The following is a 57,671-nucleotide window of genomic DNA, read 5'->3' on the forward strand; positions in this document are numbered from 1 at the left end:
GGCCAGCGGCGGCACGGTATCCGCTCCAAGCACAAACTGGTCTACGTCAAAGATGCCATATAGGGGTGGCTTGGGCCGGAGGTCGCCATATTGACGTACGGACTGCCAGGAGCTGTACGCTTGGGCCGCAAATATGCCGCCCACGAAGATGATTTTAACAACCAACGCGGTAACCCGCCAACGGCCGGATAGTTTGAAGGCGTAGGCCGGGCGGGGTTGGGTGGCCTCGTTCCACAATACCACCTGCAGCAGCCGCTTGGCATCCGGAGCGATCAGAAAAACGGCCATCAGCACCAATAAGGTGGAATAGAGCTTTACCGGGATGTCGAAGGTAAAGTTCATCACCATTACGTTTACCATCACCACGGCTACAAGCAAGGCGCCTAGCAGGGTGGTGCGCCTAAAAAACAACAGCATCCCACCCACCACCTCGGCCAGGCCCGCAAACATACTGAATGCCGGGGAATACCCTACGTACGTCCAAGCCAGGCCCATGGGCGATTTATCGCCCAACGGCTGCAGGAGCTGCATGAGCGAAGGCGAGGACATCTGCAAATGGAATACTTTGGATAGGCCGTAGATAAGCATCATCACCCCTAGGTAATAACGGACGTAAATACGCAATGCTTCCAGCAACCGGCCATGCGACCGGCGTTGTGGGGCCAGCAATGTCCACGACACGGCGGCCACGACGGAACAGGTAAACGCTATGAATAAGAAGACATAGTCTGATGTCTTGTCGCCACTACCACTAAAGAATACGGTGATAGGCTCATCGAGCTTCAGTACATGCGCGCCTACCCACGAAATTACCGAATGCTGAAACTGGGTATACCACTGCATAACCACGTGCAAACCGGGTACATGGTTTAATGGGAACGGAAAGATGTATAAACTAAAAAACACCAACGAAAAGCGGAACCAAATCAATTGCCACGTGGTCCACGATGCTTGGTAAGGGGATTCAATTTGCATAGCTAAACGAACGATACTTCTGATTTCTTCAATAACCTCAGGCCAATAAACTGCTCCAAATTAAGGAAAAAATTCGGTAAGCGTATAAACTATGGACAGGGGTATATCCACTACCGCAAGGCGTCGCTCTCTTATTTCGCCCTGCAGGATTATATTGGCGAGGATCGGGTGAATGCGGCCCTGCGCAAACTCATTGCCAACTACGGAGACGCCGACCGGTATCCGGTCAGTGACACCTTGGTGGCTTACCTGCGTGAACAAACGCCCGATAGCCTGCTCCACGTGGTCGACGACCTGTTTACCCGCATCACCTTGAACATAAGTGTTATTTTTAATCATTTGATTAAAATATTTGGTTAAACCAAAATACCCTGTTATATTTGCCCTGTAGCAAAAGCAAACATGGCAAAAACGAAGCAGAAAGCGGACCTCAGCACCGAGGAGAAAATCAAGGAAGCCGCCCGGAAGGTCTTCACCCAAAAAGGGTATGCCGCTACACGTACGCGCGATATCGCCGAGGAAGCTGGCATCAACCTGGCCCTGCTCAACTACTATTTCCGCAGTAAGGAAAAGTTGTTTGAGATGGTCATCATGGAAAAAATGCAGCTCTTACTAGGTAAAGTAGGCCCCATCATCATGGAGGAAAGCACCTCTATCGAGGAAAAGGTAGAACGGGTCGCAGCACACTACATCGATACCCTGGTGGCCAATCCAGACATCCCCCTATTTGTATTGGGCGAGATTAAAAACAATCCGGGTAAGTTTGCCAACCTGGTGAAGACCAAAACGAATATCACTAACTCGGCATTGTTCAGGCAGCTTGCCGAAAGACGGCCGGATGTAGACCCGCTCCATTTCATTTTCAACATGCTGGGCTTGGTTATTTTCCCGTTTATCGGCAAGCCACTTATCCAGTTAATCACCGGTCTGGAACCGGCTAAGGCCATCGTGCTGATGAATGAGCGCAAAAAGCTGATCAAAACCTGGTTTATTGCCCTGTTGGACGCCCCGTGATTTTTTTTGGACACACATTAATCAAATGATTAATTCAAAACAATAAACAAGATGATTAACCCCTATGCAATACCACTGCTCATCTGCTCCCTGGGTGTCTCCATAGGAAAAACCCAAATGCAAGCCCCGCTGCTCACGCTCCACGAAAGCCAGGTCTTGGCCACGCAAAACTACCCCATGGTAAAACAGCATGACCTCATTGCCAGCAGTGCTTCGTATGCCGTGGAGCAGATCGATAAGCGCTTCTTGCCCCAGATCAACATCTACGGGCAGGCCACCTACCAATCGGCGGTAACGGAAATACCCGTCCATGTTCCGGGGATGGATATCCCCGCGATGAGCAAAGACCAATACAAATTGTATGGCGAAGTAAACCAACACCTATACGATGGCGGCCGAACCCGATTAAACAAGCAAGCTGCCAAAGCCAATGCCGACATCGAGCAACAGGCATTGGAAGTGGAACTGTACAAAATCAGGGAGCGTGTAAACCAGCTGTACTTCGGCATCCTATTGCTGGATGCACAGTTGGCCCAGAACGATCTGCTACAGAAAGACATCCAGGCGGCGCTGGAAAAAACAGATGCGGCCATTGCAAACGGCGCAGCGTTAAAGAGCGAGGGGAGTCTCCTGGAGGCCGAGCGGCTCAACGCCCGGCAGCAGGCCACGGAACTACAGGCCACCCGCCGAGCCTACCTGCACATGCTCGGCTTATTCATTGGCCGCCCGCTGGACGCGCATACCTCGCTCGAGAAACCTGCCAGCCCCGGTGCGCCGCCAACTGCCGGTAGACCGGAATTGGTGGGATATGCACGGCAGAAACAGGGCATCGAGGTGGAACGCAGGCTCCTCAGCGCAAAAAACCGCCCCCAACTGGGGTTGTTCCTACAAGCCGGCTTGGGAAGGCCCGCACTGAACATGCTGAGCAATGGTTTTGACGCCTACTACGTTGGCGGCGTGCGCCTATCCATCCCGATAAGCGGCTTCTATACATTAAAAAAAGAAAGAGCGCAACTAGACATCAAGGAAGCTGCCATCGATGTGCAGCGGGAAACTTTTTTATTCAATACCAACCTTACCCGCCACCAACAACAGACGGAAGCCACCAAATACGAAGAACTCCTTCACACCGACGATGACATCATCGCCCTGCGCACATCGGTGCGGGATGCCGCTCTCGCCCAACTTGAAAACGGCGTAATTAACACCGCCGACTACATGCGGGAAGCCCATGCCGTGGGCAGTGCCCGGTTATCAAAAGTACGCCACGAGCTCCAGCTACTGAAAGCACAACACGACATCCGGCATACCATCGGCAACTAACGTCAAGAAAAAATAGCATAACCCTCAAAATCAACGATATGGACAACGCAAAGATTCTCATAGTGGCCGCCGTGCTGTCGGCATCATGTACCGGCAACCAACAGGCGTACGATGCTTCGGGGACGTTCGAAGCGGTGGAAACCATCATATCTGCCGAGGCAACTGGCACAATCCGCGCGTTGGACGTGGAAGAAGGCCAATTGCTCACAGCCGGACAAGCCGTGGGCTACATAGATAGCATGCAGCTGTACCTGAAGAAACGCCAACTGGAGGCGCAGATCAATGCGGTGCTGAGCAAAAAGCCCAATATCGCGGTACAACTGGCAGCCTTGCAGGAGCAACTGGACCAAGCGATACGCGAGCAACAGCGGATTGCCAATATGGTGAAGGCGGATGCTGCAACCCCCAAACAACAGGACGACGCCAACGCACAGGTGGCCGTGATAAAAAAACAAATCGCTGCCCAGCAGTCCAACTTGGGTATCAGCTCATCGAGCATCACGCAGGAAACATCGCCCTTGGCGGTACAGATTGCGCAGGTGGAAGACCAACTCGCCAAAAGCCGGATCGTTAACCCCATAGCGGGCACCGTACTCGTGAAATATGCCGAAGCCAATGAAAGCACCGCCACGGGAAAACCGCTGTACAAAATAGCGGACCTGTCAACCGTCACCCTCAGGGCCTACGTTACCGGTCCGCAATTCAGTCAACTCCAACTCAACCAACAGGTAACGGTACTAGTGGACGATGCAGACGGAAATTACCGTGAATACCCGGGCACGGTGGCATGGATAAGCGACAAAGCTGAGTTTACACCCAAGACCATCCAGACCAAAGACGAGCGGGAGAACCTTGTTTATGCCGTCAAGATCAACGTAAAGAATGATGGATTATTGAAAATCGGGATGTATGGGGAAGTGAGGTTTTAAAAATGGTTAGCGTAGACAACATCACGAAGACTTACCAAAAGGGTACCGTAAAGGCGGTAACGGGCGTTTCTTTTTCGGTAGCGGAGGGAGAGTTATTCGGGCTGATCGGGCCGGATGGGGCGGGCAAGAGCACCCTCTTCCGCATACTGACCACCCTCCTACTGCCCGATAGCGGCAGGGCGACCGTGAACGGCCACGACGTGGTGGCGGACTACCGCCAAATCCGTAACCAGGTGGGCTACATGCCTGGGCGGTTTTCCTTGTACCAGGACCTCACCGTGGAGGAGAACATCCAGTTTTTCGCAACAGTATTCAACACCTCGATATTGGAAAATCACCACCTTATCGAAGACATCTACGTACAGCTGGAGCCTTTCAAAAAGCGCCGGGCTGGCAAACTGTCGGGAGGGATGAAGCAAAAACTCGCCCTGTGCTGCGCGCTCATCCACAGACCCACCGTGCTTTTCCTCGACGAGCCTACCACGGGCGTGGACCCGGTGTCGCGCAAGGAATTTTGGGAGATGCTGGGGCGACTGAAAAAGCAGGGGATCACCGTCGTGGTTTCTACTCCGTATATGGACGAAGCGGCCCTGTGCGATCGCATCGCACTCATCCAGCATGGCAACATACTGGCCATCGATTCGCCACAAGGAATCATAGATGCCTATCCTACTTCCCTGTTCGCCATAAAAGCCACGGATATGCCACGTGTTAGCCACGTATTGGCCACCCAAGAGCCCCCTTTCATAGGGTATATATTCGGTGAGTATATACACGTTGATGCACCTGGTAAGGGGAACCGAGACCTGACGGACGAATTGACCGAGCTGCTGACCAACGCGGGCCTGAACGGTGTTGAAGTGAAGCCGATTGCACCCACCATCGAAGATTGTTTCATTAAAATGCTGACCTCATGACCACGACAGGGCCCATCATCAAAACCGATAAGCTAACCAAAAGGTTCGGCGATTTCATCGCGACCAACGAAATCAGTTTCGAGGTTTACAAAGGGGAGATATTCGGCTTCTTGGGTGCCAACGGCGCCGGCAAAACCACGGCCATGCGGATGTTGTGTGGCCTATCCAAACCTTCGTCGGGAAAAGCCACGGTTGCCGGATTCGATGTATACCGCCAAACCGAGCAGATCAAGCAGCACATCGGCTACATGAGCCAGAAATTTTCGTTGTATGAAGACCTGACCGTACTGGAGAACATCCGTTTCTTCGGCGGGATATACGGGCTGGACAGCCGACAGCTGCGACAAAAAAGCGATGCACTCGTTGAACGGCTGGGGCTGCAATCGGAAGCCAAAAAGCTGGTGGGCGACCTGCCCCTAGGCTGGAAGCAGAAACTCGCGTTCTCGGTCGCGGTACTGCATGAGCCGGATATCGTGTTCCTCGACGAGCCTACCGGCGGTGTGGACCCGGTGACGCGCAGGCAATTCTGGGCCATGATCTACGAGGCGGCAAGCCGCGGCATTACCCTATTCGTTACCACCCACTACATGGACGAGGCTGAATATTGCAACCGGATCTCCATTATGGTGGATGGCCGCATCGAAGCACTCGGCACACCGGCGGACTTGAAAATGCAATTAAACGAACCGTCTATGGATGGAGTGTTTTACCAACTGGCACGGGGAGCAAAAAGAGGGGATTAAAATGAAACAATTTGCGACATTCGTAAAAAAGGAGTTTTTCCACGTATTGCGTGATCGGCGCACCTTGCTGATTTTGATTGGTATGCCGATTGCGCAAATCCTCATTTTCGGGTTCGCATTGACGAACGAAGTGAAAAATGCGCGGATCGCGGTGATAGACCAAGCGAAAGACCGGGATTCCCAACACCTCATCAACCGGATAGCGGCCAGCAGCTACTTCGAAATTCAGGAAGATGTGCTCGATAGGGACCGTATGGAAACGGCCTTCCGGGCAGGCGGCATCAAGCTGGCCTTGATCTTTCCGGCCAACTTCGGAAACGACCTCGCCCACCAAAACCATGCGCAGGTACAAGTGATAGCAGATGCCTCCGACCCGAACAGCGCGACCACCTTGACCAACTACGTATCTTCCATCATCCGCGATTACCAAATGGAGCTTAACGAACAGGTGGCCCTACCCCACCAGATTACCCCGCAAATCCGGATGCTGTACAACCCGCAGCTCAAAGGTGCACCCAACTTCGTACCGGGAGTCATTGCCTTGGTATTGATGCTGGTCTCCGTGATGATGACGGCCATATCCATCGTCCGTGAAAAAGAAACGGGTACCATGGAGGTGCTATTGGTTTCGCCGTTCAAACCCGTATGGGTCATCCTGTCGAAAGCGGTCCCTTACTTGCTTCTCTCCCTCGTCAATGTGTTATCGATCGTACTGATGAGCGTATTCGTGTTGCAGATACCGGTAGAAGGCAGCTGGCTGCTGCTATTCGCCGAAAGCGCCCTATTCATCGTTACCTGCCTCACGCTCGGCATCTTCATTTCCATCAAAACGAAGACACAGCAGGTGGCCATGCTGGTTTCCTTGATGGGGATGTTGCTACCCACGGTGATGTTCAGTGGATTTATGTTCCCCATCGAGAACATGCCCGTATTCCTGCAGTGGATATCCAACATCGTCCCGGCAAAATGGTTTTATAGCATCGTCAAATCCATCATGATCAAAGGTGTGGGCATGGAAGGGGTTTGGAAGGAAACACTCATCCTCTGCGGGATCACCGTGTTTCTTTTCGTGGTGAGTTTAAAGAGTTTTAAAATACGGTTGGAATGAGAACCATCAAATTCCTCTTGCAAAAAGAATTTAGGCAGATTTTCCGGAATCGCGCCATCCTGATGCTTATCCTGGTGATGCCGGTCATGCAGCTGATTATCCTGCCGTTGGCAGCAGACTATGAAATCAAAAACATCAACCTTTCCGTGGTAGACCACGACCATTCGCCCTATTCAAGGCAGCTGATTTCGAAAGTGACGGCCTCCGGCTATTTCCGGTTGGAGGGATACCATGCATCGCTTAAAGCGGCCTATGGCTTTATTGAGCAGGACCAGGCCGACCTCGTATTGGAAATACCGCAGGGGTTTGAACGCAACCTCATACGCGAAGGGGAGCAACCACTGTTTATTGCCATCAATGCCATCAACGGCGCCAAGGCTGGCTTGGGCGGGGCGTACCTTGCCGACATCATCCGCGACTATAACCAGGATATCCGGGTAGCACAGGTCGAACCCACGCGCTTCGGCACCTCTCCCTCCATAGAAGTGGTAACCAGCAACCGTTTCAACCCCCTGCTCAACTACCAGTTCTTCATGGTGCCGGGTATCCTCGCAATCCTATTGACCATGGTGGGCGGCTTCCTATCGGCACTGAACATCGTCAAGGAAAAAGAAGTGGGTACCATTGAGCAGATCAATGTAACGCCCATCAAAAAGCACCATTTCATCCTGGGTAAGCTCATCCCCTTCTGGATACTGGGCAACGTTGTCTTTACCCTCGGTTTGCTTGTTTCATGGATTATCTATGGCATATTCCCCCAAGGTAATATATTAGCCATGTACGGATTTGTTTGGGTGTACCTGCTGGCTGTGCTCGGCTTCGGGTTGTTGATTTCCACCTACACCGATACCCAACAGCAAGCCATGTTTATCATGTTTTTCTTCATGATGGTGTTCATCCTCATGGGTGGGCTGTTCACGTCGATAGACAGCATGCCGGGGTGGGCACAAGTACTATCGGCGTTGAACCCGGTGAGTTACCTCGTGGAGGTGATGCGGATGATTATCCTCAAAGGGAGTGGCTGGGCGGCCATCCTTCCCCACCTGGGTGCCATACTGGGCTTTGCCGTGGTGCTGAATGGCTGGGCCATCTGGAATTACCGCAAAATCCGTTGATCGGCAGGAACGTAGTAAATTATTTATTTGCCAATTGTAATTTATCGGTCATTATTCTCGTCTATATAAAACGGTGCTGAAATCATCGGAATAAAAATTATACATTTGACCAATTTAATATAATAGTCAAACAGTCCGTCAGGAGGTTTTAGGTTGAAAGCTATGCAAGCACGAGGCATTTTACTAAACTACGAAGGAACCATCGATACCAATGGGCAACATTGGGGAGCTATCTTATGGCATAAATTCCGGAAGCACCACATCACCCTGGATAAGTCGGCATTCAACAAGGCATATGCCTATTCGGAAGCAGCGCTGGCCTCGGGTCATATCATCCAGCCCGACGATACGTTTATGGACGTGCTGGTGCACAAGATTACCCAACAATTTGATTTTCTCGCGGATGCCGGCCACCAATTGGACTATTCGCTCATCACTGCCATCGCCGAAGAGTGCGACCAATTGGCCCAGCGCACACTACGTAAGGCCAAAACCATTCTGGAAAGCCTCTCCAGTGCTTTCCCGATTGTGCTGGTATCAAACTTCTACGGCAACCTCAATGCGGTGCTCGCCGATTTCGATATCCGTAAGTATTTTGCCGACGTGGTGGAGACCACCGACCCGAAGTCGCACGCTGACACGGCCATCTACGAACAAGGTGTACAGCGACTGGGCTATGCCGCCGAGGAGTGCGTAGCGGTGGGCGATTCCTACAACCGCGATATCCTGCCATCCAAAGAAATCGGTTGCCAGACCGTATGGCTCAACGTGGAAAGCTGGGAAGAATGGGGAATCGACGAATTGGGGATTTCCGATGCGGAGATCGGTGATTTCAACCAGCTGCCGCGATTGCTCGAACAATGGGACCCACCCTTTTTAGCACCCACCCGGTAGCGTTTTCCTGAAAAATTCGCATATTAGTTGCCCAAAGGTCAATTAAATGCAAGTAAAGAAATATTCTGGCGAACTGGTTGAGTTTGATCTGCGCCGTCTGAAAGGGTCCCTCTCCAAATCGGGTGCTACGCCCGATGTGGTTGACGAAGTGTGGGAGCGGATGAAGCCAATGGTCTATGACGGGATCAGCACCCGCGACGTATACAAACTGGCGTTCCGCTTACTGAAAAGGGAAGCCGACTCCTTTGCAGCCCGCTATAGCCTCAAACGTGCGCTGAAGGATCTGGGGCCGGCAGGTTATTATTTCGAACAATGGGTGGCCAAGCTTTTCAACCATGCCAATTACCGAACGCTTACCGGCCAGCTCCTTACCGGCAACTCGGTAACCCATGAGGTAGATGTGGTGGCGCAAAAAGACGACGAACTGCTATTGGTGGAATGCAAGTTCCGCAATACGGAAGATGCCAAGATTACCGTGACCACACCGATGTACTTCCTATCGCGGGTAAACGACTTCGATGGCCGTACATTTTCGTTCTTTGGCAAAGAGATGCGGTTTACCGCGGGCTGGCTGGTTACCAATGCATATATGACCACAGACTCCATTGACTTCTCGGCCTATTACAATCTCAACCTTCTGGCATGGAACTATCCCAAAGAAAGCAACATCAAGCGGCGCGTAGACAACGCCGGCCTGTACCCGATTACCTGCCTCACCACCATCAGCAAAGCTGAAAAGGACATCCTCTTGAAGCAGGGATGCATATTGGTGAAAGACATCGTAGACGACCCCTCCCCATTAGATCGGTTGGATTGCGCGCCCCGCAAGAAAAGACGGATTACACAGGAAGCGATTGAATTGGTTAACCATCAAAACGACTGAGACAATGAGGAATGCCTTTATAAAAGAAGAACACAAATTTATGGAGGGCGCGCGTGCGCGCTGGAAAGAACTCAAATACGTAGGTGGCGTAGTGATGCAATTCCTCAAAGGGTTCCGGGGTTTGCACTTCATCGGTCCGTGCGTCACCGTATTCGGCTCGGCACGCTTCAAGGAGGACCACCCTTACTACGAACTGGCCCGCCACGTCTCTGCCGAAATCGGTAAGCTCGGCTTTGCCATCATGACCGGCGGCGGCCCGGGCATTATGGAGGCGGCAAACCGGGGCGCGAAAGAAAGCGGCGCCCTCTCCGTAGGCTGCAATATCGTATTGCCCCACGAACAGGCACACAACCCCTACCTCGACCGGTTCGTGACGATGGAATATTTCTTCGTACGCAAGGAGCTGTTGCGCAAGTACTCGTTCGCCTTCATTGTGCTGCCGGGTGGGTTCGGCACGCTGGATGAATTTTTCGAAACGCTCACCCTTATCCAAACCGGCAAAATCACACGGTTTCCCATTGTTGTGATGGGGGTGGGTTTCCATAAGGAAATCATTGCTCACGTACAGCGCATGATGGATGAAAAAACGATCAGCCCCGAAGACATGGACCTCCTGCTCTTTACCGACTCGGTAGACGAGGTGGTTGCCCACATCCGCAAACACGCGGAAGGATCGCCAAGCATCAAATTGAATCCGCCCCGCAAGGCTGCCTGGGCATTGGGTGAGCGGAAGCTGAAACGCGCATGAAAATCCTTTGGAAATACCTCAAACCGCAACGTAGGTATATCTATTTTGCCCTGTTGTTGGCAGCAGCCGCGCAGTTGCTATCGATGATAGACCCCATCATCTTCGGGAAGATCATTGACGACTATGCAAACAACATCCAAGGGCGCAGCCAAGACGAATTGGTCGAAGGGGTTCTTTTCTGGTTATTCATCGCCATCGGCATCGCCCTATTGGCACGGTTGGCACGCTCCTTTCAGGACTATGTGATGCGGCTCGCCGTGCAGCGGTTCGGCATGCAGATATTCAATGATGGCCTCCGGCAGACGTTGCGCCTGTCATTCCAGGAGTTTGAGGAGCAACGCAGCGGTGAAACATTGGCGGTGTTGCAAAAGGTGCGCACCGATACTGAACGCTTCATCAACTCGGCTATCAACATCCTGTTTTCTTCATTGGTGGGATTCGGATTTCTGATTTGGTACGCCATTACCAAACATTGGGCGCTGATTCCCATTTTTCTGATCGGCTTTGTGGTTATCGGTTCCATTACGAGTATGCTGAGCCGTAAGATAAAGACCACGCAGCGTAGCATCAACCGGGAGACCACCCGCATGTCGGGCATCATCACCGAGTCACTACGCAATATCGAACTCGTTAAGAGCTTAGGACTCACCTTCCCCGAGATACGGCGTATGCGCGGCCATACGCAAACCATCTTCGATTTGGAAATGGCCAAAACACGGCGGGTGCGCTTCCTCTCCTTCCTACAGGGAACTACGCTCAACCTGCTTCGCCAATCCATCCTGTTCACGCTGCTCTGGCTCATATTCCGCGAGGTACTGACCCCTGGCGAGCTCATCACGATGCAGTTCATCTCCACCTCCATCTTTATGCCGCTGCAGGATATCGGCAACATCATTGTGCAATACCGGGAGGCCGAGGCATCCATCCATTTGTTCGACGGGCTGATGCAGAAACCCATCGAGCAACGGCCCGAAGACCCGGTCCCCATCGGCGATTTGGAATCGGTGGTATTCGACCGCGTTGTGTTTAAGCACAAAACGGCATCACAGAATGCCATCGACGATATTTCATTTACCGTGAGCAAGGGCGAAACCATTGCCTTCGTGGGGCCATCCGGCTCGGGCAAATCGACCTTGGTGAAGTTGCTCGTGGGGTTATACCGTCCCGTATCGGGCCACATCCTCTTTAACGACATCCCGGCAGAAGAGGTACGATTTAACGAAATGCGGCGGCAGATCGGCTTCGTAACGCAAGACACCCAGCTTTTTGCCGGCACGATCAAAGACAACCTACTGTTCGTAAAACCCGACGCGACCGAAGAAGAAGTGCTGTCTGCCCTGCATAAAGCCAGCTGCACACAGTTGCTGGCACGCAGCGAAAAGGGAATACACACCGTATTGGGTGAAGGGGGGCTTAAATTATCGGGCGGTGAAAAACAACGGATTTCCATCGCCCGGGCACTGATACGGAACCCCCGGTTACTCATTTTCGACGAGGCCACCAGCGCGCTCGATTCGCTGACCGAGGAAGCCATCACCGAAACGGTAAGGGCACTATCGGGCGAGCGGGAGCAGATCACCGTGCTGATTGCACACCGCCTGTCGACCATCATGCATGCCGACCGGATTATCGTATTGGAAAAAGGGAAGATTGCCGAAACCGGCACCCACGATGAATTGGTGGATGCCCGCGGACTGTACTATGCCATGTGGCGGCAGCAGATCGGCGAACGGCGGTAATCTTATGGTCGCTCCGTTACTCCAGCCCCAAGTTGAACGTTTTCCTAAGCACATCGAGTGTAGGGTTCTTGGCAACCATGGCCTGGTATTTCTCTTGTGAAGTATAGGGCTTGCGTGCCGTTTCGTTCTTCACCGCGATGGGGATCAGGTCGATGGCGAAGTTCCGCAGATTGGTCCGCAGATCATTCAGGATATCTATTTTCGATGCGCTTAACAGATCCTGCTGAATGGGATTTTCTATCACTACCCCGATGTTGAAGTCGGGCTGCAACTCGGGTGCGTTGGCGGTCATCAACGTAAATAGGTTGATCTTATTTTCGGCTTTCAGTTTATCTGCCAACGCATGCCAATGTTGGAGCAACGTTTCGTGGCTGAATGCCTGCCGTTCCGTTCCACTAAGCAACTCCGGTTCGTCTGTAGGCCGTGCCTCTTCCTTTTTATCGGCCAAAATCGTATTCAGGTCGGGGATGGCATTGCTGAGCTTCACATCGCCCCATGAACGGGCCTTCGGAGTTGGCGGCCGTGGGTCGGCACTCGGTTGCCGGTGGTCGATGGTTTCCTGTCTCACCTGACGACTATCGACTGACGACTGACGACTATCGGCTGACGATTGCGTTAACGCTGGCTTTTTTTTTTCAGCCACCTCCGTGGGTAGCGAAGCACCGCTTTTGGCCAACTGGATGGCCGATGCCACGTGGCACATCTTCAACAGTGCCAACTCCACCTGTAGCCGCTGGTTTTTGCTGGTACGGTAGTTGACTTCACAGTGGTTGGCGATATTCAGCGCCGACAACAGCAAACCCGGCGACACCTGCTGCGACTGCTTCAGGTAACGCTGGCGGATGGTGTCGCTCGTATCCAACAGCTTCAGCGTAGCGGGTTCTTTGGCTACCAGCAAATCGCGGAAATGCGAACCCAGCCCACCGATAAAATGGCTGCCATCGAACCCGTGGGCCAGTATCTCGTCTAAAATGAGCAATGCCGACGCTGAATCTTCCTCGATAATCGCATCGGTGAGCCGGAAGTAATATTCGTAATCAAGGATATTGAGGTTGTCTATAACCGCTTGGTAGGTCACTTCCTTGTTGGAGAAGCTTACGATCTGGTCAAACATCGACAGCGCATCGCGCAATCCGCCATCCGCCTTCTGCGCAATGATGTGCAATCCGTCCGGATCAAAAGACACCCCTTCCTTGCCCGCTATGGATGCCAGGTGGTCGGCCATATCGACCACCTTGATGCGGTTGAAATCAAAAATCTGGCACCGCGAAAGGATCGTAGGCAGAATCTTGTGCTTCTCGGTGGTGGCGAGGATAAAAATCGCGTAGCTGGGGGGTTCTTCGAGCGTTTTCAGGAACGCATTGAAGGCCTGCTGCGACAGCATATGCACTTCATCGATGATGTATATCTTATACCTACCCGTTTGCGGCGGAATGCGAACCTGGTCGATGAGGCTGCGGATATCATCGACGGAATTGTTCGATGCCGCATCCAGCTCATGGATGCTGAAGGAATTGCCGTTCTGGAACGATTTGCAGCTATCGCACTGCCCACAGGCTTCCACCTCTTCGCTTAAGTGCTCACAGTTGATAGTCTTCGCCAAAATACGGGCGCAGGTCGTCTTACCCACCCCACGCGGCCCGCAGAACAAAAATGCCTGTGCCAACTGCTTGTTTTTAATGGCATTCTTGAGGGTAACGGTAATATGCTGCTGCCCAACCACCGTATCAAACGTGGCGGGACGGTATTTCCGGGCCGAAACGATAAAATTATCCATCGCTACGAAGATAAAAATTTTTGGTCAACGGAGAAGCCGCCCAACCCCAACTTCCATCCTGGGCGGTCCCAACCGACAAGAAAAAATAATCCGCCGAAGAAATCTGTAACAAAACCAACGGGAATATGGAATCCACGTAACATTATCATCAACACAATATCCTACTATGCGGTAATTTCCGGCATATTCGCAGCAATTAGCATATTTTAACAACGTTGAGATTGTCTTTTAACATTAATTAACTAACTATACATCACTAAAACCTATTTCTTTGCCATAACTAAAACAATAGTACATGTTTATAAACAAACACATGACCCGTAAACTCCTGCCTCTCTTCACGATGCTTTTTGCCGCGACCGTTTTCACTTCATTTGCACAAGACACCGCACCTATCGTGAAAGGCAAAGTGGTAGATTCTACCGACAACCGTGCGATAGCCTATGTAACCATCAATATCCGTACAGACAGTGCGGCGGTCAAATCCCTCGTTACCGACGCTAAGGGCGAATTTGAACTGGCAGGATTGGTAGCTGGAAATTACACGGCAGCCTTCGTTGCGGTAGGTTACCAAACCAAGGAACTGCCAATCGCGTTGCTCGATAACACCGTCGAGCTTAACTTGGGCAACATTCCGTTGGCCGCCGATGCCCAAGCGCTGGATGAGGTGGTTGTGACCGCCAACCGACCCATCGTAAAACAGGATATCGACCGACTGACCTACGACGTGCAGGCCGACCCCGAAAGCAAAATATTAACGGCGTTGGACATGATGCGAAAGATTCCATTACTTTCTGTAGACGGGGATGAAAACGTCTTACTACAAGGTAATTCCAATTATCGGATTTTCATCAACAACAAGCCTTCCACCATGATTGCGCGTAACCCGAAAGATGTATTGAAGGCCATGCCTGCTGAGTCCATTGAAAAAATAGAGGTAATCACCACGCCGCCAGCACGGTACGAAAGCGAGGGCCTGGCAGGTATCATCAATATCATTACCAACAAAAATGTCGACAATGGCTACCGCGGATCGGCCAACCTCCGTTACCGTAGTCCTGCGGGCGGACCGGGGATAGGTGGCTCCCTAACACTCAAACAAGGGAAATTCGGCGCATCGGGTTACTTTGGGGGAAGCCTTTCACAGCGCCCGGAAACGCAGAGCAATTTCGAACGCGCCACCATGGGCAGCCAACCGAACATCCTGCTTCAAAACGGCCTCAGTGATGGCTCAAGCAACTTCACCTATTTGGGTACGGAGCTCAGTTATGATATTGACAGCCTAAACCTCATCACGGGCGAGATCGGGTTCAACTTGGGACGGTTTGACAATAATGGCAGTCAGTTTTCCAATACAAGCACATTGGATGGCCTGCCGTTGCAGGGGTTCAGCATGCATAACATGGGGAAAAGCCATTGGGATGGTTACAACCTGGGACTCAATTACCAAAAGGGGTTCAAGCGCAATAAGGAGCAAATGCTCACGTTCTCATACCGCTTTGGGCATGATACGGACGGCCAGGATAACCATATGCGCATTGCCGACCGTATTAACTACGAAGTACCCGATTACAACCAAACAAACAATGGCAACCAAGACGAACATACGGTTCAACTTGACTACGTGCACCCACTCAAGAAGTTGAATATAGAGGGCGGGGTAAAGGGAATTTTCCGGCTGAACAGCAGCGATTTCCGTTCGGCCAATTTCGATGAGGCCAGCAATGGATTCATCGAAGACCCAGACCAGACGAACACATACGAAAACAACCAATACATCCTCAGCGTTTATAACTCCTATCAGTACAAACTTGAGAAATGGGGTTTCAGTGCCGGATTGCGCGCCGAACAGACGGTGGTTAAGGCCGATTTTATTTCAAGCAATTCCAACGTGGATCAGAATTACTTCAATTTCATCCCTTCGGTGGCCATCAACCATATCCTCAAGCAGGGCAAAACATTGAATTTGGGTTATACCCAACGGATACAGCGTCCGGGCATATGGAACCTAAACCCATTCGTAAACCGGTCCAACCCCAACTTCGAATATGCCGGGAATCCGGACCTCCGGCCCGTGCTGAACAACACCTTCAACCTCCGCTATAGCAGCTTTGGCAAAGCCAATATCAATGTGGGGATGAGCTACTCCTTCGCGAACAATACCATCCAACGGCTGATCAACTACGATGAAGAGACGGGCATTTCCCGCTTTACTTACGAAAACATCGGCAAAGACAAATCATTAGGCACAAATATCAGCATCAACTATCCCATCACGAAAAAACTGAACCTCAACCTAAGCGGTGATATGACCTACATCTGGCTCGAAGGCGTGGTGGATGGCAAAGCAACCAGCAATTCGGGGCTGCGGGGCTACATGTATGGCGGAATGAGTTACCTGTTTGAAGATGGATGACGGGTGAACGGGAACTTCAGCTACAGCACGGCGTACATCATGCTGCAGGGGCAAAGTAACTCTTTCCCCTACTACGGCATCAGCGCTTCAAAAGATCTGATCAAGGAGAAATTGAGCATTTCGGGATCGGTTTCAAACCCTTTTAACAAATACCGCAATTATGTCAACGACATGGCGGGTCCCAATTTCACCCAATCCTCGTTTTTCCAGAATTACTACCGCTCTTTCAGCGTGAGCCTGTCTTATCGTTTTGGGCGATTGAAAGACGAAATACGCAAGAATCGCCGAGGCATCAAAAATGACGATGTTTCCGGGGGAGGTGGACAACAGGGCGGAAATTAACCCGGCGATTCTTTCGGCAAATGGATATTTAATTTTAAGTTTGTTCGCAAAAAGGTTCCACTTATGCACGTGTACGGAATAAAAAACTGCAATACGGTAAAAAAAGCCCTAACCTGGCTGGATGAAAACAACTTCTCCTATACGTTCCATGATTTCAAAAAAGAAGGCGTTGCCTTAAGCAAGCTGGAAGCATGGGAACAACAAACCGGGTGGGAACCGTTGGTCAACAAACGGGGCACCACGTGGCGGCAACTCTCGCCCGAGGCACAGCGCGCCGTGGTGGATGCCGCATCGGCCAATGCCTTGATGCAGGAGAAAACCAGCGTCATCAAGCGGCCTGTCATCGAAAGCCCGGCTGGGGTTATTTTAGGATTCGATGCCACCGAATACAGTGCCAAATTAAAGTAACGAACAGACCAAAACAGCACGATATGAATAAAACACGAATGGCTTGCATTGCCTGCGTAGCGATGCTAGCTGGATTTTCGCCCTCGGCGGGATGGGCACAAACCACTGGCAGTAATTACGATTACACCGAAGCATTTAATCCGTTTTTCTATACAAACAATGGTACGGAATACCGCTCTGCAAGTGGAATGCCAGGACCAAAATACTGGCAGAATGCCGTCGATTACAAAATCAGCGCCCGATTGAATGACCAAACCAATGAGATCACCGCTAGCGTAACCCTCGAATACACCAATAACAGCCCGGATGAATTGGATTTCATTTGGCTGCAACTGGACCAGAACATGTTTTCGCAAGAAGGGCGCGGCCACCTCATCGTTCCATTGACCAAGAGCCGCTACGGTGATGCACGTTCGGATTTCGACGGGGGGTACGACATCCAAGCTGTGAAATTCGGAAACGGTGCGGCTGCCGAGCACCTGATTACCGACACCCGCATGCAGGTTTTTTTGCCCGAACCGCTGCAAGCCAACGGGGGCAAAACGACGATAACGGTTGACTATTCTTATATCGTACCCACCCATGGTGCTGACCGAACCAGTGTGTTGGAGACCCAGAACGGCAAGATTTTCGCCGTTGCGCAGTGGTTTCCCCGTGTAGCTGTTTATGATGATATTCTGGGCTGGAACGTACAGCCTTATACCGGACCGGGCGAGTTTTACCTGGAGTTTGGCAACTACGAGGTGGAGATCACCGCGCCGGCCAACCACATCGTGGTGATGGGCGGTGAACTGCTGAACCCCAAGGACGTGTATACGGCGGCACAGGCACAACGGTTGGAGCAAGCCAAAAAAAGCGACGAAACGGTTGTTATCCGCTCGGCCGAAGAAGTGACCCAAGCCAGCTCGCGGCCACAGGGCCAAAAAGAGCTGACATGGAAATTCAAACTCCAAAACGCCCATGACGTGGCCTGGGCCTCGTCGCCCGCCTTTATCGTGGATGGTGCCAAAATAAACCTCCCCAATGGCCATACGTCGTTTGCCTTATCGGCTTATCCGATAGAAAGCAACGGTGGCAACGGATGGGAGCGCTCTACCGAATATACCAAAGCATCCATCGAGTTCTATTCAAACCTCTTGATGGAATACCCCTACCCCGTCGCGGTCAATGTAGCGGCCGAAATCGGTGGGATGGAATACCCGGCCATCGTTTTCTGCAGCTATAAAGCAAAAGGCCGTGGCCTGTGGGGTGTTACCGATCATGAGTTTGGGCACATCTGGTTCCCGATGATTGTGGGCAGTAACGAGCGGCTCCATGCGTGGATGGATGAAGGTTTCAACACCTTCATCAATGACCTATCTACGGAAGCCTTCAACAACGGGGAATATTATCGGGCAGCGGGCGATGCGAACCGACTGGCCCAGGTGCTGACGCGGCCCGACCTGGAACCCGTGATGAGTACGCCACAGAACATGCAAGAACGCAACATCGGTGTCTTGGCTTACTTCAAGCCCGGTTTCGGTCTTACCTTGCTCCGCAACGAGATACTCGGCCCCGAACGCTTCGACCGCGCTTTTAAAACCTACCTGCATCGCTGGGCATACAAGCATCCCACGCCCGACGATTTCTTCCGTACGATGGAAAACGTGGCCGGCGAGAACCTCAATTGGTTTTGGCGGGGTTGGTTTAAATACAATTGGCGGTTCGACCAGGGCATTGTGATGGTCACTACCGACGCTAGCGACCCGAATGACAAAGGGATGATTACCATCGAAAATTTCGAAAAGATGCCCATGCCCGTGGTCGTGGATATCACCACGGAAAGCGGCAAGGTCCATCGCGTAAGGCTACCGGTGGAAATATGGGAACGCAACCATACATGGACGTTCAAAGCACCTACAGACGAAAAGATCGTGACGATACAACTGGACCCCGATAAAGTCTATCCAGACCACAATCCGGATAATAACCGTTGGGACATTACCGAACAATAGTACAGTATATCCGTTGATTAGTATATGCAGTGTGTAAGATTGACATCGGCCGTAGAAGTAAAGCTGGCTATCCGGGCACTGCATATCCTATTTTTTCTTTGGGCATTTTCCACACCCGCCGCGGCACAGGAAACCACCCTTAACGGATACGTGCTTGAGCTGGGCAGCGGTGAGCCGCTACGCTTTGTGGAAATCAAGAACCTAAATACGGGCGCATCGGCTGAAAGCCTTGAAGATGGCTCCTTCCGTATTGCTGCCGATAAAAACGAGCGCCTCCAATTTGAATATCCCGGTTACCGTACCGACACCTTGGTAGTTATAGAGTTTGGCGTAAAACGGGTTTACCTCACGCCCGATGGAAGCACCATCCAGTTGGACGAGGTGCAGATACAAGCCATGACCGATAGCCGCTTGGAAGCCGAAATAAAACGGGCGAAAGCGGAGGGGGCATTTACCGAAGTGTCGCAGCAGCGTGGTGGCATTCGCATATCGCCCTCGCGGTGGTTTGCCAAAGACGGGCGGCAAGCGCGGCAACGCTACCAGTTACTGCTCGCCGAACGGGAGCGCCGGCAAATCGATGCCCGCTTTACTCCCAGTGCCATCACTGCCATTACCCCGCTTAAAGGCGCGGATCTGGAGCTGTACATGACCAAGTACAGGCCTTCCGTGGAGTTTCTTTCCACTGCCGACGAATCCGATCTTCAGCTCTACATCATGGATACCTATGCTGCGTTCAAGGCGTTGACGCCTGAGGAACGGGCTGCAATCAAGGCCCCCACACAGCAGGAGAAAAACGATTGACAAAGCGGGTCCGTATGCGTATTATTCGGCGGGAAGCTTAACCTTGAACGCCCGATATGGATATTCGGTTTTATCGATTCCGTTGTTCCATTGCGGCAAGCGCTGCAATTGAGCACAGGTCACATACAGGTATCCATCCGACCCGATCCCAAAAGAATCGGGCCAAAGCAAACGGGGGTCCTGCACCAGCTGGTGCAACTCCCCATCCGGGGCCAGGTACGATATGGAATAATTTTCGGAAGTGGTAAGGTAAACATTCCCCTGTTTGTCGGCTATCAGACCATGTGTAACCCCAACCAAACCCATGTCTTCCACCGTGGCAGACAGCTCAGCCGCGGAAAGCGTTGTATCGGCGAGGTATCGGGTTTGTATCCTGAACAGGTTATCATGGTTGATAGGCTTGAAATAGAAATATTGGAAGTCATGCGTCAACGCAATGCCGTTGACGTGGGAGGAAAACGGCTTTCCGTCCTTACTGCGCATTTCAATATCGTCGTAGCAGAGTGCGCGGTCGGCTGCCGTGGTATACGGACTGTGTTGCAGCACCGTCCGCGTACTGCCCGTCACCAGATCCAGCACAACGATGGCCGCCCGCCCGGGATCGGACAAGTACGCCAGTTTTTTTTCCACATCTACCCGCACGTCATTCAGCGCCGACTTGGATTTATCCAAATCGTCAAACAGATACACGTTTTCTACCTTATCGGAGCGCGTATCGATTTTTACCAGTTTGAATTGACCGGAAGCAGCTTCGCCATCACTGAATATATTGCCCCCAGGCCCGGGTTTAGAATCGAGCACCCAAAGCTTGTCCTCCGCGTCGACGAATAGATCCTGAACCCGCAGAAAATGTGCTCCATATGGACCATCGGTATTCCATACGCTATCGGGATAGGCAGATAACTCACCGCCTTCCAATACGGCGAGGGAGAGGTGACCTTCGCCATTCGCATTGGGAAATGAGACGAAAACGCGGTTTTCAGTATTCACACTCAGCCCGATAGCCATACGATTGCCAAACTCGGCAACGGGAACCAATTCGGCCGCGCCGGTTGTGGCGGACCGCTCCGAACAAGCCGTCGCCAATACCAATAAAAGTATCGATTGTTTTGCTTTGGATGTTGTGATCATCTTATATATTACCGCCCCGTTCTACCCGGAACGATACTTTGCAAATTGCGCCATAGGAGGTGACTTCTCCGTCTTTGACATGTACTTTAAAATCTTTCACGTATACCGAGTCGATATTGGAAACGGTAGCCGACACTTCTTTCACCGCGTTGCGGATAGCATCATCAAAACTGTTGTTGGACGAGGCGATCACCTCGATTACTTTTACAATAGCCATAACCAAATTATTTAATGTTTATGCCAAGTAAACATATCGAGGTACAATTTGTTTGCGGCCAAGCCGGGTATAGCTGCTATACGCTTTGCCCGAAGGTCAATAAGTTATTGTCCGGATCAAGCAAGTGGAACTCCCGTTGCCCCCACGGCCGCGTTTGCAATGCCCCATTTGGATGGATGGCCACACCATTGTCGACCATCGACCGGTATAGGCCGTCCACGTCATCCGTCCGTATATACACCTGGCCGTAATTTTCCTTCGGATCAAGCTCAGTGAACAAAAAGAAATGGAGTTCGATATTTTCCTTCTTCACCAATAGATAGTCGTCGTATTCGGCATTGCCCACCGGGACGAATCCCAATTTGTTTATGTAATATTCCCGTGTCGCAGCTTTATCGCGCATGGGTAACTTCGGGTGTATGGAGGTAAGCATGGTTTCCTAAATTTGCTAATGCAGGTAAAGGTACAGAAAAATGGTTTAAAGCCGTCGCCTACAAAAGTCATGTCATCGCCAGGGTAAACGTCGTCCCATTGTTTTTCCCCGTATCTAAAACCACGCTGCACTGTATCGCCTCCGCAAGATCCCGGATTATGTGAAGTCCCAATCCATATTTCGTTCCCACTGCCGCTTTCTTATTGTACAACGCATCTACCTGCTCGCGTGACACGCCCGGACCATTGTCTGTAATACTAATCAGTACTTTTCCGCCCCGTTTTACAGCGCGCCATTCCACCCGCGGGTTAGGCGCATTTCTGAGGGCTTTCAACGCATTTACCATTAAATTATATAGGATTGTTTTCAGGTAGTCCTCATCGGTACTGACGGAAATATCATCGGGATTTTCGTAGGATACAGTTACAATCGAATCAATGGGAATGTTGTCCTTCAGGTATTCAAAAAGCGTACTTAGCTGCACCATCTTTTTTTGTGAAGCAAACCGATCCATCTGGCTCTTGCTCCATAATAGAACGGTCTCCATCGTTTCCAAGAGATTTTCTGCAGAATCGGTAAGTTTTTGCTGCCGTAACTTTGTGCCGTTTTCGTCGAGCAAATCCGGCGCCTCTTTTTGCAGGCGGAGAAAGTGAATAAGGTTGGCTACCGGACCACGGAGGTCATGGCTTAAGATGCCGAAAAACCTTGTTTTTATCTTATTGGCTTCGTCCAGTTCATTATTAAGGGCAAGCAATGTCGCATTGGTCCTGCGGCGGTGCACATTTTGGTAAAGCAATAATCCCCCGATAACAAACAGCAGCACCGCCCCGCCGATCAACGCAAGCCGGGTCCGCCGGGCATTATCCAATTCCAGCTCATTTACTGCCAGTTGTTTATCCCGCCGGTCAATTTCGCGCTGGCTTTCTAGCGCCGCTATCCTGTTTTTATTTTCCTGGGAGAAAAGCGAATCGGTTTTTGCAAAGTTCATTTCAGCATATTTCAGGGCTTCCTCAAACTCGCCTTTTGCTTTCTTTATTTTTGAAAGTACACCGTAGGAATAAAAAAGATTTTGGAGACTACCCGTTGCTTCGGCTACTTCCATAGCTTCCCGAATGTAGCGCTCTGCTTTCTTTAGAAGCGCAGCCCTGCTTTCATTGATGTTCAAGCTGTTTCTTATGCGATCGTTCAGGGCAAAGAGCAGCTGTTCTTCCGCTAAGGCAATCCTGTTTGAAACAGCTACGCTGTAATGGGGCGAAACACGATCAAAAATAGCCAGCGCTTTTTGGTGATACTTCAGTCGATCGCTATGATTGCCTGAAACTTCCCCCAGGTTGTGATAGCTCACCGCTAGGTGCAGCGAATCTTGTACTTCGGCATACACGGCGATGGCTTTTTTGAGCAATTCTTGTTTTTTCAAGGTATCTTTTTCAATAAAAGAAGCGTTGGTATAATAAAGGCCTTCCTGTGGCCTCAGGTTTTCTTTCCGGGCAATGGGCCACACCTTTTCGTTATATACACGCGCCATCGAATCGTTGCCCTGATGGGCATAGAGCTGGGCAATATTGGATAAGGTCAATATGCGTACAGTGGGAAGATCGCCGGAATGGTCCAGCGATTTTTGGTAATATTCCAATGCCTTGTCGTAGATGCTTCGATCATTGTAATTGGTTCCCATATCGTTGTAATATATGGCGTAGCCCCTAGTCCAGTTCATTTTTTTGACAACGGCCAGCCCGGAGTCGAGGTACTCGAAAGACTGTGCTGGATCCAATCTCGTTGCCATTGCTAGCTGTATATACATCCGGGCTTTGGTGGAATCATTGCCGGCCGTACTCAGCATATTTTTAAGGGAATCGACATATTCCTGGTCGGTTTGGGCGCAAACTGACATTACCGAAAGCATCAGCTGGAGGAAGAACGATATAAAGGTTCTAACCTCCATAAGCTACCGTGTTAAGTTTCGGACGGCTTCTTTATAGCTACGCCCAATGGGAATTGATATTCCGTCTATAAGCAATTCTGACGAACTCATTTTTTCGATAAAATGCGGCTGTACGGCGTAGCTGCGATGAACGCGCAGAAAGCCTGCGAAGGAAGCTGTCTTTAAAAGGTTGCCCAATGAAGCGAGTACATGATACCGCTTTATTTTGGTAACCACTAGGGTGTAGTCTTTCAGCGCCTCCAGGTATAAAATATCGCTGCTTCGGACTTTTACCTGCTGATGTCCGTCTTTGATAAAAAGCGTGTCGCCATGGAGACTGTGATCCAGTAACCCCGATTTTCGGTGCATTTGAAGGTATTCCTCCAGGCGCTGCATGGATGCAGCAAAGCGTTCTGTTTCTAAGGGCTTTACCAGAAAATCCAGTGCTGCCAGCTCAAAGCTCTCTACGGCATAATCTGGGTAAGACGTAATAAAAATACAGGCCTCCGCATCGATCAGTTCTTTACGGAACTGCAAGCCGCTGATGGCTCCCATATCGATATCCAACAGCAATACCTGCGGCCGGGTCTCTTCTATTTCCGCTAGAGCCGCAGCGGGAGAATCGTACATACCAACGATATCAAGAAAGGCATATTTCCTCGCAAAGGCACATACAGTAAGCCTGTCTATCTCATCGTCATCGATAATAATACAGCGGTATGCCACGGAAAACGACAATTTAACTAAATCAAAACTAAACAAAATTAACGTCGTACACAAACCTTCCTTCGTCTATTTAAAACGTCGTTCGTCTATTCTAGGTTGTGCAGGTTGAGGGTTCTGCAAACCTTTGTAGCAGATTTATTTGGTTACATAAAGCCCGCTTACCATGAAAACGAAAATTTTAACATCCAGCCTAATCGCCCTGTTTATACTACTGGGCACGGCAGCCCTAACCTCGTGCAGCAAAGACAACTCCCCCCTACTCGAAGGTGCCTTTGACATCAATAGCCCTGAAGGGTATTTTCTGTGCGTAAAAGCCTCCGGTGACAACGGGTTCGATCGGAGGATATTGCTATATGAATTTGAGCCAGGGAAAATGGTTAAGTTCTATCACGCATATGGCGATGATATTCTCCCATACACGTTAGTTGACGACAATACTATTGTTGTAGGAGATAATCGATTTGTTTTTGATGGAAACCTTATAACAAGTAATAGGGAAGATTTCAAAGAGATGATTTTAATCGAAGCGCCGGAAAGCAACCAGCTGGCCGGCAAAACCTACGCGGGCACTTACCATAGCGGCGATGGGTCGGTGCTTCACCAAAATTTCTTCTACCGTTTTGCCAGCGGCGGAAACACGGTAGATGCGGGCTTCAAAGTGGGGACCGCAGCAGTGCGCACCGAAAGCTATACACCCATCGGCAACTTTGCCGCGTTGGTATATCTGGATGGCACCAGCGATAACGAATTTATGGTGCTCGTAAACGGTAAGCTGGAAGTGAATTATAAATCAGGAGGCCCTCAATTACATTACGGCACGTTTGCACAGCAATAAAAATCATTAAAAAAACAGAAAAATGAAAACGGCGAAACTATTAACATTTAGTCTGCTTGCTCTAATTATGCTGGGTATGGCGGCACTGATATCTTGCGGTAAAGATGATGATGTACAACCCGAGGAAACCCTTGATATCCGCAACCCTGAGGGATATTTCCTGTATGTAAGGCAATCGAATCATGATGGTTCCTATCGCAGTACATTTCTGTTTGAATTTGCGGCCGGAAAAATGGTTGAAATTCACTTACCAAATGGTGTTGACAGTTCCCCTTACACAGTAATTGACGATCAAACGATTGATATAGGCGGAGGTATCAGATTTGTTTTTAATAACAACTTGATAACGAGCAATCGAGAAGATTTCCAAGAGATTGTTTTAATCAAAGCACAGGAGAAGGACCAATTGGCCGGTAAAACCTTTTCCGGCACCTACTATCATGCGGATATGTCGGTGCTTCACGATAATTTTTTCTACAGCTTTGCCGCCGGAGGGAACACGGTAGATGTGGGGTTAAACGTGGGTACCACCCTGCGAACCGAAAGCTATACGTCTATCGGCAATTTTGCCGCACGGGCAGAATTGGACAATGGCGATATCGAGTTTTTGGTGCTTGTAAACGGTAAGCTGGAGGTAAACTATAAGGCACAGGGTGTTGCGGGGAATCATTACGGCACATTTACACGGCAATAACGTAACCAGTTTATGAACCTAATAAAAATAGGCAATCGCGTAACTATGCTAATAGCCGTTCTATGTTTGCTCATCGGAGGGATATTATTGATACTAGCGATGTGGTTATGAACAAGTTTTTGATATCGTCTTGTGTATCCCACTGCCCCGCACTCGGGGAGCCACAGCCATCTGCAGAGGGGGGGCTACAACGAAAAATCGCTTGGCGGCTCCTGTAAATGAAAAAACCCCTGCTTTCGCAGAGGCGTTTTTCGTTGTGCGGAAGATGAGGTTCCCTTAGAACTTTTGGAGGGGATTTTGCAGGTTGCGGAGGAGATTATAAGATATTCCGAAGTGCAGAACACTCCGGAAGGTTGAATGTTTTGCATCGTTGCTTAATTGCTAACATCAGCACGAGCAGCTTGGCTCGCCCTTGCAGATTGGCTGCATAGGCTCGTAGGCGTCTCACTTGCCTGATCCACGCATGCAATAGAGTTTCCATGTAATGGAGCCTAATAAGCGGACCTCAAACATTCTGGTCTACAATTTATTAGGGACTGTCCGGTTGACATGCTCTTGCAATTACCGAAAGGAACCCCCGTCCTCCAATTTTGTATACCAATCCGGCCCCGCGGCCACCACGTCCTGAAAGTTTGCTATCATCTGCTGTTTCATGGTATTGGCGATAGCGGGGTGATGATGAGCAACGTCGACGGATTGCATGGGGTCCTCCTTTAGGTTATACAGCTCAAAACGTCCCAGATGCGTCTTTCTTATGTAATCAAGATATGGCTTCCGGAATGCTGAAGGCCCCTCAGGATGTTGTCCATCAAGATAGCCAATGAGTGTCCAATCTCCGTCACGGAGCGCGGCCATGGAGTTGAAATGATGAAAGGTGAAGACCGGTCGCCCCCGTTCAAACGGCTGACCCTTTATAAGCGGTAGGAGGCTTACGCCATCTTTGGCAAGAGTCGTAGCCTGTTCATTACCCGACAACTCGCAGAATGTCGCAAAAAAATCCACCAAACCACACGCACTTGCTACTTTCTTTCCATGTTTTATCTGTCCATCCCAATAAAAAATAGCGGGCACCCGTATCCCCCCTTCCCATACGTCTCCCTTCTTGCCCCGCAGTCCTCCGTTCGATTCATGGTACCTGCTTCCATTATCGGATGTGAATACAATTAATGTCTCCTTGCTAAGGCCCATTTCCCGAAGCTTTTCCATCACACGGCCGATTGCGTTATCCATATTTTCAATGCACCCGTAGTAGTCGGCGTGTTTTTCATCCAGCCCATTTTGTAGGTGCCGTTCGCGGTATGCTGCCGGTGCTTTCACGACCTCATGCGGTTCGGTAAACCATAGCTGGAGATAGAACGGGGCATCGTCCGACCGATGTTCCTCCAACCAGGTGATGGCTCGGTCTGCGGCCAATTGACATGAAAAACCTTTTTGCTTGCCCAGCGGCTTACCGTTCAGTACAAAACTGACCGGGTCTCTCTGGGAGGGTACGGCATTATTTGCGCAGGCATACCAATAGTCAAAACCATAGCGATCGAGCGGTGGATCCAATACCGACGGATCTTTCATGTCCCACGTACTGAGATGCCACTTTCCGAAATGGGCCGTTTGATAGCCGCTTTTCTTCAGCACTTCGGCGATTGTCACTTCCTCTTCAGGGAGGTGCATGGGATTCCTTGGCGGAATCCAGCTGTACACACCCACGCGATTATGGTTGCGACCGGTCATCAGCGCAGCCCTGGAAGGAGAGCAAACGGTCGATCCGGCATAAAAATTTGTTAGCCTCAAGCCCTTCCGGGCCAATCCATCCAGTACCGGCGTGTTCACATATTCACTTCCGAAACACCCCAAGTCGCCATAGCCCAGGTCGTCCGCCAAGATCACAATGATATTCGGTTTCTCGGTTTTCGGTATAGTGCCCGCCACTAATGTCAGGGATAACATAAACACCCCGCATAGCGATAAGATAATTCTCCGCATAAGATCTATTCAATTAATGAGTTTCATTTAGTTAACGATATACCCCAGATCGGTCAAAAATTCCTCCGCTGCCAACAAGGTTTCCCTGAAATAACGCAAGCCTTTTTGCGGCCGATAATTAAAAAAGCCATGTTCCTGTCCTTCGTACAATATCAGATCACAACGGCCACCCACTTCCTGCATGTTTTGTTGATACTGTTTAGCCATCGCTACAGGAATCAGTTTATCCTTCGTACCCAACAAAACCACGGTCGGCGCGGCACCCTGCCGGATGTTGTGGAACGGCGAAATTTCCCGATACCGATTCTTCAACCGGTCATAGCCATAGTTGCCCGGTCCGTTGTTGAATACCGGATTGAACAGTACCAGCGCATTGGGTCTCGGATTCACCGATAGGTCGTCGGTTTCTTCGTCGATCGCCGTGAGGTCTGCCGAGGCCGCGACATGGCCTCCCGCAGAGCCACCCCCAGCTGCCAATCTTCCGGTATCGATTCCCAGGTGCTCGGCATTTTTCCGTAGGTAACGAATTGCCGACCGCCCATCTTTCACCGACTCGAACGGTGTGGTGCCATGCTTCTTTCCTATCCGGTATTCAGCGGTTGCCGCAATCATGCCTTTGGATGCCAGGTATTCCGCCTGCGGCTTGAACTGGTCGATGTTACCAGTCATCCATCCGCCACCAAAGAAGAAAACAATCGCGGGGTACCGTTTTCCGGAGCTGTAATCCGCGGGATAATACAATTTCATCTTCAGCCGTACGGTATCAACCTGTTTATAGGTCACTTCTTGCACGGCTATCTGACCACGCAGGGTTGTGGAAACCGTTATGGCCAACAGCCCTAACGCTAACTTAAAAAGATGTTTCATATACTTCATTTCTCAATTATTTCTCCGCCTACGGTATTTCCGCGCTTCCTTCCAAGGCATGACCTCCGAACGTTCTGCCCATTGCACATACAGCTTATCCAATTCCGTCACCTTATCCGGAAAAGCTGCACTCAGATCCGTGGTTTCGCTCCGATCCTCCTGCAGGTTGTAGAGCGCCCATTTTTCATCCGGAAAGGTTGAAACCAGTTTCCAGTCGCCCTTACGTACCGCCCGGAATCCCAGATGCTCCCAATACAATGCTTCATGCACTGTCCGGTCATCTCCTTCGAGCACGGGTACGAGGCTCTTCCCATCCATTGGTTTTAACGCTTTTCCCCGGTAAGTTTCCGGGCGATTAACGCCGGTATACGCCATCAGGGTGGGCACCACATCGATAATATGCGCCGGAGCATGTCTCCAGGAATTTGCTGTCACCGCCTCGGGATATCGGATGATGAATGGCGTCGCGATCCCACCCTCGTGCATCCAATGCTTAAAGTACCGGAATGGTGTATTGCTGGCGTTTGCCCAGTTAGCCTCGTAACTGATGAACGATCCCGGACCACCCGGATCCGAACCGGGCTGATTTTTTCCAAACTGTTCAGCTAGCTCCATGCATCCTCCGTTGTCACTGAGAAAAATAACAATTGTGTTTTCGGATATTCCTTTTTTATCGAGCACATCAAGCACCGAACCGATCCCCTGATCCATTCGATCCACCATTGCCGCGTAAACCGCCATCTTGCGGGCCCACGCCGACTGTTCCTCCCCGGTAAGCGAATCCCATGCGGGTACCGTTTCATCCCGATCTGTTAGGCGGGTACCTTGGTCGATGATGCCGAGCTGTTGCATCCGCTTATACCTATTCAAACGTATAGAATCCCAACCTACCCGGTAGGTGTCACTGTATCGTTCGATATCTTCCGCGGGTGCTTGCAATGGCCAGTGAGGCGCCGTATAGGCTAAATAAAGCAGGAAAGGGGTTTCCGGGTCGGATGCGACATGGTCTCCAATGAAGTCTACCGCCTGTTCGCTGATGGCATCCGTCATGTAGAAACCGGAATCAGGCGGTATGTACTGCTCGCGGTTGCGCACCATTTTAATTTTTTTGTAATCGCCTTTGTAAGGATCGAAATAGTCCGCGGCACCTCCAATCACGCAGAACGACTCGTCAAATCCCCGGTTGGCCGGCCAGGAGGCTTCTGCATCGCCGACATGCCATTTGCCCGACAGGTAAGTCTTGTAACCGCCTGACTGGAACACTTCCCCCATCGTCATGCTCTCATCGTTGATATACCCCTGATACGCTGGGAGCTCGATGCCGGTGCCCGTCATTCCGCCCATGCCGGCCCGGTGATGGTACATGCCTGTAAGCAGTGCAGCCCGGGTTGGGCAACACCGGGCGGCGTTGTAAAATTGCGTGAAACGGATGCCTTCGCTAGCCAGCCGATCAATATGGGGGGTGTGAATTTCCGAACCATAACTGCCGATGTCCGAGTACCCCATATCATCCGCGAGTATCACAATGACGTTTGGCTTCTCGGATTTTTTGTCATGACGTGTATTGTCGGCCGCTAATGCGATGGTGCTGATCCCCAAGAATGTTACGAATATGCGCTTCATCTTTTCCTGTATATAACCTACAACTCCCTGACCCAGATGTTCCGGAAGCTAATCGCTTCACTGGGATCTCCGTGGTCTTGAAGACGGATGGGACCGTCGCCGTGCGGTTCTACGTTGGGAAAACCCGTATAAACCGTCGTCCCGTTTATCCGCGTATGGTACTGCACCACCAAGCCGTTGTGGATCACTGTTACGTACGGATAGGTACGGTACGTACCGTCTTCCCTGAATGTCGGTGCCGTATAAATAATGTCGTACACATTCCACTCACCTGGCCGGCGCATCGCGTTAATCCGTGGTGCCGTCTGCTTGTACACGCTGCCGGCCTGTCCGTTGGCATACGTCTTGTTAAGATAGTTATCCAACACCTGCACCTCGTATTTCCCTTGCAGAATCACGCCGCTGTTGCCCCGCGCCTGGCTGCTGCCAGTGATCGTTTCAGGCACCTTCCATTCCAGGTGAAGCTGGAAATCCCGATAGTGTTTTTTGGTTTCAATGCTTCCAGTCCCCTTATTAACCGTCAATACGCCGTTGGAAACATGCCACCGGGCTTCTTCCGTTTTTACGCCCCTCCATTGGGAAAGGTCTTTCCCATCAAACAACACATCGGCATCGGAAGGAGCGGGAATGGGTTCTTCGCACGGTACCGCACCCGGTGTTACCACGGGCGGCTGCGGAAGCCAAAACTCCGACATGTCGGGTTTCATCGTGCCCGGTTTGGGAAATTCACCCTGCGCGAGGAGGGTTTGCGGAATGGCAAAACTAAAAAGCAAGAAAAAAACAGGTATCAATTTTTTGGTATTCATCACGGTCTCAAATTAAAGGGTTGGAAATACATACGGTTGCCGATAGTCGGGTTTGATCAGTTTATCGGCTTCTGGGTTGTTGAATGTCTGCTGGACGCTATCATAAGACAATACAGCCCCCGTACGGTACGCAAGGTTACCCAGATGGGCTGTAACGGCGGCGGTATGGCCTATTTCGATGGAGCATTCCGGTTGTTTCCGGCTTCTGACAGCATCGAGGAAATGACGGACATGCGGCTGGTGGACATTTTGCTGATTCGCTTGCAACGGGATGGCCGCTGTTAGCGGCTCATTATTTTTCCGCTCGGGCACCAATTCCCACGATTCCCGATTGGCGATGATGGTACCTTTTGTACCGACAAATGAAACCCCGTAATTCCGATTCCAGGGTCCGGATTCCAGTCCACAGTTATGCTCCCAGCTCAGCAACCAGTCGCCGTAGTTAAACGTCACGTTTAAGGTATCCGGAGTTTGGATCTCATGGTCCGGAAACCGCAGAATACCGCCCGATGCCACCACGGTTTGCGGAAATTGGCCGGTATCCCCTTTGGCCCACAGGGCCATATCAAGCAGATGCACGCCCCAATCCGTCGCCAAACCGCCCCCATACGCCCAGTTCATCCGCCAAAATCCATGGAAACGATTGGCGTTGAACGGCCGTTCGGAAGCCGGACCGAGCCATCGGTCGTAATCCACGCCCGGTGGCGGACTGCTATTGGCCACACGTGGCCTTCCGGCACCGTATTTGAAATTTCCCCAGCAATTGATCCGCTTCACTTCCCCTACCGTCCCTGATTTGATCAGTTCCATTATTTTCAACCATTCGGCTCCCGAACGCTGCTGCTGCCCTACGGCAACAATCCGTCCGTATTTTTTTGCCGCTTGCAGCATGACATCACATTCCGCAATGCTGTTGGCCAGCGGCTTTTCTACATAGATATCTTTTCCCGCTTTGCAGGCGTCCACAAACGGCAGGCAATGCCAGTGGTCGGGCGTGGCGATGATGACCACATCGACTTCCTTCAGCTCCATCATCTTGCGGTAATCAACAAAAACAGCCGGCTTTTTCCCCGATTTTGCTGCGAGCTCATTCGCCCGTTCTTCCAGGATATTGCTATCCACATCGCACAACGCCACACATTCCACTTCGTTGTTCCTAATGAAATCCATCAGGTTGGTCCAACCCATCGAACGGCAGCCGATCAAGCCCACCTGAATCTTATCATTGGCGGAAACCCCGGCAGGCGTATCCATGTACGCGTGTACCCGGGACATCCCCCATGTCAATCCAAGACCGGCCACCGTACTTATTTTACCGAAATCTCTGCGTGTCATCGTTCCATTTTATTTAGTATTGAGTGTCTTCACCACTCGAAAGGCACCGTTTCTGTTTCATCCAGTGGTGGATAGTTATACCGTTTTACGTATTCGAGCCCCGGTCGGAATTCATCACCGGTTGCCGCCAATCGTGCTTGCAATAGCCGGTCGAACGATGTTGCCAATGCCTGATAATTCGGATCTTCCAACAGGTTGTGCTGTTGATAGGGATCGGTCTGGTTGTCGAAAAACAGCCAGGGACCTTCCAGATCGCGCACATAGGTATAGTGGGTGGTCCGGATTCCGCGGAACTCCCGGCCTCCTCGGTCGCGCGACCACTGCCCATAAGGCTGTACACAAGTGATGAGTTTCACCGTATCGGGGGCCAACGTTGTCTTCCCCAACAGATAAGCTGAATAATCGTGTCCATCCACCGGTTCGGGAATATCGAGGTCACACAGCCCCAGCAATGTAGGCATCACGTCCGAAACGCCAATCGGTGCCTCCCGGCTACCCGCTCCCACGCCGTTAGCATCGGGCAATTTAAAGATCATCGGAATCCGGATCGACTCGTCATAAGGCTGTTGTTTATTCGCTTCGCCATGGGACCCTAGCAGGTCGCCATGATCCGAAAGGAAAAGCACCAGGGTATTGCTATCCAGTCCGCCGTCCTTGAGATACGTCATCAGCTTGCCGATCTGGCTATCCATCGCCGTGCAATGCGCATAGTAGCCTGCATGCCACCGCCTTGCCTGATCCTGCCGGGATTCGGGTACATTGGGACGCAGTTGGATATCCTGCGCGCTATATAACCGCTTGTACTCCTCCGGGGCCGTATGGTAGGGATCATGCGGTGGGCCCCATGAAAGAAACAGGAAGAAAGGTTGTTCTTCTCCCGTGCGACCATCCATATACCGGATGGCATCGTCCGTCTGAGCGAACACATCATATCCCTCCCAGAGCAGCGTATCGGGCGCGTCTGCGTAATACAACGAATGGTTGTAATCGTGGGTGCATTCGAGTACCTTCCAGTAATCGAAGCCCTGCCGCCTGCCACCCGGTGGGATGAATGCGCTCCGTCCGCTGCCGTCGATGTGCCATTTGCCGATGCAGGCCGTGGCGTATCCCGCGTTGCGGAAAACTTCCGCTATCGAAACCGCATTCGTGTCAAGCTGCACGTCATTCATAAATACCCCATTGCGCAGGGGAAGCTGCCCGGTTATAAACGAAGCACGTGAAGGCGTGCAAACCGGGATTTCGGCGACTGCGTTCGTAAAGTCAATGCCTTGCGTTGCCAACGCATCAAGATAAGGGGTCTGCACGTTCGGGTCGCCGTGGTGGCCAATGGCTTGGGTGCGCCATTGGTCGGCCATCACCACCAACACGTTCGGACGTCGGGATTGGTCAGACTTTTGCTGTGCACAAGCTGTTAACGTACATGCCATAAACCCGCATGCTATTAGCTGTGTACTGATGTTTTTTACTTGCATGTTCCTAAAATTATTTCTTTCAAAAAGGTCCTTTGTTATGATTACGGGTCGCATCGCGGGATGCACCGGGCATCTCGCCTTTCACTTTCCTGAATTTTCCATCGGGTTTCGCAATGCGGTGCGTCAGTACCTCCGGTTCCGTATCGCCCGTTTCGCGCTGCCACCGGTGGAGGATGTCCCGCAACCGGTCAATCTGATGCGCATACGTCGGGTTGCCGATCTCGTTGCGTACCTGCACACTGTCGGTCGCCATCACATAGAACTCCTCCCTCGGCCGCGGCTTTAAAAACGGCTCCCGTTGCAGTTCGGTTAACTTTCCGCTGCCCACTAATCGCTCCAGCGACCGGTAGGAAGGGGTATTCCGCACATCCAGCGAGCCGCCGTTATCCATTTGCGGCCGACCGTTGTACACATATAAGTAATCTTTTGTCCGCACTGCCCGCTCGTATGCCTCGAAATCATGCCAGTTGTGTTCGGAGAATACATAGTTCCGAAAAGACGAGGAAGGCTTTTTCAGCACCGAAACGAAGCTCCGCCCCTGCATATCCGGCGTGGGGGTTACCCCAGCGATATCCAGTAGGGTTGGACCGACATCCACCCCGCTGCACAGCGCTTCGGTAACGCCGGACTGCTCCACTTGTTCCGGCCAATATACCACAAAAGGCACCTTCAATCCCCTGTCCTGCAAGCGGGTCTTGCCGCCGGGGAAGGGTCGTCCGTTGTCAGCCATGAAGATGATCACCGTATTGTCCAGTATCTTCTTTTTCCGGAGACTTTGCACAATCTTCCCCACGTAGCTGTCCAATCGGCCGATCTCGTTGTAATAGGACGCCAAATCGCCGCGCGTTTCGCCATCGTCCCACAATGTCGCCGGAACCTCCACATCTTGTTCCGGGTCGTGAAGCACATGGAATTGGCTATCTGCCGACCACGGGCGGTGCGCATCGATAGCGGCCAGCCAAAGGAAAAAGGGTTTGCCGCTGGCATGCGCGGTGTCCAGCACATCCATCCATTGTTTTTCGCCTCCCTCACCGTTGCGTTTCCGGCCAACCTCCATCCGGTCATACGCCCGGGCCGTCTCCGGCCCCTCGTGCCATTTGCCGGCAAGTGCCGTATAATACCCTGCTTTCTGCAAAAGCTCAGGGAAAAAAGTCAGGTGTGCGGGTAGTGGTTCGTGCAATTCGGCCGCACCCGTATTGTGCGGGTACCGACCTGTAAGCAAACTTGTCCGGCTCGGACTACAGGAACTGGAAGTAACGTACATGTTGTTGAAACGGATCCCCGTTTCCGACAACCGGTCGATGTTGGGGGTACGCACTTTTCCGTTGCCGTAGCACCCGATGTCGTCGTAGCTGATGTCGTCGCCGATCACCAGAATAATGTTGGGCGGATTCGTTTTAGTCTGCGCAACGACAGGGCCTGATACCGCCAACGGCACCACCAAAAACAGGAAATTGATCAGTCGATTCATATTTTTCGCTTTTTGGACATCCAATCGTCATCTCGCTTTCGGGAAAGACACCCGGCGTAGCACCGTGTTACCCATGGGCACCAAGGAAACCTTGATATCCTTTCCTTCGATATTTCGCAATCTCGTCTGTATGCTGACCACAGGATCGTCGAAAGGGAATTTACCTTGGATCAAGCGGTCATTAGCGACCAACTCATACACCGGTTTTTCCGGCAACTGGTAATCCCAGCCGGTGGAGTCCGTACAAACCACGTCCCACTTGTAAAAACCGCTCGTATTGTATGCTCTCAGTGGGCGCCGCGCATACGGAAACGCGAGCGCAAATACCAGTGGGCCACGCTGAATAACGTACTGCTCACCACCTGTCGAATCCACGTCTGCATATTCTTCAATTTCAAAATCAAATCCGACACGGACGCGATCGCCCGTTTTCCATACCCTGGTCAACGAAACCGTACTACCCGTCGAATCCATCTTCGCGTCGGAAATACCACCGATATCCACGTGTTGAACGCCAAAGGGTTTTCGGAACGTAAAGGTAAACGATGCAGGTTCACTTACCGTAAAAACAAAATCAATTTCATCACTGAACGGATAGGACGTCCGTTCATCTACCGTAACAGCTACCCCTTTCAGGTTGGTCGTATACGAGGACGGGCCGAACAGTACAGCGGCAATTCCCGATTCGTCGGACTTATCCATCCACATGCCTTCCACGTAGTAAGGCATTAATCGGCCAGAATTGAGCGCACAGCAGGCCGCAGCTTGGTGGTTGCAATCATAGGCATATCTATTGAGGTATTTTTCCGGATCGATCGTCAGGCGGTTATCCGTGGTAAGGTAACTCACTCCACTCATATCTGCAAACCTCGCCCCTTGGGCTGCGTTGAACACCGCGCGTTCGGTGCGGTCCGCATGCCGGAGGTCTCCCGTAAAGCTGATGATCCGGTTAAAGGGGCTGATCATTTCCGTAATGCCGCAGTATTCATACGCCTCATTGGCCGTCCCTTTGCGTTTGCTGACATTTTCATCGGCGCGCAGTGCTCCGCTTGGTGTAGTCGAATAATTCAGTTTGAACATGGCGTTCTGCGCATAACGTTTGTATTCCGGGCTTTGATACAATCTGTCCATCCAAAACGGAATAAAGAATCCCTCGGCAACATGGGCGCCGTGATCACCGAAATACAACTGCCGTTTTCCAAGTCTTTTGGGTGCCAGATCGTTGATGTTCGTATTCGCACGATCCAAGTCGTCGTACAGCTTTTGGGCAAACTCCGCATACGTCGTCTTGCCGGTCGTCCGCGCCAGCCATTCCAGCACTTCCACAAACCCCACACCGTGGCCCGTTCCTCCATCACGGCCATAGGCAAACGGGTTTTTTTCCCGGTATGCATCCATTGTCAACTGCACGGCTTTCTCCACACCTTCCAATACGCGTTCCTCGCCGGTAAATTCATAGTAGGCTGCGAGTGCCATCAGCATCCGGCTCTGTGTCCAAAGCTCCCCGTTCGCTCCGGTGAAGTTATAACGCGTATTGGGTTCATTTCCGGAGGCGTAGATGCCGATGTAACCTGTTGCATCTACGTGCGTTACGATATCGTCGACCCACCGCTTGGCGCTGTCGATGTACCGCTGGTTCCCGGTCAGGTAGGCCATCCGGACAATCGCATCTTTCCAGTACCCTTCGTGCTCGCCGCTCCACCAGTCCATGCGGTTGTCATAACGCCGCCCGGCAAATCGGTTCTGGGCAACAAACAGGTTATACGCCACGGTATTGTTAATCTGGTCGAACTGCCCGATCAATCCATGCGCCAGATCCCTTTCCATCTGGTTCTTGATCCATCCCGCTGGTTTGATTGCCCCTGCTTTGGCAATCCGATACACATACGTCTGCCCCTGCTGGGCGCTAAGACTAAAGACGGAAATGAGCAGCATCAACAAAACTGCACCTTTCCGGTTTACTATTTTCTTCATCGTTTAAAATATGATCGTTTTCAATTCATCCATGCGTCATCACTTCGCCGCTTCTTTCAATTCAACAAGCCGTTCACGCAATACATCCAACTCACGCCGGTATTTCCTCCGATCTATGAGGTTAGTTGTCTCCCGTGGATCACGGTTGATATCGAAGAGCTCTTCATACCCGTGCTCCATAAAGTTCATGTACTTAAAGCGCCTGGAAACCACCCCTTCCACCTGCGGGATTTTCGGCGATCCCATGAAATAATGCTGATAGAAAAAATCATCCCGGTCCGGAACAGCTCCTTCCAACACCCCCAACAAGTTGTGTCCCTGCAGGGTACCGGGCGGATCCAGGCCAGCCAATGCCAATATGGTCGGCGCGACGTCGATATTGAGGGCCATGACCTCTGGCTTGCTTCCCCTCAGGTCGGAAGGCAATCCCGCGTAATCGATCAACAGCGGTATGCGAATCGACTCTTCATAACCATACCATTTGCCCTCCAGACCATGTTCGCCCAGCAGCATACCGTTGTCTCCCAAAAACACAATGGCCGTCTGGTCTGCAATGCCCAATTGGCGGAGCGTGGCCACCATGCTCCCGATGACCTCGTCGACACCGGTGATTAGCCGATAGTAATTCTTGACATTTTCCTGGAACAATGCGGGTGTACCCAGTAGTCCTTCCCATCGCTTACGGCCGATATTGGCTTCAGACCGGAGAAATGGAGGCAGGCGTTCAACATATTTATTGGAGGCGGTGCGGGGCACCGGCATGACCTCCTCCCGGTAGCCCTGTTTATACCGGTCCTGTACCACGTAGGTCGGCGGATCTCCATCCAGTTCATGGGGGGCTTTGAAGCTCACCGACAAACAGAAAGGCCCGCTGGTACCGTATTGGCCCAGGAATTTCCGGATAGCACGCCCGATGGTATCCGTATCGTGGATTTCTTTTCCATTGGCATCCAGGGTGACATAAGGAGGCTGCCGATCGTTCCCCTCCGGTTCGGTGCTCATCCAATAGTCAAAATATTCCGCCGGCGGGCTATTACCCACGCCAAATTTACCGATAAAGGCGGTGGTATAGCCCGCCGCCTTCAATAGCATGGGGTAGGTCTGTGAAAATGCTTCCGGGGAGAAATTTTTGACGAAATTGTTGATGCCATGCCGGGACAAGTACTGGCCGGTCAAAATGCTTGCCCGGCTTACCGCGCAGATGGAGGTTGTAACATATGCATTCCGGAAATTTATTCCCCTGTTTGCCAGACTGTCCAAATGAGGCGTTTTAACGATTGGGTTCCCAGCGACCCCTAACGCATCCCAACGGTGGTCGTCAGTTACGACCACAATGATGTTGGGCCGTCCGGATACCGGCTTCTGAGCGTATAAGCCTGTTACAGATCCCAGTCCCCACAAGGCCACAATGGCGTAACATCTTACTTTTTCTATCATTTTATTTTTCGTTTGACCAATACCTCACCGTATATTCCGCTACCGACGGCTCAAGCTGGATGGCGTACCAGTTATTACCCAAAGATTTAACAACCGCATTGCCTGTATCTACCTTCGGCATCTTACGGCTTTGCAACTTCAACGTACCCCGTCCTGTTCCCGGATTTACCCGTACGTTCTGCCGATCCATAAATACACCAATGGAACCGGAAGGTGTGGGTACCTTTCCGTCGATCCAATCCAATCCACCGAGCGACGGCGTAATTTCATACGTTTTATATCCCGGCGATAGTGGCCTCACCCCCAACAGGTATTTACCAAATAGGTAAACCGGGTTTGCGCCCCAGGCATGGCATAAACTCTTACCAAACGGTCTGCCATACATGGCATACCGTTCTTTTCCTTGTTCATTCGGGTCAAAGGTTTCCCAGAACGTGGTAGCTCCGGCTTCCAACATACCGCCCCAATAGTCTCTGACGTAGTTGACCGCCGCCGCCTTTTCCCCGATTTCGCACAGCGCCGCCAACTCATAAAACTTCATGTATGGTGTGGTAATGGCCTGCACCGAATCATTCAGGATCACATGCTCCTTGATCTGCTGTTTCTTTTCCGGCGAGACATAATCAAACAGCACCGCAAACAGGTTGGCATACCGCGTCACATCGGTCGATAAGCGTCCGTTTTCCCTGGTGTGGACGAAAGCATGCTTTCGTTCGTCCCAAAATACGGCTTCGATTTTTTTCTTCAGCGAAACCGCAGTTTCGCGGTAGGCCGCTGCGGCCTCCTCGTCGCCAGCCAGCCCGGCACAATAGGCGGTAGCCTCCAGGCTCTTGGCCAGCAGCAGCTGTTCAAAGCTGATGGCACCTTTTTTATCCATTTCAGCCCAGTCGATAAACACCCAGTCGCCACGCAGCCCTTCCACAAAGCCTTCCGTATTCCTCCGCTCCAGGCAAAACTGCAACAACGTTTTCATCCGGGGGTACACCTGTTTGACAAAACTCGTATCGCCGGTATATAGATAATGATCATATATGCCAATCAGCCAATAAAACGAATAATCCAGAATCGTATTGATATGGGTCTCCACCGGATCGTGTCCCCGGAGCGCGTAGATGGTCCGTTTATTTACCGCTTCGTCAAAGAACGTGTAAAAGTTCATTAAGTAGCTCTGGTAGGCGTCTCCAGACCATATCCAGTGATCCCGCTTGATCCCGTCGATCAGAAATGCGCGGGTATTGAGGTGGAGCGTGTATAACGAAACGTCATAAATCCGGTTTAACAACGTGTCGGAGCATGAAAAACCACCCCTATTTTCCACCGGAAGGAATTCATAAAGTGCCTTCACACTTGGCAGGGGAACATCGCGATCCGCTACGATATATACATAACGAAATGCGCGGGCAGCCAATGTATCGGTCTGAGGGGCGCCCTCCCTTACGGCCACCCGGTCATACGTTTCAGCCAGCTTTTCGGCTAATGCTTCCTGCTTGGTTTCGCCATAGTACACGTGAAGGTTGCCACGCCCTTGCAGCCGCTCCAAAATAACCTTCCCGTAAGTTTCCTTCTCGAAATCGAGGAGAAGCCGCCGATCATCCTGTTCCAGCACCCGATAGTCCATCGGGGTGTAGTGGAGACTGAAATGCGAGGGAGGTGATTCCGGATCGGCAAACTGTCCAGCCTCCGCCTTTTCAAACCGTTGGTTTTGGTTGGTCACCTGCCAGGTTTCATCAGTAAACACCCGGTCGCCCCGTACCAGTAGCGCCGGTAATGCCCCGTGGTTTTCCACCAGGATACGGAGCTGATGTTTACCGGCAGGCAGCCGGATATTCATGGGATCAAAATCGGAAATGATCTGTTGATCCACACGGATTTGGAAGTTTCCTTCCGCAAACACTTTGATAGCGGTAGGCGACTTGATATCGTATACCTTTTGGAACCGCACCAGCCCGTAAGGAGCGTCAACGCGCCAGAATGGAGGATAAGGTTGCCCGCGCTCCTGCCTAAGTCCCGAGGTTTGCGTATGCAACCAAATCGCAAAATCCCCGGGATACCATATCCATTTTCCGTTGTTCGTTTCCTGCGCTTGTGCAAGACCGCTGCAAAGAATAAGCCACCATAAAACAAACACCCGATTCTTCGTCAGCAATAACATGTTACCAGCCTGTGTTTTGTGATCCAAAATTCGGGTTCGCGTTCAGTTCCGCCATCGGTATGGGCAATGTCAACATCCGCTCCGTAAAATTCTCGAACAAGCCATTGTCCTTACGGCCACCCCGCCATTCCTTCGCCTGGTTGTTCCATACGGGACGGCCATCAGGAATTTGGGGCAGTACTTCATCCACGATGTACAGGTACATGGGTCTGCCGTCAGGCGCCTTCATCCGCACCAAGTCGAAATGGCGTTTACAATCTTCACCGATAAATTCCAGACCGCGTTCTTTCAAGACGGCCATGCGGAATTCCGCTTGCGTAAGTCCCTGAGTCAGATCGGTTGGCGCCAGCGAAGGCGTACCATTTGCTTTCCGCGCCCGGATGCGCAACTGGTTGAAAGCGTCATAAGCGGCTGTGGTAGGCCCATTCAATTCATTCTCCGCTTCGGCATAAATCAGATAGATCTCGGAAAGCCTCAATACATAACTGTCGTTTTCGTTATTGTATTGCTGTGCGCCGATGTCCTTGTACTTTGCAAGAAAAGGCTGGCTACTTGCACCGGCACCTGCTGGCACGGGATTGGGGTAACTAACGAATTGCCTACCGTTCGTCTGATTCGTCCAGGAGGTTGCAAACGATACCTCAACCCGGTAATCGCCTTCATATTCGCCTGTCGTATATTGATCGTAAAAATAGGGTTGCACGGCGTACCACCCCACGGCGCTACCCGTAAAACCGGAGTTATTGGGCGGTGAATAATCTCTTGCGAACCGCGATCCAAGTGAGTTCTCCGCATTGTTCGTTGGATCGCGCGTATATTGGATGCCGTAGATCACTTCGGTATTGTAATTACTTTCTTCCAGGCTAACGTCCCACAGATCTGCATAATCCTCCACCAACGCGTACTCGTTTGACTGAATGACCCTATCCGCATAGTCCTTTGCCAGCTGATAGTAAGCCAGCTTATCACCTGTTCCTTCCCGATCCAGGTAGTTGGCATACGTCAAATAAGCCAGTGCCAGCATGCCTTGTGCCGCTCCCCGGGTAGCACGCCCGCGATCTACCTGATCTTTCGGCAGCAATACCTCGCTCGCCGCTGTAAAATCGTCAAAGATGAGCCGATAAACCGAATCGACGGAAGCCCGCGGTAAATTTTGATCGTCATCCAGCGTAAAGGCCTTGGTCCGTATCGGTACGCCGCCGTAAATCCGTACTGCATAAAAATAACTAAATGCCCGTAGAAAACGGGCTTCGCCCACACTGCGGCGGATAAAATCTTCATCCACAACGCCACGAAGACCTTCGGCCGTTTCGATATAGCCATTGGATGCGGCAATCAGCTGATACAATCCCTGCCACAATAACTGATTGCGTAACCAATTGGCGTCAAACAGCCGATTGGCCTGTACAACGGTCTGCGATGCCGCCGCATTAATGAAATGGCAATCGTCGGTATTGAGCATCATATAAATCCCCAATTTGAAGGGATAGGGATTCAACTGTGCGTAGATACCTCTTAGCTGCACGTCCAGATCGTCTTCATTCTGGACTACCTCGGGGCCTGGGACACCCAGTAGCTCCTCGTCAAGCTGACATCCTCCAAACCACAATACGGCAACAAAGGCGAGCAGTTTGGTCAGCAGTTTTTTACAAAAATTTCTTCTCATAATCTTTACGGTTTTTCCAATCTTCCTATCAAAACATAATCGTAACACCTCCGGTAAACGTCCTACCCGGTGGCGCGGTGTATGAATCCACTCCGGGAGCGGTTGACCCGGAGGTACTGACTTCCGGATCATAACCCTTATAATCGGTAATGGTAATTAAGTTCGTCCCGGTAGCAAATAATTTTAACTGTTGGATCTTCCGGATCCCCATGCGTTCCAGCGGGAACTCATAGGTAAACGTTAGGCTCCGCAGCCGGATGAACGACCCATCTTCGACGATATAGTTGGTCATCCTACCACCGAACGGATTGCCCCGAACGGACGGCGCCGCATATCGGTTGCTTGAACCGGGCCCCGTCCAGCGGTTGTCATACGCCTCCTGAGACATGTTCCAGTTGCCCAGCGCCCGTAACCCATCCATGCGGTACCGGACCAGGTTCGCTATCTCCTGTCCCATCGTTCCCGTAATCAGCATGCTCATTCCAAAGGACTTGTATGATAAATTGTTGGTCACCCCGAACGTATAGTCCGGAAACGGACTCCCCAGATCCACCACGTCGCCGTCGTCAATTACCTGGTCTCCATTCACATCAACAAAACGGAAGGAACCCGGCGCATTCGGTTCCACACCGTCAACCGGTCCGTTATTTGCTTCCTCCTGAGTCTGGTATACGCCATCGATCAGGAATCCCTGTAGCATATACATGGGTTGCCCCACGCGCGATGCCCAGATGGGAAACGATATGTTACTAAAGGTGCGGGTTTGGGTAATTTCGGCCAAATCGCCCAGATCAAGCACTTTATTCCGGTTGAAGGAAATATTTCCGGATACATTCCACTTGAATACGTTGGTGAGCAGATCTGCTCCTACCTCAACTTCCACCCCTTGATTCCTGATTCTGCCAAGGTTGGTTGCGTAGCCTGAAAAGCCTGTCGTTATTGACAGGGGATAATTCCCCAGCTGATCGCGGGTATCCTTGATGTAATAGTCCACCGTTGCATGCAACCGATTCTTCCAAAAAGCCATATCCAGTCCCCAATTCCATCCGCTGGCCGTTTCCCAGTGCAGGGTATTGTTTTCGAAGCGCGTGGGAATATAACCAACCGGGATCTGGTTGCCAAAGACAGCCTGTTTCACGCCGAAAATCGCTTGGCTACTCCCCGGAGGGATGACCTGATTGCCGGAGAGTCCCCAGCTGGCCCGCAATTTCAAATCAGAAAACAGCTGCTGTTCTTCCATAAAACGTTCTGAACCGGCATTCCACGAAACGCCGAGGGAAGGAAAGAACGCCCATCGGTTCTGCGCAGCCAGTCGTGTTGAGCCATCATAGCGGCCTGTAGCGGTAACAACATAGCGATCATCAAACGAATACACGGCCCGGCCAATGTACGATGCCAGCGCATAATTGGCAAACCGGAGCACGGGCTTGCGGATCACATTGGCCAACTCAAAATTATAATGCTGGGTTGCGTCGCTTGGAAAATCACTGGCAGAAATGGTGGTACTCCGGTTTGCCCATTCCTGCCAGGTATAACCAGCAAACGCATTGATCCGGTGTTTACCGAACTGCCGATTAAAATTTAACGTATACTCCACGAGGTAGTTGCTGTTATCCACGCTAAACACCGTTGCATAGCCGTTGGGGCCTATCCGTCCCAAAACCGTGTTGCGTCCGCTATATAAATCCCGATTGATGTCATCCTTGTTGTAGGAGGCATTTAGTTTCATCGAAAGCCCTTTTAGAATCGTATAAGTCAGGTTCGCATTGCCCAGCAACGTCCGCTTTTTATACGTATCAAAACGGTCATAGAGCAAGGTAAGCGGATGGTTTTGGTCTTCTTCCGGTACCCCGGTATCCCAATCTACGTTTTGGTAGGGTGGAAAACCCAATGCCGAAGACACAATAGAGATATTAGCTGCATTGCCCGCCCCGACAATGGAGTGCGGTATCGCATTGCTCGTGGACGCTGAATAGAACGAGCGCACGGCGAACTTCAGTTTCTTCGAAAAATTCCGATCGTAGTTGACCCGGGCGCCATAGCGTCGAAACTTAGAAGTCTCAATAAGCCCCTCGCTATTGTTATAATTACCAATGATCCGATAGGTAGACCGTTCATCGCCTCCGGTCAATGACACCTGATGGTCCATCGCGAGGGCTTGCTGATAGACCAGGTCCTGCCAGTCGCGGTTTTCCAACACCCGTTGATCATACAATGAATCCTGGGGAAAAGGAATGGCAACCCCTGCATTCGTGCTGGCCTCGTTATAAAAATTCATGTAGTCCTCCGAATTCAACATGTCGTATTTTTTTGCCAATCCGGTCGTAGAAACATTAAAATTATATTCGATCCGGTCTTGTCCGGCTACCCCGGCTTTTGTTGTGATCAACACCACCCCATTGGATGCCCGGGAACCGTAAATAGCTGTTGCAGACGCATCCTTCAGAATTTCAATCGACTCGATATCGTTCGGATTCAAACTCGCCAATCCGTTATTGGTTACCATGGGACGCAAAGCTCCTCCCTGAATTCCCCCTTCATCGACACTGGGGCCCCACGATCCTGCCTCCACCGGCACCCCGTCAATAACAATCAGCGGCTGGTGGTCCGAAAACGAGCTCACGCCACGGATGTTGAAGGTAATTTCCGAACCGGGGATCCCCGAATTGTTCATGATCTGCACACCTGCCGCTTTACCAACCAACAGATCCGAAACGGCGACGGCCGGCCGTTGCTTCGCTTCGTCCCCGATTTCAACGCTGGATATCGCACCGGTGATATCCGACTTTCGCACCTCCCCATACCCAATGACCACCACCTCGTCCAGATCCGACACCAACGGTTTCAACACAATCTGCAAATTGGACTCACTGCTAACCACTGCTGTTTGATGCTCCTGGTACCCTATCATCTTAAAAACCAGTACGCGCCCAGGCAAAACCCGAATGCGAAACCGGCCATTTGCCCCCGTCGCGGTGCCTCGATTTACTCCCTTAACAACGACAGACACCCCTTCCAAAGGGTTCCCCAACGAATCGGTTACCCGTCCGCCGATGTCTAATTGCTGCTGTATCGCCTTCGGTACGCGATTCGGCTTGCCTGATTTATCGGACCGGCTATTTTGCAAGGGGATCTTTTTGATGAATATAGTCTGTTCCCGGATATCGTATGCCAGCGATTCGGGCTCCAGCAGCCGATCTAAAAAGATATTCAATGGCATTCGGTCTGCGGCAATGGTAATGGGTTTCGCAACTTTAATAAGCTCATCGGCATAAATTACCTGATAACCCGTTTGCCGTCCGATTTCTTCGAATACCCGTACAATAGATTGCTTATTCGTACGGAGTGTAACGGTTTGCGAACGCGATGTGGCACTCACATGTATCAACCCGATGACAAGCAACAACATGGTGATTTTCATAATTCGGAATAGTTGGGTTAATTTATCGGACAGTTCCCTCCCCTCCGATAACGGGATTACATAATTTATCATTACGTTTGTACAGTTTGGATATTGGAATCCGGTTTTACAATTTGGTTCTATGTCGTATTGGCAATATCTAAACGGGGGAAGTGTTGCTACCACTTCCCCATTTTAGATTTTAGTATATCATTCTTTCATCTCTCTAAATTTATAGGTTTACAAAATCGGTTAACTACTCGATAATTAGCTTATTTCCCTCAATTTTAAAGCCGATCTGTGACGCATCCAATAAATTCAAAACCGTCAAAAGGCTGACATTTCGCCTCATCCGGCCACTGAATGTTTTCGATGGAACCGAGTTTTTATAGACGACTTCAATGTCGTACCACCGTTCAATTTGGCGCATCATATCGGCAAATGGTGTCTGCTTGAAGTGAAACATTTCCGATTTCCAGGCGACATAAAGGCTGGTATCTACCTCGCGAATTTTTGTGGTAGCTGCGAGAACGGTGCTCTGCTCTCCGGGCACGAGGCGGTCAACAGACCCTGATTTAAGATTTACAATCTGTACACTGCCCTCGATTAACGTTGTTTGGGTCGCGGCCTCATTTTTATAGGCGTTCAGGTTAAATTCTGTGCCCAACACTTCAATCTCCTGTCCGTTGCTGATAACCTTAAACGGTCGCCTCGGATCGCTGGTGACAGAAAAGTAGGCTTCACCCGAAAACTCCACAACCCGTTGGGTTTCTGAAAATTTGCCGGGATATTTCAAGGTAGAAGCCGCATTTAGCCAAACTTTGGTGCCATCGGACAGGGTAATTTGATAACTGCCCCCTTTCGGCGTTGTTATCGAATTGAGCTTTTCACGCTCCATCTTCCATGCTGCATTTTCAACTACGTCACTTCCGTCAAGATACGTAAGTCCATCTCCAACGATAATCCCAGCCTGTGTCTTATTTAGATTTATCGTCCGGCCGTCTGCAAAGGTAAGCATGGCACGATTGCCGCCGGGTTTGATTTTAGCCGCAGCCAGTTGCGTATTTATCGTGTCCTGTTTATCATCTAAATCTAACATGAACCACACTCCCAGACTAACCATAACAATAACAGCCGCCGCAGCGGCAAACCATAATTTGCGCGTTAAGAAAGGCCACCTTTGCAATCGCCTTTGCCGATTGATGCGGTCCATCACACGTTGGTGGGCGGCTTCGGCAACGCGATCCACCCGCTGTTGGCTGATATAATCGCCTCCATCCTGCCGCTCCATGGCCTTGAGTAAGAGCTGAAAGGCGCCGTCGGATCGTCCATCAATACCGAAATAGTCCATCAACTCCACATACTCGTCTTCTGTGACCGTATGCCGCAGATATTTATCAAACAGTAGACGTATCCGGTAATTATCTTCCACTTCGCGTTATTTTTGTTTAAATACGCTCGAAGTACAAAATCGGCTAGTTCCCGAAGTCAAAAAAATAAAAATAGATTAAAAAAGGCCCCTGGCAAGCTGTTCAGCTATAAAAACAACCAGCAATACACGGGATTCCGGTCGATCATATTGGCTCTTCAGGTATTTATTGGCCTTGATGATGTGATCGCGGACAGCCGAAACGGAAATGTGCAGTAAGTCTGCTACCTGTTGATAGGTCTTTTGCTCGAATTTACATAATAGGAATACCCGTTTACGCTGGGGAGATAGTTGGTCAAGCACCTTATACAGTGTTTCGTCCATCTCTTGCTGACGAACCGTGTCGGGATTTTCCTGCTGGAGTAGCGTCGTTTCCCAAAATGCCCTGACCGATTTCTGATCCCTCGCCAACTTCCGGAAATGATCGTGTACCAAATTAGCCGATATCCGGAAAAGGTACCCCGCAATAGGTTGTTCAGGATCAATTGTTTCCCGTCTGTCCCACAGCCGGAAGAATAGTTCCTGCAGGGTGTCTTCCGCCAGGACATCGTCCTTAAGCAAGGAAATCAGGTTGCGGGTCAGTTGGGATTTGTACCGGTCATATAAACTATTGAATGCCCGGTGATCACCTTGTCTCAACCGGAGCAACAGCGCTTTCTCGTTCCTCTGAACTATCGTTTTCATCGTTGATATTCGCTGCGTAATCGCATAGTTGCTACCTGTTTCAACATACCCGCAATCAATTATGACTGGATTATATAGTCCCTTAACTGGCTCTTTGCTCCGGCTATCATGTGGATTATGGAACAATTGTTTACCGCCAAATGTAAAAACTTAATTTTGTATAGCCATCCTGTGCTGTCGGAGTTTTGATAGTAAAATGCAAAGGGCAAAATCAACAAAAAAACCTGGTAATAACCGGATTATAACTTCATCGGGATTTGGAATTTCCCCTCCTTAATTCGTATTTACCAATGTACCAAAAAGACATAATTATGAAGAGGTATTTTTGGAACCTAATGGCGCATCTGAAACGAAAGATTTCGTAAGCTTACCGCCAATATCGCGGGGCGGTTTGAGAGCCGGTTAGAACTATTGAAGTACCTGTGCGATAGATAGCAATCTTGTTTTCATTTTTGTCGTATTACATTGTATTACCAAAATTTCGTATCTTTACATCATGACTACGCTGACACTTGAGGTACCGGAATCCCTGCAAAAAAACAGGGATGATACTGTCCGTTTCCTTGCAGCGAAGCTGTATGAATCGGGCAAACTGACATTGGGGCAGGCCGCGCAGATGGCGGGTATGAAAAAATGGGATTTCGCTGAAATCCTTAGTGATTATGGTGTGGACTACATCCAGTACACCTATGAGGACGTGGTAGCTGATGTCGAGCGAATCTCCAACCGTTAGTACGGTCATCACCGACGCCAGCTGCTTTATCCTGCTGGATAAAATCGATGGCCTGACTATCCTCGAATCCTTGTATTCTTTCGTCATCACTACGCCGGAAATCGCTGCCGAATACGGCAAACGCCTCCCCGCTTGGGTGGAAGTGCGCGCCGTGGGAAACCGCGACCTGCTGTATGACTACACGGAAAAAGTGGATATCGGCGAGGCAAGCGCCATCGCCCTGGCGTCCGAGATCCCTTCCCCCCTGCTGATCCTCGATGACCTGCGCGGGCGGAAACTTGCCGACCAGCTACAATTGGATTATACCGGGACCGTTGGCGTCCTTACCCTCGCCCGGAAACGGGGCATCATCGACAGTCTCCATTCCTACTTCGACCGCATCCGTGCCACGAACTTCCGCATTCCTGAACGGCTGTTAAAGGCCCTTGAGGAAACTTATGACCGTTGAGTCCTCCGTTCTGTTTACCCGAAATTTCAAAGAACTTTTGTGCCGCTCACTGCGACCGATATCGTAAGACTTGGCCTTACGGCGGTGCGGTGCCGGAGCGCATGTCGTCGGCGAGGGCTTGGATGCCTTTTTTAATGCTGCCGTATTTGGCGGTGTATTGCTGGACTTTCACTTTTTCGCTTTCCTCAGTGGTGTAGGTGAGGTACTCCTCCAACGATACTTCGGTGCGGTAGACCTTGCCGGGTGGGTAGATGTATACTTCCTTGTATATCCTTTTCGGATCATTGGCACGGTTCATCGAGAGGATGAGCGCCTTCTGCCTGTCGTTCAGCCCGAGCATGTCCTGCAGCTGATCGAACCGGTTTTCGTATTTGGACTGGTCCAGCAGGATCTTGCAGTCGGCGTTGTTAATAATCGCCTGCTTGTAGGGGCCTTTCGTCTGTATGTCGGTAAAACTCCGCGGGGCATCCACCTGCGTAATCCTCGACTGCCATCTAATGAGTATGCCGAACAGCGGCGTAACGCGGAAATCCACGACCATGCCTTGGTGCACCGGCTGATTAGCGTTGTCGCTCCCTACCGTGAATTTCATGTCCGGCGGGGTGATCCTGGCGAGATTGGCAGGAATGGAAAAGAATGCCTAAGCGGTATGGATATCGCAGGATAGTTGTTGGGAGCGGGCTAAGCGGTATATTCTAGCCATTGCCGGATTATAAGTGCTGTCAATGGGATTCTTTTGATTTTTTCTTCGACGGCTCTGCCTGATCATTGAACGCCAGACATATTTCCAGCCAAAAACTGAAATCGTCCGGATCGGTATACCCCTCGGGGTCGACATAGCAATAGCCGGGCAGGTGAACAATCGAGAGAGTTCTTCGGGTGTTGTTGCTTTTTCCATCGCGTGCTTTTACCAAAGGTAAGGCAAAGGAGCATAAATTCCTGCCTTTTGTAAAATTGATGCTAGATAGGATGAAGGATTACACCAATTTCCCTCAAAGTTGTTTATCTTCACACAGAAAGGAGGATACGGCCATGTCCATGAACAAATTTTTCACGTCCCTGATTACACTATTGGCATGCAGTGCCAGTGCACAGGCGCAGGTAATCGTCAACCCGGATGGGACGCATTCCGTTGCCATGGGAAATATCATTGTGAATTCCGATGGTACCCATTCCGTGCGCACGGGCGATGTGATTGTCAATCCGAACGGCACCCATTCGGTGATCAGCGGGAATGTGCTGGTGACCCCGGATGGTAAGCATGTCCCTTTTTTTGACACGAGCCAAAAAGAGGCCGATCACAAGGCAGCCGCAAGGGACGATAACCGCTACAGGTATGGGGCCATGGCGCAGCGTGCGCTATGGTTAAAACGCATGGATGCCCTTAAAAAGCAACGCCGGGAGGAGCGCAAGCTCCGGAAAGCCCGGAATAAAGAACTGCGGGATGTTTTTCACCGTGACGTCTACGGTGAGCCAAAAAAATTCCATGAATAATTTTATTAGTGTAAAAATTACACTATCTTTGCATCATCATAATTTAGGTTTATAATTGGTTAGTAAAGGTTTCCATTCTCCCCGTTTGGAAACCTTTCGTTTTTTAATCCCCCTACCCCGCTTATCTCTTATGCCATTTCGAGCGTGCGATGGCATCCTCTCTTTCATCAGCATTTAGCGCGAGACGTACCTACTGGGTTTATAATATTGGTTTTTGGGATAGCTTGATGCTCACAAGGTACAGGCGGTTCCCGTTCAATCCGCTCCAATGCATCCAAGTTATTATGCGGAAAAGATTTTACATTGGTGGTCAGGCACCCTTCGTATACGCTTGCATGGACAGCCATATCTAAAATGGCCAAATCCTCTTTTTTCAGCATCGCTTGTAGCGTAGCGCTGTTAGCCGTATATCCTGTTGAATACACAATGGCACTGGCCCGTTTAAAGAACGCCGCGCAATGCTGTCCTCAATCTCCCGATGGAACAGGTAATGACCACCAATAGGCGGAGATGCTCCTGCTCCGGAACCATATTTTTCAATACCCAAAATTGCCGCTTTCTTCACCAGATGATGCTGTGTAAACCCAAGGTAATCGTTCGATACCAGACTCACGAACGAACGATGTGGGTTGCCCGGTAAGTTAAGTTCTACAAACACTTCCTCGACTCTTGCGCAACTGGTTATTAATATTGGAGAGCTTGCACCTGATAGTCTATCCTTTGCTTATGCTAAATACCTTAACACCAGATGTAACGAGTCGAATTCAATAGTCAATTATTTCCAACGTACTTGTTGAATCTGCATATACAGTCTGGTTTCCAGCCCGGAAATCCGGTTTCCCTCCGAATATATTTGCATTTGCATAACTCGGCGATGTGGAGGTATTCCGTATACATAATGCATCGAAATTGAATTGATTATTGGAAATGGAAACATAGCCGGAACGTTCCGAAATGTCTATTGCTATTCGCCTCGGCGATGCGGGTTCCGTAAAGTGATTGTTTGCTATGATGACATCCGTGGCATAGTCACAATTGATATCTCTTGACTCAAAATCAGTTACCGGATCCGTGTTTCCCAAATAAACGCTGCCAGCTTTGTTACCACCACAATAAAACAGATTATGGCTGATATTCACCTGCCTAATTCCTTTCAGGAAAACGCCGTTTTTCCTGTAATTGATGTGACTGTTGGTTATCCGGAATGCCGGCTCACCCCATTGGGGGAAATCTTTCAAGTCAATATATACACCATGATCTACCCCCACGATGTAAGATTTATCAATAATCCCGTCTTCTGGATTTTTCAGAATCGCTTTGTAGGTGATGCCGTATTCGACTTTCCCCCATATATAACAATTCGTGACCAAAGGACTGTAACAATCTTCCAAATAAATACCGTGTCCCATCGAAATACCCGCTGTATTTGCTCCGTACCGTGACGTTATCTCGACGCGCTCGAAAGATGGGTACCATGCATTATAGCACATAACCCCGTTTTGAAAATAACCAGAGGAGTGCTTTTCGCCCCTAATTAGGACATTCTTTAACTGTAGCATCCTGCTGTGATGATCGCCCGGGTTTGCGTTATTAAACTCGATAGCAGTACCTTCACCTTCCCTGTTCGCAACGATTGACATATCCCGTATCGTAACCGATAATAAATTGGTTTTCCCTTTAAAGTAAAGTCCCCCGTCATCATTATCACATACCAGCTCGGTAACATCCTGCCCAGCCCCTCTAATCACTAGTCCCCGGTGAAAATTGTAACCAAAAAACAGCGTGCTATCAATAGAGACACGCTTTGATATCCGGTATCTACCTGACGGTATGTAAACTTCAATCTGCTTTTTACCGACCGCTGCGGCAAGAATCGAATCAAATGCCGGTGAACTATCGCCTACTCCCGTGCTATCGGCACCAAAATCTACGATGTTGTAGCTCGCCTGCACTTCTCCATAAATTCCACCTTCTCCCCCATCCGGTTCAACAATGATTTCGTTGGTGCACGATGTTGTTAGTGTAAAGATCAACAGCACTGCTGCCATCGCATTTAATCTGTTTTTCATAATTCTGGTTCTTTTATGTTTAAAATTTAAATCTGATACTGGTTCATTCCTGAAAGATCTCCGGGTACTTCCGGATAAAATAGACCGGTGTGCAGCTCCACGCATGGCAATAGCTGTTCATCGGATAAAAACCATAGGGGCTCAGGTAATCGTTCCCTTCGTCGAACACTTCCCAGAATGTATCGGCACCTTTTTTTACCATGCTTCCCCAATACGACGTCAGTTTATCTTTTGCTTCCTTATGAAGCCCGGAATTGATCAGTGCCTGTATATAGTAATGATACAGATACGGCGAATTGGGTTTCACCGCATCCGTCCGCTCTTCCAAGGCAAGCAAGACCTCTTTTGCCTCCTCGCCCGTTACCATACCTCCCAGGACCATCCAGATCTGGGATGCATAGGAAATCTGCGGATCAAGCGCTCCCGCAAACAGACGATTCTGCCGGTCGTACATCTTATCAAGTGCAGCCCGCACCATCCGATCGGACAACGCAGGCAGGTCGGATAATTCGCCCTCGACGCCCAGCTTCGAGGCCAGTGCATACGATTCCTTTAATGCGAACACCAAGAATCCCTGCAGCGCAGCTTCCCTGTGAAGTTTGTCATTCCAGTCGAAGAACACCCAATACGCTTTCATTGCCCGGGCGTAGTCAACCAGTCCGTCGCTCATTACCAGATTCCGCACGATCTGTACCTGTTTCCTGGCCACCGGCCACAGATCCATGACCGTCGCGGTGTCGCCCGTTGCATCCAGGTAATCCTTCAGCGCCGCGTTATACAATAACGCGTATTCCAGCAGGAACCGTCCCTTCTGGGCATGCGGCTCCGGCCGCTCAAATAATGTCGGATACAGATACCCCGACGTATCGCTGACTCCCGCCAGCAGATAAAGGCACCTCCGGGTCAGATCCTGCTGCCGATAGGACCGGTTATTGGCCATGGCCTGTAGGTAAAGGTCACCCGTCCAGAGCCGTCGGTCCCTTTTCGGGCCGTCCTCAAAAACCGTCTGCATGCACTCCCTCAGCGTGAGCAGCCCGATGCTGTCAATGCGTGCGATCAGCGGATCGGTGCCGGCAGCCAAGGCTTCCGGTTTATCCGATGCTGAAGTGGCTGCCTCGCAGTAAGCCGCATTGAAGGCAAACGCATAGTTCGGCATTCCGATTACTTCGACCTTCACATAGCGGAAAGCCATCCGTCTTTCCACGCTAACCGTATCCGACATGGTCATTACCGTCACCTCCTCATCCTGCAGCCAGCCCTTTGATAAGGTGCCGGGATACGGATCGAACGGTACGGCCACCTCTGATGGTACTTCCCCGAACGTAAACCGTAACTTTACGGGCGCATCGGCCGCCCGATTCAGCGCACGTAACGAAAAGTGAAAGGTTCCGGTTAGATGTTCTCCGAAATCGAGTACAGCTGCCTTTCCCTTGGAGAAGGGTAAAAGGTAAAATGCATGGATCGGCCGGGGGTTGGTAGCGGCATACCCCTGGAAAGCTTCCGTTGAAAGGGAAATATCAACCAATCTGACCGGGTATCGCTTCGTGCGGATTAGTTTTGGGGTATTTGCCCGTGCTTTCTCCAGCCACGGTTCGCGCATACCCGCATAGTGATCGGGCAGGGAGGCAAGCAGGTCGGAGATTGCTACAAATACGCCTGCCGTCCAGCCCAGGAATTTCGGCATTTCATACTCATTGACGGTATTTACTGAACCATCGTCCATGTTGTACTTCTCCCATAAGTGGTTTGTTCGTCCGAAATTCCCCGAAACCGTATGCAGGTATTTTCTGCCGATACGTTCTGCCTCACGCCGGTAACCGTAGTCGGACAGCCCCTTCACTGCAAGGTAATGTAGTGGCGGCCACCCATTGGGGTTGTCCCATTGATAGGTATAATCGCGGGGGCCTTCCGCGCAGGTCTTTATCCCATGCGGGGTTTCCAGCAGGCCGAGTGCCGAGACGATGGATGCCGCCTGTTGCTCGTCCGCCAGGCCATTGTACAGCACGGAAAACTGGGCTGCGGAGATTATGCCGGATTGCCGGTGGTTTACGAAGTCATAGTCCGTGAACAAGCCCGATTCCGGATCCAGCAGGTACCGGTTCATCAGTACCCTGCGCGCTTCGGCCCTTTGCTCCCACCGGACTGCCTCAGCGGCTTCCCCGAGCAACCGGTAAAACCGGGAGAAGTTCATTTCATACGTATACAGGTTACTGTTCAGGTCAATCGGATTGAAATCTCCGCATCGGTTACCGAACCGCGGGTTGAAGTCCCAGCCCGATTCGGCTTCTGCCAGCACATGTCCGCCCATGCGGATAAGCTCTTCATCGCTCTTTCCTTCCAGCACCCGTTTATCTCCCGAACGGGATGCCCAAAGCTTGGCCATTCCTATTTTCTCTGAGTCAGTAGCGGAAGAAGCATAGCGGTTCAGGCCGTTGGGCGCCAACCGTTGCGTCATCCAGAACCGGTACTCTTGCTCCAATACCGGAACGGCTTTACGCAGCCAGACCGTGTCATGCTCATAATCAAAAATATCGGAGACCATCATACTCAGGTACGGAGGCTGCGAACGGTTCAGCAACCCCTTGCTGCTGCCGTTTGGCATGTAACCATATTGGGTTACCAGGTAGAGGATGTTTTCGACATTATTTTTTGCCTGATCCATGTGGCCATCACGCAGCAATCCCAGGTTGGTGAAGTAGGTATCCCAATAGAACATCGCCCTGAAAGCCGTTTCCCCCTGTACCGTGGGTATACTGTATGGATACGGAAGTTGGATAACCTCGGCGGTCGACGTTGGCGTGCGCATCACGGTCCCTTCCCAGTTCTCCAGGATGTAATCACGGGTTTGCTTGATTAAGTCTTCCTTCGGTAAGCGGTCCGCCTGGGCGGAAGAAGATGTCACCTTTAATAAGAAAAAAAACAGATACACAGATAGCATGGCCCACCGACCTTTTACGTGAAATGTCATGTTTCTGAATGTTTGTATAGTTAGTATATGTTATAATGACATAGCCGAACGAGGTCCGACCGATCGTTCCCATGTGTCCAGTTCTTTAAGCATCCGTTGCACTTTTCCTGGATGCCGAACAGCAATATTATCTATCTCTCGTAGGTCAGCACGCAGGTTATACAAAGACGTGTCATTGGGACTTACAATAAGTTTAAAATCCCCCGAGCGTACTGCTTTCTCATTGGCTGTACGCCAAAACAAGGAGCGATTTTTCACTTGACGTCCATTCAGCAGGGTCCCACTGACATCCACTCCATCAAAATGGAGGCTGTGCGGAGCTTGAATGCCACAGATAGTGAGTACGGTAGGTAAAATATCCATGCTGAGGATCGTTTCATCGGATTCACGAGGTGCGATTTTTCCCTTCCAATACGCAATTCCCGGTACCCGGTGCCCCCCTTCTGCAAGGCTTCCCTTTTGCCCCTTCAGGGAACCGTTGCTTCCATAAGGCTTTTCACTTCCGTTATCCGACATAAAAATCACCAAGGTGTTATTTTCTAACTGACTGTCTTCAAGAGTTTGTAGGATACGACCGATGCCTTCGTCCATCACTTCGATCATTTCCCGATAAGTGGCTTCCGGGTCTTCCACCGAACCCAAGGGGTTAAACTTTTTCCCGGGAAGACGCTGTGCGGGGTCCTTTCTACCCTGGATAGGAAAATGAGGGGCTTCCTCAGCGACCATCAGGAAAAAGGGGCGGTCTTTGTGCTGGGTGATAAAGTTTACCGCGTGATTAGCGATCAAGTCCGTCGAATACCCATCTTCATTTATAGCATCGCTGTTATGCCACCAATCATACCGCAACGCCGCATCATAGTGGGAATGATAATCCACGTTCCCGCTGAGGTACCCCCTGAATTCATCGAACCCTTGGAGGTTGGGATGATAAAATGGTTGATAACCTAAATGCCATTTCCCGATCAACCCAGTGGCGTACCCCTCCTGCTGCAATAGTTCTGCAAGGGTGGTATTGGACGTATCTAACCCTCCCCTGCTTGATTCACCGCGTACCAAAATCACCCCTTCGATCCCCGCACGTTGCTGATAACGGCCAGTTAGCAAGGCCGCACGTGTCGGTGTACAGACGGCACCGTTGCTATGGAAATCGGTCAACTTGATGCCTTCTGCTGCTAGTCGGTTGATATTCGGTGTTTGGATGCTGGTTCCGCCATAACAGCCAAGATCTCCGTATCCCAAGTCATCGGCGAGTATCACGATGATATTGGGTTTATCGGGGTTGGGAAGGACGTTATTCGCTAAAATATGGGATGACAAAAGCATTCCAAACGTTGATATAATGATTTTTTGTAACATAAGATTTTGGGGCCGTAAATGTGATGGAAACTCGGCAGCTAAAACGGTCCTTTGTTGTTATTGTGGGTTGCATCGCGGGATGCCCCCGGCATCTCGCCCTTCACTTTACTGAACCCACCGCCTGGTTTGGCAACCGGATGTGTAAGTACCTTTGGCTCCGTGTCGCCCGTCTCGCGCTGCCACCGTCGCAAGACACGTCTCAATTGCCGGATTTGCCGTTTATA

The 57,671-nt window shown here is 50.8% G+C and carries 47 protein-coding genes and 1 pseudogene (2 of these 48 cut by a window edge); 20 read left to right on the plus strand and 28 right to left on the minus strand.

Annotated elements, in window-relative coordinates:
* Both ACEVG1_RS11530 and ACEVG1_RS11535 read right to left on the minus strand, forming a co-directional pair.
* Positions 1 to 975: the 5' portion of a DoxX family protein gene (locus tag ACEVG1_RS11530; protein WP_374743830.1), read on the minus strand. The gene continues 321 nt to the left of window position 1, outside the view; the window shows 975 of its 1,296 coding nt (coding positions 1–975); the start codon lies at positions 973 to 975; its stop codon lies beyond the left edge, outside the window.
* A 60-nt stretch (positions 976 to 1,035) separates the two neighbouring features.
* Positions 1,036 to 1,314 (minus strand): hypothetical protein, encoded by a 279-nt coding sequence (locus ACEVG1_RS11535; protein ID WP_374743831.1) that lies wholly within the window; start codon positions 1,312 to 1,314, stop codon positions 1,036 to 1,038.
* Positions 1,315 to 1,377: 63 nt separating this feature from the next.
* On the opposite strand from ACEVG1_RS11535, the gene ACEVG1_RS11540 reads away from it, so the two are divergent.
* From ACEVG1_RS11540 to ACEVG1_RS11590, 11 genes are all read left to right on the plus strand, one after another.
* Positions 1,378 to 1,989 (plus strand): TetR/AcrR family transcriptional regulator, encoded by a 612-nt coding sequence (locus tag ACEVG1_RS11540; RefSeq protein WP_374743832.1) that lies wholly within the window; start codon positions 1,378 to 1,380, stop codon positions 1,987 to 1,989.
* Positions 1,990 to 2,040: 51 nt separating this feature from the next.
* Positions 2,041 to 3,312, plus strand: coding sequence for a TolC family protein (locus ACEVG1_RS11545; RefSeq protein WP_374743833.1), 1,272 nt, complete (start codon positions 2,041 to 2,043; stop codon positions 3,310 to 3,312).
* A gap of 38 nt (positions 3,313 to 3,350) precedes the next feature.
* Positions 3,351 to 4,241, plus strand: a complete 891-nt coding sequence (locus ACEVG1_RS11550; protein WP_374743834.1) for an HlyD family secretion protein — start codon at positions 3,351 to 3,353, stop codon at positions 4,239 to 4,241.
* Between the two features lie 2 nt (positions 4,242 to 4,243).
* The gene (locus ACEVG1_RS11555) at positions 4,244 to 5,158 is read left to right on the plus strand and encodes an ABC transporter ATP-binding protein (RefSeq protein ID WP_374743835.1); all 915 of its coding nucleotides are present in this window, start codon (positions 4,244 to 4,246) and stop codon (positions 5,156 to 5,158) included.
* On the plus strand, positions 5,155 to 5,901 hold the full coding sequence (locus tag ACEVG1_RS11560) for an ABC transporter ATP-binding protein (RefSeq protein WP_374743836.1): 747 nt from the start codon (positions 5,155 to 5,157) through the stop codon (positions 5,899 to 5,901). Before ACEVG1_RS11555 ends, ACEVG1_RS11560 begins: the two co-directional genes overlap by 4 nt.
* A gap of 1 nt (position 5,902) precedes the next feature.
* Positions 5,903 to 7,009 carry an ABC transporter permease gene (locus ACEVG1_RS11565; protein WP_374743837.1) on the plus strand — a complete coding sequence of 369 codons (1,107 nt, stop codon included), beginning with the start codon at positions 5,903 to 5,905 and terminating at the stop codon, positions 7,007 to 7,009.
* A complete protein-coding gene (locus ACEVG1_RS11570) occupies positions 7,006 to 8,124 on the plus strand; it encodes an ABC transporter permease (protein WP_374743838.1) in 1,119 nt (372 codons plus the stop codon). Before ACEVG1_RS11565 ends, ACEVG1_RS11570 begins: the two co-directional genes overlap by 4 nt.
* Positions 8,125 to 8,286: 162 nt before the next feature.
* A complete protein-coding gene (locus tag ACEVG1_RS11575; RefSeq protein ID WP_374743839.1) occupies positions 8,287 to 9,018 on the plus strand; it encodes an HAD family hydrolase in 732 nt (243 codons plus the stop codon).
* A 46-nt stretch (positions 9,019 to 9,064) separates the two neighbouring features.
* A complete protein-coding gene (locus ACEVG1_RS11580) occupies positions 9,065 to 9,901 on the plus strand; it encodes a restriction endonuclease (RefSeq protein ID WP_374743840.1) in 837 nt (278 codons plus the stop codon).
* A gap of 4 nt (positions 9,902 to 9,905) precedes the next feature.
* The gene (locus ACEVG1_RS11585) at positions 9,906 to 10,649 is read left to right on the plus strand and encodes a TIGR00730 family Rossman fold protein (protein ID WP_374743841.1); all 744 of its coding nucleotides are present in this window, start codon (positions 9,906 to 9,908) and stop codon (positions 10,647 to 10,649) included.
* On the plus strand, positions 10,646 to 12,388 hold the full coding sequence (locus ACEVG1_RS11590) for an ABC transporter ATP-binding protein (RefSeq protein WP_374743842.1): 1,743 nt from the start codon (positions 10,646 to 10,648) through the stop codon (positions 12,386 to 12,388). Before ACEVG1_RS11585 ends, ACEVG1_RS11590 begins: the two co-directional genes overlap by 4 nt.
* Positions 12,389 to 12,404: 16 nt before the next feature.
* Here the strand turns inward: ACEVG1_RS11590 and ACEVG1_RS11595 are convergent, their stop codons facing one another.
* Complete coding sequence (locus ACEVG1_RS11595) at positions 12,405 to 14,165, minus strand: DNA polymerase III subunit gamma/tau (protein ID WP_374743843.1); 1,761 nt, start codon at positions 14,163 to 14,165, stop codon at positions 12,405 to 12,407.
* Between the two features lie 343 nt (positions 14,166 to 14,508).
* On the opposite strand from ACEVG1_RS11595, the pseudogene ACEVG1_RS11600 reads away from it, so the two are divergent.
* From ACEVG1_RS11600 to ACEVG1_RS11615, 4 genes and pseudogenes are all read left to right on the plus strand, one after another.
* Positions 14,509 to 16,923 (plus strand): annotated as a pseudogene (locus ACEVG1_RS11600) (outer membrane beta-barrel protein).
* A 63-nt stretch (positions 16,924 to 16,986) separates the two neighbouring features.
* Positions 16,987 to 17,331: an ArsC family reductase gene (locus tag ACEVG1_RS11605; RefSeq protein ID WP_374743844.1), complete on the plus strand. Its 345-nt coding sequence runs from the start codon at positions 16,987 to 16,989 to the stop codon at positions 17,329 to 17,331.
* Between the two features lie 23 nt (positions 17,332 to 17,354).
* The gene (locus tag ACEVG1_RS11610; protein WP_374743845.1) at positions 17,355 to 19,325 is read left to right on the plus strand and encodes a M1 family metallopeptidase; all 1,971 of its coding nucleotides are present in this window, start codon (positions 17,355 to 17,357) and stop codon (positions 19,323 to 19,325) included.
* 24 nt (positions 19,326 to 19,349) lie between these two features.
* Positions 19,350 to 20,126, plus strand: coding sequence for a hypothetical protein (locus tag ACEVG1_RS11615; protein WP_374743846.1), 777 nt, complete (start codon positions 19,350 to 19,352; stop codon positions 20,124 to 20,126).
* A 21-nt stretch (positions 20,127 to 20,147) separates the two neighbouring features.
* On the opposite strand, the gene ACEVG1_RS11620 is transcribed toward ACEVG1_RS11615, so the two are convergent.
* The 5 genes from ACEVG1_RS11620 to ACEVG1_RS11640 all read right to left on the minus strand — a co-directional run bounded on the left by ACEVG1_RS11620 (position 20,148) and on the right by ACEVG1_RS11640 (position 24,554).
* Positions 20,148 to 21,257: an SMP-30/gluconolactonase/LRE family protein gene (locus tag ACEVG1_RS11620; protein WP_374743847.1), complete on the minus strand. Its 1,110-nt coding sequence runs from the start codon at positions 21,255 to 21,257 to the stop codon at positions 20,148 to 20,150.
* 1 nt (position 21,258) lies between these two features.
* Positions 21,259 to 21,474, minus strand: coding sequence for a dodecin family protein (locus ACEVG1_RS11625; protein WP_374743848.1), 216 nt, complete (start codon positions 21,472 to 21,474; stop codon positions 21,259 to 21,261).
* A 76-nt stretch (positions 21,475 to 21,550) separates the two neighbouring features.
* Complete coding sequence (locus ACEVG1_RS11630; protein WP_374743849.1) at positions 21,551 to 21,907, minus strand: bleomycin resistance protein; 357 nt, start codon at positions 21,905 to 21,907, stop codon at positions 21,551 to 21,553.
* A 67-nt stretch (positions 21,908 to 21,974) separates the two neighbouring features.
* Entirely contained in the window at positions 21,975 to 23,849 is a 1,875-nt protein-coding gene (locus ACEVG1_RS11635; protein WP_374743850.1) for an ATP-binding protein, read from the minus strand.
* Between the two features lie 3 nt (positions 23,850 to 23,852).
* On the minus strand, positions 23,853 to 24,554 hold the full coding sequence (locus ACEVG1_RS11640; RefSeq protein ID WP_374743851.1) for a LytR/AlgR family response regulator transcription factor: 702 nt from the start codon (positions 24,552 to 24,554) through the stop codon (positions 23,853 to 23,855).
* A gap of 163 nt (positions 24,555 to 24,717) precedes the next feature.
* Between ACEVG1_RS11640 and ACEVG1_RS11645 the strand changes: the two genes are divergently transcribed.
* On the plus strand, positions 24,718 to 25,389 hold the full coding sequence (locus ACEVG1_RS11645) for a hypothetical protein (protein ID WP_374743852.1): 672 nt from the start codon (positions 24,718 to 24,720) through the stop codon (positions 25,387 to 25,389).
* A gap of 22 nt (positions 25,390 to 25,411) precedes the next feature.
* The gene (locus tag ACEVG1_RS11650; protein ID WP_374743853.1) at positions 25,412 to 26,083 is read left to right on the plus strand and encodes a hypothetical protein; all 672 of its coding nucleotides are present in this window, start codon (positions 25,412 to 25,414) and stop codon (positions 26,081 to 26,083) included.
* A gap of 561 nt (positions 26,084 to 26,644) precedes the next feature.
* Here ACEVG1_RS11650 and ACEVG1_RS11655 read toward each other — a convergent pair.
* From ACEVG1_RS11655 to ACEVG1_RS11720, 14 genes are all read right to left on the minus strand, one after another.
* Positions 26,645 to 28,063, minus strand: coding sequence for a sulfatase (locus ACEVG1_RS11655; RefSeq protein ID WP_374743854.1), 1,419 nt, complete (start codon positions 28,061 to 28,063; stop codon positions 26,645 to 26,647).
* A gap of 27 nt (positions 28,064 to 28,090) precedes the next feature.
* The gene (locus tag ACEVG1_RS11660; protein ID WP_374743855.1) at positions 28,091 to 28,939 is read right to left on the minus strand and encodes an alpha/beta hydrolase fold domain-containing protein; all 849 of its coding nucleotides are present in this window, start codon (positions 28,937 to 28,939) and stop codon (positions 28,091 to 28,093) included.
* 3 nt (positions 28,940 to 28,942) lie between these two features.
* Complete coding sequence (locus ACEVG1_RS11665) at positions 28,943 to 30,553, minus strand: arylsulfatase (protein ID WP_374743856.1); 1,611 nt, start codon at positions 30,551 to 30,553, stop codon at positions 28,943 to 28,945.
* A gap of 17 nt (positions 30,554 to 30,570) precedes the next feature.
* Positions 30,571 to 31,359 (minus strand): DUF1080 domain-containing protein, encoded by a 789-nt coding sequence (locus tag ACEVG1_RS11670; protein ID WP_374743857.1) that lies wholly within the window; start codon positions 31,357 to 31,359, stop codon positions 30,571 to 30,573.
* A gap of 12 nt (positions 31,360 to 31,371) precedes the next feature.
* Entirely contained in the window at positions 31,372 to 32,694 is a 1,323-nt protein-coding gene (locus ACEVG1_RS11675; protein WP_374743858.1) for a Gfo/Idh/MocA family protein, read from the minus strand.
* A gap of 29 nt (positions 32,695 to 32,723) precedes the next feature.
* Positions 32,724 to 34,121, minus strand: coding sequence for a sulfatase (locus ACEVG1_RS11680; RefSeq protein WP_374743859.1), 1,398 nt, complete (start codon positions 34,119 to 34,121; stop codon positions 32,724 to 32,726).
* Between the two features lie 64 nt (positions 34,122 to 34,185).
* Positions 34,186 to 35,637 carry a sulfatase gene (locus tag ACEVG1_RS11685; RefSeq protein WP_374743860.1) on the minus strand — a complete coding sequence of 484 codons (1,452 nt, stop codon included), beginning with the start codon at positions 35,635 to 35,637 and terminating at the stop codon, positions 34,186 to 34,188.
* Between the two features lie 27 nt (positions 35,638 to 35,664).
* Positions 35,665 to 37,611, minus strand: a complete 1,947-nt coding sequence (locus tag ACEVG1_RS11690; protein WP_374743861.1) for a beta-L-arabinofuranosidase domain-containing protein — start codon at positions 37,609 to 37,611, stop codon at positions 35,665 to 35,667.
* A 39-nt stretch (positions 37,612 to 37,650) separates the two neighbouring features.
* On the minus strand, positions 37,651 to 39,048 hold the full coding sequence (locus ACEVG1_RS11695; protein ID WP_374743862.1) for a sulfatase: 1,398 nt from the start codon (positions 39,046 to 39,048) through the stop codon (positions 37,651 to 37,653).
* A 1-nt stretch (position 39,049) separates the two neighbouring features.
* Positions 39,050 to 41,200, minus strand: a complete 2,151-nt coding sequence (locus ACEVG1_RS11700; protein ID WP_374743863.1) for an alpha-L-rhamnosidase C-terminal domain-containing protein — start codon at positions 41,198 to 41,200, stop codon at positions 39,050 to 39,052.
* A 1-nt stretch (position 41,201) separates the two neighbouring features.
* Positions 41,202 to 42,866 (minus strand): RagB/SusD family nutrient uptake outer membrane protein, encoded by a 1,665-nt coding sequence (locus ACEVG1_RS11705; protein ID WP_374743864.1) that lies wholly within the window; start codon positions 42,864 to 42,866, stop codon positions 41,202 to 41,204.
* A gap of 28 nt (positions 42,867 to 42,894) precedes the next feature.
* Positions 42,895 to 46,287, minus strand: coding sequence for a TonB-dependent receptor (locus ACEVG1_RS11710; RefSeq protein WP_374743865.1), 3,393 nt, complete (start codon positions 46,285 to 46,287; stop codon positions 42,895 to 42,897).
* Positions 46,288 to 46,522: 235 nt separating this feature from the next.
* A complete protein-coding gene (locus ACEVG1_RS11715; protein WP_374743866.1) occupies positions 46,523 to 47,698 on the minus strand; it encodes a FecR family protein in 1,176 nt (391 codons plus the stop codon).
* Positions 47,699 to 47,773: 75 nt separating this feature from the next.
* Entirely contained in the window at positions 47,774 to 48,379 is a 606-nt protein-coding gene (locus ACEVG1_RS11720; protein WP_374743867.1) for an RNA polymerase sigma factor, read from the minus strand.
* Positions 48,380 to 48,875: 496 nt separating this feature from the next.
* Here ACEVG1_RS11720 and ACEVG1_RS11725 point away from each other — a divergent pair, with 496 nt between their 5' ends.
* The gene (locus ACEVG1_RS11725; protein WP_374743868.1) at positions 48,876 to 49,112 is read left to right on the plus strand and encodes a UPF0175 family protein; all 237 of its coding nucleotides are present in this window, start codon (positions 48,876 to 48,878) and stop codon (positions 49,110 to 49,112) included.
* Positions 49,087 to 49,560, plus strand: coding sequence for a DUF3368 domain-containing protein (locus ACEVG1_RS11730; protein WP_374743869.1), 474 nt, complete (start codon positions 49,087 to 49,089; stop codon positions 49,558 to 49,560). The genes ACEVG1_RS11725 and ACEVG1_RS11730 overlap by 26 nt, the downstream gene beginning before the upstream one ends.
* Positions 49,561 to 49,636: 76 nt before the next feature.
* On the opposite strand, the gene ACEVG1_RS11735 is transcribed toward ACEVG1_RS11730, so the two are convergent.
* The gene (locus ACEVG1_RS11735) at positions 49,637 to 50,152 is read right to left on the minus strand and encodes a hypothetical protein (RefSeq protein WP_374743870.1); all 516 of its coding nucleotides are present in this window, start codon (positions 50,150 to 50,152) and stop codon (positions 49,637 to 49,639) included.
* A gap of 446 nt (positions 50,153 to 50,598) precedes the next feature.
* Between ACEVG1_RS11735 and ACEVG1_RS11740 the strand changes: the two genes are divergently transcribed.
* Complete coding sequence (locus ACEVG1_RS11740) at positions 50,599 to 51,054, plus strand: hypothetical protein (RefSeq protein ID WP_374743871.1); 456 nt, start codon at positions 50,599 to 50,601, stop codon at positions 51,052 to 51,054.
* 167 nt (positions 51,055 to 51,221) lie between these two features.
* Here ACEVG1_RS11740 and ACEVG1_RS11745 read toward each other — a convergent pair whose 3' ends face one another.
* The 5 genes from ACEVG1_RS11745 to ACEVG1_RS11765 form a co-directional block, all read right to left on the minus strand.
* The gene (locus tag ACEVG1_RS11745; RefSeq protein WP_374743872.1) at positions 51,222 to 51,479 is read right to left on the minus strand and encodes a hypothetical protein; all 258 of its coding nucleotides are present in this window, start codon (positions 51,477 to 51,479) and stop codon (positions 51,222 to 51,224) included.
* A gap of 339 nt (positions 51,480 to 51,818) precedes the next feature.
* Positions 51,819 to 53,102 carry a glycosyl hydrolase family 28-related protein gene (locus ACEVG1_RS11750; protein ID WP_374743873.1) on the minus strand — a complete coding sequence of 428 codons (1,284 nt, stop codon included), beginning with the start codon at positions 53,100 to 53,102 and terminating at the stop codon, positions 51,819 to 51,821.
* A 64-nt stretch (positions 53,103 to 53,166) separates the two neighbouring features.
* Positions 53,167 to 56,091 (minus strand): trehalase family glycosidase, encoded by a 2,925-nt coding sequence (locus tag ACEVG1_RS11755; RefSeq protein WP_374743874.1) that lies wholly within the window; start codon positions 56,089 to 56,091, stop codon positions 53,167 to 53,169.
* A gap of 30 nt (positions 56,092 to 56,121) precedes the next feature.
* Positions 56,122 to 57,414, minus strand: coding sequence for a sulfatase-like hydrolase/transferase (locus ACEVG1_RS11760; RefSeq protein ID WP_374743875.1), 1,293 nt, complete (start codon positions 57,412 to 57,414; stop codon positions 56,122 to 56,124).
* A gap of 71 nt (positions 57,415 to 57,485) precedes the next feature.
* On the minus strand, positions 57,486 to 57,671 hold the 3' end of the coding sequence (locus ACEVG1_RS11765) for a sulfatase (protein ID WP_374743876.1). 1,215 nt of this gene lie beyond the right edge of the window; only the last 186 of its 1,401 coding nucleotides appear in the window; its start codon lies off the right edge, out of view; its stop codon occupies positions 57,486 to 57,488.

Source organism: Parapedobacter sp. 2B3 (assembly GCF_041925275.1).
Classification (GTDB): Bacteria; Bacteroidota; Bacteroidia; order Sphingobacteriales; family Sphingobacteriaceae; genus Parapedobacter; species Parapedobacter pyrenivorans_A.

Excerpts from the sequence above, each read along its gene's own strand:
- ACEVG1_RS11535 (WP_374743831.1), bottom strand. The coding sequence starts at position 1,314 with ATGATTAAAAATAACACTTATGTTCAAGGTGATGCGGGTAAACAGGTC.
- ACEVG1_RS11540 (WP_374743832.1), top strand. The coding sequence starts at position 1,378 with ATGGCAAAAACGAAGCAGAAAGCGGACCTCAGCACCGAGGAGAAAATC.
- ACEVG1_RS11545 (WP_374743833.1), top strand. The coding sequence starts at position 2,041 with ATGATTAACCCCTATGCAATACCACTGCTCATCTGCTCCCTGGGTGTC.
- ACEVG1_RS11550 (WP_374743834.1), top strand. The coding sequence starts at position 3,351 with ATGGACAACGCAAAGATTCTCATAGTGGCCGCCGTGCTGTCGGCATCA.
- ACEVG1_RS11555 (WP_374743835.1), top strand. The coding sequence starts at position 4,244 with ATGGTTAGCGTAGACAACATCACGAAGACTTACCAAAAGGGTACCGTA.
- ACEVG1_RS11560 (WP_374743836.1), top strand. The coding sequence starts at position 5,155 with ATGACCACGACAGGGCCCATCATCAAAACCGATAAGCTAACCAAAAGG.
- ACEVG1_RS11565 (WP_374743837.1), top strand. The coding sequence starts at position 5,903 with ATGAAACAATTTGCGACATTCGTAAAAAAGGAGTTTTTCCACGTATTG.
- ACEVG1_RS11570 (WP_374743838.1), top strand. The coding sequence starts at position 7,006 with ATGAGAACCATCAAATTCCTCTTGCAAAAAGAATTTAGGCAGATTTTC.
- ACEVG1_RS11575 (WP_374743839.1), top strand. The coding sequence starts at position 8,287 with ATGCAAGCACGAGGCATTTTACTAAACTACGAAGGAACCATCGATACC.
- ACEVG1_RS11580 (WP_374743840.1), top strand. The coding sequence starts at position 9,065 with ATGCAAGTAAAGAAATATTCTGGCGAACTGGTTGAGTTTGATCTGCGC.
- ACEVG1_RS11585 (WP_374743841.1), top strand. The coding sequence starts at position 9,906 with ATGAGGAATGCCTTTATAAAAGAAGAACACAAATTTATGGAGGGCGCG.
- ACEVG1_RS11590 (WP_374743842.1), top strand. The coding sequence starts at position 10,646 with ATGAAAATCCTTTGGAAATACCTCAAACCGCAACGTAGGTATATCTAT.
- ACEVG1_RS11595 (WP_374743843.1), bottom strand. The coding sequence starts at position 14,165 with ATGGATAATTTTATCGTTTCGGCCCGGAAATACCGTCCCGCCACGTTT.
- ACEVG1_RS11605 (WP_374743844.1), top strand. The coding sequence starts at position 16,987 with ATGCACGTGTACGGAATAAAAAACTGCAATACGGTAAAAAAAGCCCTA.
- ACEVG1_RS11610 (WP_374743845.1), top strand. The coding sequence starts at position 17,355 with ATGAATAAAACACGAATGGCTTGCATTGCCTGCGTAGCGATGCTAGCT.
- ACEVG1_RS11615 (WP_374743846.1), top strand. The coding sequence starts at position 19,350 with ATGCAGTGTGTAAGATTGACATCGGCCGTAGAAGTAAAGCTGGCTATC.
- ACEVG1_RS11620 (WP_374743847.1), bottom strand. The coding sequence starts at position 21,257 with ATGATCACAACATCCAAAGCAAAACAATCGATACTTTTATTGGTATTG.
- ACEVG1_RS11625 (WP_374743848.1), bottom strand. The coding sequence starts at position 21,474 with ATGGCTATTGTAAAAGTAATCGAGGTGATCGCCTCGTCCAACAACAGT.
- ACEVG1_RS11630 (WP_374743849.1), bottom strand. The coding sequence starts at position 21,907 with ATGCTTACCTCCATACACCCGAAGTTACCCATGCGCGATAAAGCTGCG.
- ACEVG1_RS11635 (WP_374743850.1), bottom strand. The coding sequence starts at position 23,849 with ATGGAGGTTAGAACCTTTATATCGTTCTTCCTCCAGCTGATGCTTTCG.
- ACEVG1_RS11645 (WP_374743852.1), top strand. The coding sequence starts at position 24,718 with ATGAAAACGAAAATTTTAACATCCAGCCTAATCGCCCTGTTTATACTA.
- ACEVG1_RS11650 (WP_374743853.1), top strand. The coding sequence starts at position 25,412 with ATGAAAACGGCGAAACTATTAACATTTAGTCTGCTTGCTCTAATTATG.
- ACEVG1_RS11655 (WP_374743854.1), bottom strand. The coding sequence starts at position 28,063 with ATGCGGAGAATTATCTTATCGCTATGCGGGGTGTTTATGTTATCCCTG.
- ACEVG1_RS11660 (WP_374743855.1), bottom strand. The coding sequence starts at position 28,939 with ATGAAGTATATGAAACATCTTTTTAAGTTAGCGTTAGGGCTGTTGGCC.
- ACEVG1_RS11665 (WP_374743856.1), bottom strand. The coding sequence starts at position 30,553 with ATGAAGCGCATATTCGTAACATTCTTGGGGATCAGCACCATCGCATTA.
- ACEVG1_RS11670 (WP_374743857.1), bottom strand. The coding sequence starts at position 31,359 with ATGAATACCAAAAAATTGATACCTGTTTTTTTCTTGCTTTTTAGTTTT.
- ACEVG1_RS11675 (WP_374743858.1), bottom strand. The coding sequence starts at position 32,694 with ATGACACGCAGAGATTTCGGTAAAATAAGTACGGTGGCCGGTCTTGGA.
- ACEVG1_RS11680 (WP_374743859.1), bottom strand. The coding sequence starts at position 34,121 with ATGGCATGTACGTTAACAGCTTGTGCACAGCAAAAGTCTGACCAATCC.
- ACEVG1_RS11685 (WP_374743860.1), bottom strand. The coding sequence starts at position 35,637 with ATGAATCGACTGATCAATTTCCTGTTTTTGGTGGTGCCGTTGGCGGTA.
- ACEVG1_RS11690 (WP_374743861.1), bottom strand. The coding sequence starts at position 37,611 with ATGAAGAAAATAGTAAACCGGAAAGGTGCAGTTTTGTTGATGCTGCTC.
- ACEVG1_RS11695 (WP_374743862.1), bottom strand. The coding sequence starts at position 39,048 with ATGATAGAAAAAGTAAGATGTTACGCCATTGTGGCCTTGTGGGGACTG.
- ACEVG1_RS11700 (WP_374743863.1), bottom strand. The coding sequence starts at position 41,200 with ATGTTATTGCTGACGAAGAATCGGGTGTTTGTTTTATGGTGGCTTATT.
- ACEVG1_RS11705 (WP_374743864.1), bottom strand. The coding sequence starts at position 42,866 with ATGAGAAGAAATTTTTGTAAAAAACTGCTGACCAAACTGCTCGCCTTT.
- ACEVG1_RS11710 (WP_374743865.1), bottom strand. The coding sequence starts at position 46,287 with ATGAAAATCACCATGTTGTTGCTTGTCATCGGGTTGATACATGTGAGT.
- ACEVG1_RS11720 (WP_374743867.1), bottom strand. The coding sequence starts at position 48,379 with ATGAAAACGATAGTTCAGAGGAACGAGAAAGCGCTGTTGCTCCGGTTG.
- ACEVG1_RS11725 (WP_374743868.1), top strand. The coding sequence starts at position 48,876 with ATGACTACGCTGACACTTGAGGTACCGGAATCCCTGCAAAAAAACAGG.
- ACEVG1_RS11730 (WP_374743869.1), top strand. The coding sequence starts at position 49,087 with ATGTCGAGCGAATCTCCAACCGTTAGTACGGTCATCACCGACGCCAGC.
- ACEVG1_RS11735 (WP_374743870.1), bottom strand. The coding sequence starts at position 50,152 with ATGAAATTCACGGTAGGGAGCGACAACGCTAATCAGCCGGTGCACCAA.
- ACEVG1_RS11740 (WP_374743871.1), top strand. The coding sequence starts at position 50,599 with ATGAACAAATTTTTCACGTCCCTGATTACACTATTGGCATGCAGTGCC.
- ACEVG1_RS11750 (WP_374743873.1), bottom strand. The coding sequence starts at position 53,102 with ATGGCAGCAGTGCTGTTGATCTTTACACTAACAACATCGTGCACCAAC.
- ACEVG1_RS11755 (WP_374743874.1), bottom strand. The coding sequence starts at position 56,091 with ATGACATTTCACGTAAAAGGTCGGTGGGCCATGCTATCTGTGTATCTG.
- ACEVG1_RS11760 (WP_374743875.1), bottom strand. The coding sequence starts at position 57,414 with ATGCTTTTGTCATCCCATATTTTAGCGAATAACGTCCTTCCCAACCCC.